Genomic DNA, 57,168 nt, shown 5'->3' on the forward strand with positions numbered 1-57,168 from the left:
GGCTCCTTGTAAAGGAGTCTTTTATTTATTGTAGGAGTTTCATATTGGAAGCGAAAAAAATTTTAATAAATAGATGAAGACCTTTAGCTTCTTGGTATATATTTATTGTTTTTCGTCTGATTATCGTTGTACAATACTATTAATATTTATAAAAATAAAATTTCAGGGAGACTATATATTAATGGAAAAAAAAGCGGATATTGTTCGTGAAGGATTCGGGTACTTGGAAGGATTACGCTGGCATAACAATGAAATCTGGTTTTCTGATTTTGCGGCTAAAAAAGTTTATCGTATGAGTTCTGATGGCCATGCATTGCAAATATCTGCATCATTAGACGTGAAACCATCTGGACTAGGATTCCCTCTTAACAGTGATCCGTTAGTAGTAGGAATGGACGATAGTTCATTACGTCGTATAAAAGCAGATGGTACTACCGAGATTGTAGCTAGTTTTCTAGATAAAGCTTATGAAGCAAATGATATGTGGGTAAATCCGGAAGGAAGGGCATACATAACTCAGTTTGGATACGACCTATTTGCAGGTGGTCCTCCCGTTGCTTCTCATTTGATAATTGTACATCCAGATGGAACCGTAGAAGCAGATAAAGAAGATTTAATCTTTCCAAATGGTGTCCAACTCACAGCAGATGGAAAGACATTGATCGTGTCTGAGCTGTTTGGATTTCGAATAAATGCTTTTGATGTCGATGGAGATGGAAGATTATCGAATCGTAGAACCATTGTACAATTTGAAGATGAATTGGATGTATTAGATGGTCTTGTTTTAGATGCAGAGGGTGCTATATGGGTTACTATGCCTTACCGCAGTGAAGTTCGTCGGATTACGCTGGATGGAAATACAACTGATATTGTAAAGACTGCAACGGATGGGCATATAGTTGTTTCTTGTACACTAGGAGGAGAGGATGGCCGCAATTTATACATCGCTACTGCGGATGCTACTATAGAAAATTTGTATGGTGGAACTGCACGTATAGAAATGGCAAGAGTGTCTGTCCCTGGTTTGATAAATAATAATGAGTAGTATTTTTGCCCGCAGCCTGAAATACTGCATTAATCCCACGAATACAAGCAAGAAAAACAGCCACAATCATTTCATGGAGAGAAAGGAGCATTTATTATGGAAATTCACGACAAGGTCGTTCTTATTACTGGATCATCCGCTGGTATCGGACTAGCCACAGCACGCCGCTTTGCTGTAGCTGGTGCCAAATTAGCATTGGTAGCTCGATCTGCGGATGTACTCCATCATCTCGCTGAGGAATTGAAAAGTCAGGGCAGTGACGCTGTAGCTCTGCCTGCTGACTTGAGCGATTCGAAGCAAGTTCGACAGGTAATTGAGGAGACAGAACGTCACTTTGGTCGTCTGGATGTGGTTATCAATAATGTAGGACAATCTGCATTTGGCAGAATCGCCGACCTTAATCTTGATGACTTCCATAAGATCTTTAATCTCAATGTGATTGGTCCATTAACAGCCATGCAAGCTGTGATTCCTATCATGCGGAAGCAAGGAGGTGGCTTGATCATCAATGTAAGTTCGGTGGTCACCAAGATGAATATTCCTGGAATCGGAGCCTATGCGGCTACTAAATCCGCTTTGAACATGCTTTCCGATACAGCACGAAGCGAATTGGCCTCAGAGAAAATCCGGGTGATTTCGGTCTATCCACGTGTAACCGCAACAGGTTTTGGCAAGAATGCTCTAGGTGTCCGTCCTGTCCGCTCTGTTCGCCCGCAGCGGCCACAGAGCTCTTCCAATCCGCCTGATACTCCTGAATTTGTTGCAGAGAGAATCTTGGCGGCAGCTATAAATGAACCAGAAGAACAATATATGGAATAAATGATCAATGATCTTCGACCAATGGATTTGGTTTTTTGTTTTAGCATAATTTGGTGTATAAGGTTTAATGCAGTTTATACTTTGTGGGCAGCCTCTGTCTTTACAGATCCTAATGGAAGTTAGGGAATAGGTCTATTGCTTGAGGTTTTGATAATTTTCTTCAAACCAACCAAAATTACTGCATAGAATCTCATAAGTAGTCAAAACGATGATTCCGAGGTTTGTTATAGATTCAGACTGTAGAGTTTAATTCGTAAATCAAAAAAGAAACTACTGAGTTTAGGTGGTTTCTTTTTTTGTTGTACTGTTTATACCCAAATTGAATGTATTAAGAAGGAGCTTAGTATCCGTGTTCCCTACAAATACTTGGTCAATCTAACTAAATTTCATAAAAATTTTCTGCATTAGACCAGGTTTGGTGATTCTGCTGTTTTGAAAAGCGGCTATTTTCCATTCACTGTTTTCTTTTACCACTACATTGGTATTGATTGAATCACGTTTAGAAGGAGCTTTTTTTTGAAATCTTAGTTTCACTACCCCAAGTCCATGGAAAACTGCTACATCCGGTGTTAAAAATCGAAATTGTTTTATTTCTCCCAGTAAAATAGAGTCTCTCAATACACCATTCCACAGTTCTTGATGAACATCTGTGATTGCCTTACGCCCTCTTAGATGTTCTCCTTGGAAAGTTACATAGTCAGCATCTTCCGTAAAACAAGCACCATATGCTTCTCCATCTGCCGTATCCCAAGCAGTTGTTAATTTGTTAAATAAATTTCTGATTGCCTCTTGTTCTTTTTTTAATTCCACGTGAATCGCTCTCCCTTTTCTATTTTTTTATGTTTCTACGAGTGAATATAAGTTATTAAATGTCTCTCAAATGATGAACATACTTCTCTAACTATTTGCCTCCCGATACGCGTATCTCTTCTCCATTTACAAATCGATTTTCCTCTGATCCTAAATAAGCTATTAAACTAGCAACATCTTCTGGAGCACCAAGTCTTTTTGTTGGGAAGGATTATGCATAGGTTTGGATGATTTCTTTTGGAAATGCTTGGTCAACCCATTCCGTCTGCGTGAGTTCAGGCATTACAATATTGGAATAGATTCCGAATTCCGCTAATTCCATCGCTAATGATTTACTAAAACCATGAAGAGCAGATTTGCTCGCTATATTTGCTGTATTAAAAGCTTTGCCATCTTGAACTAGGCTAGATGATACATGTACTAAACGACCCCAATTGTTTTTTTCATTAACGGAACCACTGCTTTAGTAAGTAGATACGTTCCTTTGATGGTTTGATCGATAACAGAATACCATTTATCTTCTTTGGAGTTTTCGATAGCTGATTCCTCCCCCCCAAAAAACGGCATTATTGACAAGTACATCGATTTTATTTGTTTGCTTTTTTATATGTTCAACAGCTTGAGAGATACTAGTTGGATCTTTCAGATGAAGGTAAAGAGTTTTGCAAGAACCTCCATTGTTTGTGATTTCCTTTGCTGTTTCTTTTGCTAAAGAGGAGTTATGAGCATAAGTGATAAATACATTTGCACCTTCTGCTGCAAAAATTTTAGCTGTTGCTTTTCCAATTCCTCTTGAACCGCCTGTTACCAACACTGATTTATTTTTTAAACCATAATCCATGATGTTCTATCCTCTTTTTTATAATTAGACCGGTCTATATAATTAATGTAAAATGGAAACCAATTTATAACGATTGGTCTATATAAAAGATAAATCATTAAATATCATTTGTCAATACATTCAGGAAGTTGGGGGGATTTATTTGAGAAGATTGACAATAACTGTATAAGACGAATAAAATATATAGACCGATCATTATAAAAGGAGGTGTATGCAGTGAAAAATAAGTCTGACTCACCACGAATTCGACTAATGGAAGCTACTTTCCATTTGATTGAGCAGCAAGGTTATCATGGGACAGGACTAAATCAAATTGTAAAAGAAAGTGGTGCTCCAAAAGGTTCTTTGTATTACTACTTTCCAGGAGGAAAAGAAGAATTAGTAGCAGAGGCAGTGAAGGCATATGGTGATTCCCTAGTAAAACGTATCCGGGGCGTGTTAGCAGATGCAACAGATCCGGCTGAAATTGTTTATACGATATTTGCTAACTTTGCAAAAAAATTAGATGAAATGGGATGTACGAGATCAGGTTCGTTTGCTGCTATTGTGTTGGAAACGGCAAATAATAGTGAAAAACTTCGCAATGCTTGTGACCAATTATATGAATCTTGCAGGAATGCTTACCAAGGCATGCTGCTTTCCAATCATTTTTCGGAAGAGCAAGCAAGCCGCATTGCTACATTGATCACTAGTTCAATGGAGGGAGCAATTGTTTTGTGCCGTGCAAAGCAAAGCTCACAGCCTTTAATGGAGATTGCTGAGGAGTTAAAATTGTATTTAAAAGCTGTTCAGTGAATAAAAAGGGTACCTTTCTGGACAGCCTTTATCTCTTTTTTTAACGATGAACGTCCTCTGGTAACTTTCATTAAACTAATTCCAATATTGTTGCTTTTATTGTAAATTACATATAATATTCTGTTAAGAACGCACTTTTTAGTTAGTTACAGACTTAAAAGTAAGGTTTTATAGGGGAGTGCGATTACAGTTGATGATTCATCAAAATGAATGTCCGATTGAGGCAGTAATCCATGTATTAGGTGGTAAATGGAAGCCTCTTATTTTATGGAATTTGCTGGATTCTCCCAAGCGATTTAACGATCTAGAGAAACAGATACCAAATGTTTCACAAAAAATGCTCATCCAACATCTGCGTCATTTAGAGAATGAAGGGATCGTGGAGAGAAAAGTTTTTCCTACTGTTCCTCCAAAAGTGGAATATTCGCTGAGTGAATATGGAAAAACAATGCTGCCAATGATTGAAATGATGTGTGATTGGGGAAATAAACATAACGAGAGAAAACAAGAAGAACCAGCTTCCTAATAAGTTGGTTCTTTTTTATTAAAAATATTAGAAATAATGGTTTGATTGTATGGATAGTAGTAAAATATGAAATGTTAGTTCTTTTCCTAAAAAGGAGTTATACAATATGTTAAAAAATCATGGCAAAAATCACAGAGAAGTAGATTTGACACATGGAAAACTTCATGTATTTGCCAATGATGAAGTTTTCGCATCGTTAGAAGATAAGGTGTATCATATGGCGGATAATAATTTACAAATCCCGCGAAATGTTCATATGAGTTACACGCCGGATGCCCACGTGGGAATCGGGACATGTATCGGAACAACAGCTGTGTGGAATATGCGAGATGGATTTGTTTCTCCATCCATCGTGGGCTCGGATATCGGCTGTGGAATGCGTGTTCATTTGACCCCTTTGAAAAAAGAAGATATTCAAGATAAAAAACTACGAAGAGAGTTAATAAAATCAATAGAAAAGTTTGTACCAGCAAATGAACGTGCAGCTTCACACTATAAAAATATTCGGGTAGAGAAGATTGTCTCTGAAGGTTTACATGGTTTACCGCCAGAGTATATCCCAGATCGTTATACCCCTAAGCAACGCAAGTCGTTGACCCATGTAGAACATGCGAAATTTGAGTTTAATACCGATTTTTTAGATTATATTCCTGATAAAATGTGGAGTCGTGCTTGGCAGCAAGTGGGAACACTCGGAGGCGGAAATCACTTTATCGAAATTCAAGCGATCAGCATTCGGGAAGAAAATCGGGAAATTGCAGAAAAATGGGGACTGCAAGATGGACAAGTAGTCATCATGATCCACTCCGGTTCACGTGCTTGGGGCGGAATGATGGGGCCTAAATATAGCAAAGATTTTAAAGAAGCGATGAGCAAATGGGGTGTTGGAACACCAGATCCGAATCTTGTCTTTGCTCCGATTGATTCCGATCAAGGGCAGCAATATATTAACTTGATGCAGTCTGCTCTTAATTTTGCTGTTGTAAATCGTCATATGTTAGCATATGGTGTGCGTGAAGGGTTCAAAGAAGTTTTTGGAGCTGATATTGAAGCGCCAGTACTTTATGATTTAATGCACAATTATGCATTAAAAGAATTCCATCGCAATCAACCGATGTTGGTACACCGCAAAGGAACGACAAGAGCACTCCCAGCAGGTCACTTTTTAAATGCAGAAGCCTATAAAGAAACGGGTCATCCTGCATTAATACCAGGATCGATGGGGACTTCTTCCTATATTATGGTAGGTTCTGCTGGCGGAGAGAAAAACTTTTACTCGATCTGTCATGGTGCAGGACGTGTTCGTTCACGCCGTGCTACCAAAGAGTTAATTACCATTGATGAATTTGCTGAATCAATGAAAGTGGGCACAGATGAAGAAGTTTTGGTCAATCAACGTACTTTGCAAAGCATACTAGATGAATGCCCTCAGGCATACAAAGATGTGGATCAAATTATCGATTCGATCGAAGGGGCTGGACTCGCATCTGTAGTAGCAGAATGCAAACCGTTGGCAGTAATAAAAGGAGTGTGATTTGGGTGATCTGCGTGAGATAGTATTATATTCACGCAGATCATTTTATTTACTTCTTCTTCGTGATGATTGTTACACCGCCAACTACTTCACTACTTCCTAGTGGTACAAAAACATCTTCAAAGATTCCATCAGTAGAGTGGATTAGAATGCCATTTACATATTTGCCGGGATTTGTTTCTCTTGCAATCAAACGAATGGAAATTTTTCCGTTGACTAGTGTGTCGAACAAATGTCTCTTATCCAATTCTTCGTAAATTTCTTTCAATGTGCCATCAAAAGTGATGGTCATAGTTTGTTTATCTACGACAATTACTTTAGATTTAGTCATGGGAATCCTTTCTCTTTATAACTAGTTTCCCAAAATAAGTATAACTGAAATTGATCGAAAGATCTAAATTTAAATAGCCCTAAATAGTTGTGGACTATCGAGGGCTTATATGGAAAAATATTTTCATATGTGTGTGTTGTGCTGCACAGAGACAAATCGTCTCTGTGCAGATTTTTTTAATAAAGATCAACTAGCGTTTCATATCTACAGGTCGAACACGATCAGGAAAAATCTGATGAACAATCGTCACACCGAACTTTGTGATTCGTTTCTCGGACGGTATTCGATCATTAGGGGCAAATGGAATCGTATCGATAAGATTAGAAAGCGTATTCTCGAAAACATTGATGCCGTTACCATCCAGTGTCAAAATGAGATGGGGGCACCCAGGTGTTTTGATCGCGTAGCCGTCATAGGAAAAGATGCTTTGTATCTCTGTTCTTCCCCCTATGAAAGTTATCTTTTCGATCTCACCCTTTTTGTTCTTAATCTCGATTACTTTATCAGCCACGGGAACTCCTTTTTATTGACGTCTCCCAAAAATATTATAACTTAAAAAATAAGAAATAGTACTTAAAAAGTAAAATAATATTTTTATGAGAAATCAGTCTATTGTAATCGCTTTAACTCTCTGAAACGGCAAAGTAGTAGCTGTTTTCAAAAAAGCTAGTTATACAATTAAATTTCAATGGAAAATTTACAATGAATTTAACAATGTGAGTTTAATTATTTAAATAGCATTCTTATATTTTATGAGGTGATTTGCAAAGCTATTTTACCGTGAACATGCTTTGTTTCGCTGTGTTCATGTGCTTTGGCAACATCAGACAATGAAAAAATGTGTTCAATATGAACTTTTATGCGATTTTCATCCAGTAAAGAAGCTAATCTTTTCAGTATAGTAGGGTCAGAATCTATCATGTTCAAATTTTTTACAGTGAGATCTCTGCTTTGAATGAGAGGGGAATCATATTTTCCCCAAGTAGTAGGGGCCAAAGTACCGTTTGTTTTTAGAACAGATAAGCAACGCCAGCCTTCTTTTCCACCAACTGTGTCAATAACTAGATCTACTAAGGAGCACATAGGAAAAGAGGTAAGTACGATACCAATGAAAACATCAGCAAGAATGATGAGCTGGTTGATTTTTGGAACATCTTCCGATTGGAGTAAGGGAAGAGAATCATACAACATGGAAGAGATGACTTCCTATGTTGTAAGGATGGTAATGGGCGGAATGAGGTAGACAGGGGCCCGCAGTGAACAGCCTGTTTCCAAATGTTCACTGCGGGAAGATGAACCTATTCGATCACTTTACATTCTTCAGTGCATTACGCATCCACAGAAACTCAGGAGTATTAGCCTTCTTGATCATTTCCTCAATGATATCAGACAGCGTATTGCTCCTATTTGCCCAACGTGCTGCTAGAGGAACCGCAAATCCAAAGCCTTCGGGCAGATCTGGATCCCTTTCTGCCTCAATCTTCGATGCCTTCTCTCGAATCGAATGAAGAGCATCCTTCTTTTTCTTGGCAGAGAGCTCGTTGATAAGATCTGGATTGTTTACAAAATATGTGATGCGCTCACTAATAGCATCGATGGCACGAAGAGTTTCCAGGTGACTAGACATGAATCCTCCAAAAGTGGGAAATGGCTCTGTCTTAGTATTGTCCAAAAGAGACGATGAATCTATAAATGAGTAAAGCGGCCGAAGGGATGTAAAAAAGAAAAACTAGGATAAATTACCCTAGTTTGACACATTTACAAGTCTTGGTAAATCATATTTTTTAGCAATGCGTGATATTTGCTCCGCATATTTTTCCCCCATGTCAGGTCTGACCATTTGAATATAACTGACATAGCCGTTGATATATTCCCAAAAATGTGGGTGATTCTGTTTATTTTCTGTTTCTAATCCGTTTTTCTCTACATTGTGTAAGAGAGCCCGGAAACTTCGCATATCTTTTCGAGTGAGATTGACTTTTTCATTTACAACAATTCCAGTTACACGTTGGCGGCGGGAGGTGCGAAGTACACGCGTTTTTTCTTCGTTGATGGTAAAACCTTCGTATGCAACAACACTGCGCACATGATTCATGATGGAACCAATATATTTTTCTGTGTTTTTTCTTCCAGAGAATGTTAAGTCATCCGCATAGCGTGTGTACGTAAATCCTCTATCTAATGCTGTGTGAATTAATTTGTCGTCTAATCTTCTGCATAAAAGATTGGTAATGGCTGGGCTGGTACAGGCGCCTTGCGGTAATTGGCGTTCTTTCATCGCTATAAAATATATGTTATTGTCAAATCGTACTTCTTTACGCGGGGCTTCTGTACAGAGCAATGCAAACAAAGTACTGATGGCTTTGCTGTATCCAAATGATTCAAACAGTCCTCTTACCCGCACAAAAGAAATGGAAGGAAAGAAGTCCTTCAAATCAAATTTGATGACAACATCTTTTTGAACGTGCTGCTTGGCATTATCTACTGTACTCTTTCCGATCACAAAACCATGCGCTGCTTCGTGGATCGGGAGCAGATCGAGTATATGTTGTTTAATCCAAGATTGTGCTTTGCGCAATGTCGATTTCGGTGAAGAGATTTCTCGTTTTCCGCCGCTCTTTTTTGGTATCGTGAATCGGGAGTAATGATTAATGGTCGCTGTATTACGATGATAAGTTAACCATTTTAATTGTGAGAGGGTTATACCGATTTCTTCTGCTAGTTGCATTGCTGATCGAATCAGCGGTAAGCGAAAACCCATTAATTTTGCTTCATCTGTATCTGTAGAAACTAGTCCTGAAGATATCCCTTCTCCTGCATGAATAACATGCGATTCTTTGTGTTTCTCCCACTTCGCTTTTTTTGCTGCTTGTATTTTTTCTCGTTCTGCTTTCCGTTCAGCACGTCTTTGCTTGCTTTCTTCTATCCGTTTCTTTCTCGCTTCTTTTAGCAAAAAGTCGATATTTTTTAGTTCTTTGGAACGCTTTTGCAACTGTTGTAATTGTTTTTTTACTTCATGGTATTCATCATCTTCTTTTGCTTGCTGTTGTTTTTCCTCTTCACTTAGATTTGGGGCTTCCCAAAAGCCTAGTCGAATCATTTCGGCGCGAATGGTTTCTACTTTTCCTTCTGCTCGAATTTTACTAATCCATTCTTCCCGGGTTAACATTTTGTTTTCTTCTTCCATAATAAGGGTATGTCCTCCTTTCCTATGATTTTTGATGGGCGTGCAGTAGAGCTAGCATGTGTTCACATGGACCTTGCATCAAACGATTTTGTTTATAAAAATAGCAGGAGCATTGCCCAGAAGTGATACGGCCGTCTGCATCTAGCGAAAGACTTGTCTTTTGCTTTTCCGTTGTTCCTTCTAGATTCCAGCCGTTCGAAACTGCTTGCCGTTTGGTAAGTTTGATTTTGTTATCTGTTACTAACCGCTGTGCTAGTTCTTCTCTTGGATTAGTGTATTTTAATTGATCCATTGGAAGTGGATCACGAGTTAGTTCACGTAAGCGATATTTTCCGATTTCTAAGTCAAACATCACTCTTCCTGCACTGCATAGCTGGCGAAGAGCAGCTTGTACCGTGTTTGTAGACAAGTGAGTCCAACTTGCTAATTCCGAATCTGTCGCAGTTTTCCTCCCTTTCAACTGGGCAAAAACAAGTGCTGATTGATTGGGAGTCGCTTTTGTTCCCGTTCCGACCATTAGATCAAAATTTCCCGCACTTGCCCAGTCATTGCGAGTCCAACCAGACAGCCCAAGTGTAAAACTGAGTTTTCCCATATCAACAACATAAAAACTCGGCATTCCTGTTCCCAGCAAGTGTACTGTTATTCGATCTGCAAGTGGCAGCAGTCTTTCTAATAAAAATAGGCGCCTGCGTCCCCATGTACGTATCTCTTGGGCACTGTCGCCTAGATAGATAGATCCTGGAAAAGTTATTGTTTCGTTCCAAGGTTCTATTACCAACTCGACAGGTTCTCCTGGTTTTAGCTTGTATTTTAAAGAACGAGGACTATTTTTCTCCTTGTGTTTACGTAAAAAATTACAGATGTTATAAAGATCTATTGGTTTTAATTCAAAAGAAGAAGTAGGCATGCTCATGGCAGATTGTACTTGTAAAAATCCGCGAATCCAGCTGGTGGGTACGTCAATTTTTTTCTCTTTGTATACTTCTCTTCCTTGTGTGGCTACTTCAAAACCAGTGGGATCTACTTGAAATTCTGTTGGTCGATAAGTGCGAATACGTTTTAATTCTGCAAGTAAATTATCCGAAAAATCAATGTTGGTAGTGCCGTATTGAAAATCTTTTATGTCAGCAAAGAGTGCTTCATGCACCGCTAACCTTCCGTAGGAAGATTCATCAAGAGAAAATGCTTCAAAAAATACTTGGTCAGGCGCGACGGTGATTACAGGATCTAAAACAAACCAAGCATCTTTATCGTTTTTGTATAACCAATCAAAGTATTTTCGTTGGGATTTATAGTAATCGCCCATCCGCTCGCTTCGAAGCTTATTTAGTTCTTTTAACCGGCTTTGTAATTGGTAAATTTGAATAGATAGATCTTCTTTTTCTCCTAAAATATTAGCGATATCTAATAAATATTGCTGTTTCACCCATTCCTGGTAAGCAGAGTTATCTTTTGATTTATAGTTTAAATCAGAGACAACTACATCTCGTAAAGCGATCATTGCATCACGGTAACGGATTGGATCAGCAATTTTTCCCCGAAAAAAGGTCGGCTCTCTTCCTAAATCAGGAGCGAAGTTGACCAGAGTGTTACCCCCTGTATGGCTGACTCCGCTCGAAGAAGCATAAGTTTGTTGAAATAGCACCAAAAGACCTCCTTATTGAATCGTGATAGGTGTTTCTAAATTCGGATAGCGTGTTTGTATGTCTGTTAAAATCGACAAAATACGTTCGAAATCATGTTTTCCGCCCGTATGAGCGATATCTTGAAATACAGGTATAATCACTTCTGCTATTTGTTGGTCTTGTTTTGCTAAACGATGCAATAACTGAAATGTCATTTGTTTTGCTTTTCTTGCTTGATGCACTTTAAACAGGATCGTTCGGAAAAATAGTTCTAAAGTTTGAACCTTTGCAACATTCCATGTGATTTTTTCTGCCAGCGAAAGCGCATATTCTTGGACGAATATGTCTGTGCTCTCACTTGCGCGTAACAGCAATGTGCTAATATCGATGTCTTCAAAATGAATGTCTACCAGTTCCATGCCAAATGCTTGTACATCTTGGCGGGCACTATCAATAAGTCCATAAATAAGGGTAGGTGTGAATTGATCAGCTGATAAGCTTCTCATATAACTAAAAGCCCAGCTTCTTGTGTCATCCCATTCTGTCTCCACCAGTTGTACTAATTGCTCATCTGAGAGATCGTATATTCTTTGGATTAATAAATTTCTAGCTTCTAAGCGGCATAGTGCTATTTGGTTGTGAGACAATTGCACCAATTGCTCAAGGGTAAATTGTTCTGCTGTTGGTTTTTTCGCAGCGAAAATCCTTGCCCCTAATGTTTGGAAATTTGTATCATGATGCTCCAGTAATCCTAAAATTTGATCTAATGATGTGTCTGCTAATGCAGACAAAAACATTGTCCCGAGCAAATCATTTTGAATGTAGTTACGGCTTTGTTCGGCAATAGCGGGCAACATCATCTGTGCCCATAGTTCGTCCAAAAACTTCGGTAAAATCGGTATAAGCCAATGCATACGATCTGCAAAAAATGGTGTAAGGAAAACTTGGTTATCTTCATAAGGTATTGCACACCATTTTGCTAAGAACTCCGGTGTACAAGCGAGTGACATATAGTCTTTATGGAAAACATTACGAGCAGATTCACGTATTGTTTCTGCTTCATGCTCTAAAAAGACTAATAAATCGTCTGCACAAAATGGATGAAGCGGCAACTGTACAATAGAAATAAGCAAAGCAATAAAACGATGGACAGTTGTATTCGTCTGTGCTAAAAGAGGGGTTAACATTGGTATAGTGATGATCTCTGCAAGCACTGGCTTAAGTTCTTTTTCAAATAATAAATACCATTCTTCTAAAAACACAGATGTTTGGGATTTGCCTATTTTATGAAAACATTGTTTGATCAGTTTTTGCTGAGTTTCTTTGGACCAATATGTAAAATTATCTCGCAAGAAATCATTTGCTAATTGACGGATACGAGGGTTTGTATGTGTAGAAAGCATAATCCAGCGATTTATATCCGGATTCGATTTATCCAAACGATTTAAAAGTTCTCGTACTGCAAAGTCTTGTCGATATGGTTCAGTCGATTGCAGTAGTTCATGAATGATTTCGTCAGACAGATTGGAGACAAAATCTTTATTGCCAAGACGCAAAGCTCGTCCTGCAAAGTGCACGACAGGTGATGCTTCTGCCTTTAATAGCAATTGCAGTAGTTTATCTGGATGCTGATCCCATAGATGTGGAAAGGCTTCTTCTCTGTCGTTTGGGCAATCATTGGAGTAAGCATCGGTTTTTTCTTGCCATGTTGAGCTTCCATATGTAAACCGCTGACTATGATGATAAAGAATATGATTGAAAACCCAGAACTCCTTGAAAGATCGAACAGATTTTTTTTGGTTGTTTGCAGTGGTTATCATAGTAGGTTTTGCATCGATGTTTTTAAATTGAAAAAGAAAATCATACGCCATATTGATATATTCTTGTGATCTCTTTTTACCTAATTTCCGCAAGGTACGCCAGCTTCGTTTGGTCAGATATCTCCTAGTACCTGGGGTAGACCCCGTTTTTCGGTCGGAACGGTTATCCGGATTTTGAACGTAAGTGTAATAATTGCGATCCACTTCAAAACGATATGTTAGCATGCTCCAGATCTCGACATCTTGCTTTTTTTCTGCAAGTTTATAGATTGCTTTTAAATACCGTGTATAAAGTTTATTGGTTAAATGATAAAAGTAATTTCTGTTGCGATAGCTGTAAAAGTTGTAGTAGGTAGCGTATACACCTGCACTTGATGCCAGTTGGTTAAATTTTTGGGATGAGTGGAATGTAAGTAATTGTTTTAATCCTTCTTTGGCTAAAGGTTTGTCTTGTAAGTAAAGAGTCCAAATCCATGAGCGGTCTCGTGCAGCGAGTTTTTGTGGACTGGTATATGTATATCGATCTCTTTTGTCATTCCATACATAAGAACTCTCTAGTAACATGACAAATTGTAATAACTGTTCAACAAAAGCTGGATCATTTCGATCCAACAGTGCTTGTAATTCTTTTGGTAAAGGGCTTAACGGCTGTTTGGATTCCCACCAAGAAATATGGTTTTCTAATTCATGCCATTCTTGTTTTAACGTAAGGGCACTTTTTTCTTTTATCTCATCTTTTAGCACAAGTTGACTCCTCTCGTTCTTGCATCGTGTTTGTGAAAAATAAATGGGAGCATAGTTTGAATTCGCATTATGGTCCTTTAAAATACAAAGGACTTGTCTTTGAAGTGAATAGTACAATAATATTTATAAATATTGAGAAAAACGTAAGGTTTATAAATTTTTTAGACGTATTTTCAATAAATATATATGATTTAAGAGAATTGCGTCAAGAAAGAACCGAAAATATATTCGCAATTAAAAGATAAAAAAACCTAGTTACAAGTTTAGTAACTAGGTTTTTGCAAAAGTTATCTACGAAAACACTATGATCTGGTAACGCCACTGAGCTAGACCCCGTATAGGGGGGTCGATTGTGATCGCGGCTATGCCTACTTAGGCGGTTCACAATCACCCCCCTATACGGTAGGGCTAGTATAGTAACGCGGGGCCAGATGATGTATGAGAGTCTTGCGCGCTGATATGGCGTAACGCCATACACTAAGAAGCTAGATAACTTTAAAGTTTATGTACACTTTTCAAACTACAATCACAATTTAACATAGAACATATATTTTTGCAAATGAAAATTTTATGTAAATAAATGTAAGAAGACAGGGGGATAGAATACAAGGGAAATGCAGTTGCGCCCCCCTATTCTTTGGTGGAAAGGAGGGCGAGGGCTGTCCCGTCAATCGTTTTGCACCCGAGGTGGTGTCGGGATGTATTGCTATGCGGTACAGTTGCTCTTACCGTAAAGGCTAGAGCTGGAACATCGCTTCCAGAAGCGGCTCCAGGTTCTCCCAACGGTCCTTTCGAGGAAACGTTTCCAGAAGCCTCTTGGCCCCGGCCGTCGTCTTTTCCATGAAGTAGAGCTCAGAGAACTCCTGATCCGATCCCTTCTGGCGAGCCATCAGCTGCTCTTTGCACAAAGGAGTCTGCGCAAAGAGCAGCTCGATGCTGCCGTTCTTCCGCCGCCCGAGAAAGGCAACGGAGTAGGAGGAGATGTCCGCAGGACTGTTTGCATCCAGGTTCATCTCTTCCTTCATCTCCCTCTTGCCGTTGGAGATGAGGGGGTTCGGCGCGTCCATGTCGTCGTCGTCCAACATGCCGCCGACACCAACGATTTTTCCAGCGTGGTGTGTGTTTGCTCCGCTCTTCGCGAAGACAAGGATGCCCTCCGCATTCGACGATCGAGACGACGTTGACCAAGGCTCCAGGCTGCCCAGTACTCCGGATCCACTTGAAGACATCGTAGCTCGAACGGTAGACATGGTAGTGACGGCCATCCTCCGACTCCTCGGCGACGATGTGTACCCCGCCGATTGTGAGAGTGGGGTTTTTGGCTGTCTCTTCCAGCCAGTTTTCCTTGATCTCCTCCCAGTCCTGGGAGGAGAGAGGCAGGTCGCCGATCGCCTCCACACTGAACTCGTCGAGGGTGGTACCGGCAGGCAGGGGCGTAACGCTCATGGGACTTCCTTCTGACAGAGAGTTCGGTTGTTGCTTTTGGTATATTACAAAGTGGAGTGGTTTGGTATAATTGGAAGAAGCGATGTATATCATTATGTTAAAGGTTATTTTTGCAGGAATATCAATGTTTTCTCTACAAACAAAAAATAAAATGAAAAAAGTAGTTGACAATAGGTTGCCCAACAGGTTAAGATAGAAAACGTTCCTGACAAAAACAAAGTGTTTTGGAGAGGTGTCCGAGCTGGCCGAAGGAGCACGATTGGAAATCGTGTAGGCGGGCAAAACCTGTCTCGAGGGTTCGAATCCCTCCCTCTCCGCCATTCTTACATAGATGGCTCGATAGCTCAGTCGGTAGAGCAGAGGACTGAAAATCCTCGTGTCGGCGGTTCGATTCCGTCTCGAGCCACCATTTAAAACACTTTTTATATATGCTGGCATAGCTCAGCTGGTAGAGCAACTGACTTGTAATCAGTAGGTCGCGGGTTCGACTCCTGCTGCCAGCACCATATCTTCTTCTAGCCACCAATTATTAGGCTTGGTGGCTTCTATTATAGGGGCGTAGTTTAATGGTAGAACAGAGGTCTCCAAAACCTCCAGTGTGGGTTCAATTCCTACCGCCCCTGCCATACATAAAAAAAGCTACTCATTTTGAGTAGCTTTTTTTATGTATGGAGTAAAATATGTTCTACTTGTTGTAAGATGTCTTCTGCTCTTGTGATCCATTTTTGGTCAATGGGATGATCTTCTACAGGGATAGGAGCGGTGAATTGATCAACCATCCCGCTGAATACTCCTGTATCTGCTGCAGGGTCGTTTGAATCGTCGGTGCGAAATTCATGTTTGATAACAAAGGGCTTGCCGAGTCGAATAACAGTGTCAGGATCACCAATATCACCAGTCACTTGGAAGACAGGTATACGCAAATAGTACCGGTTGCCGTGCTCTTCTTCCCAGTCTAATGCTTTATCAAAATATCCATGTTCATATGTAAATCCGCCGCCTAGATGGAAATCTTCCGGTTCTAGTTTATCTGAAATCACATAAAATTTCTCTATTTTTCCTTCGAGAGGGGAGTCAATTGGGATCATATGAGAAAAGCTCCTTTTTCATCTAGTGTTTGTAGATTGCGTTTTCTCATACATGATTAATGGTGGGGGATATTTTTCTGCCTCTAATCAAGTGATTAGAGGCAGTCCAAACCCGGAAGTTATGGTTTGGATAGACAAATCTTTAAGAAACTACGACACATTTGTTGCCCAATGCTTTTCAAATGTTGTTACTTCTTTCTTAGAGAAGAATTCTCCCTTTGCATCGAACAGAGGAAATGTCGTGCTCTGATCTTTCTCAGGATGCTTGATCCTGATTTGCGGATAAAAGAACTGATGGAGGTACTGTTCGCCGACCTTATGGATATCCGCGAAAGGATAGCGGATCATGTCAGTGCGGAACATAGAGAAGTAACCAACTGTAAAGCTGATCTTCCGGTTTTTGTGGGTGAGTGTCACCTGAGTTGTGCCCATTGTGTGGTAGTATTCGATTCTCTCCTCGATTTTGTTAGCAGAAATTTGAACCGAAATGTCTCCATGAGCAGTTGGAAGAGTGAATGTCTTTTTCATCTGTTTCTCCAAAGTCGTTGTCCGCTTACGATCATAGTTTATCAAATTATGTATGAATGAGATAGTGATCTATCGAAAAGAGGAGGATTGCAATTGGGGAATAATGTGTTGTGCCTCTAATTTTACATTAGAGGCACTTCCCAACGCGAAAGTCAGGGGTGAATAAGACTACTCTCTAGGTCGTCAGTAAACAATGAAAATGCTTGTACCATGTGAGGAGGCATAAACTGCCCTTCTTCATCAAACAGGGTACATGGGATTTCGAACTTCCCCTTCACATCTTCGATACACATTCCCGGGTGAAAATACTGCACCAAGCAAGCCTTCTTTACATGACTTGTATCCGCGTAAGGAGGTTGGATCATATCTGTCCGATGAAACGTGATGCGTCCAGCAGTAAAACGCACCTCTCGCTGTTTGTATCCAAGCGTTACATGAGTCTTGCCAGTTGTGCCGATCAACTCCTCACGCTCAAGGATATAATAAGCAGAAATGGTGATGGAAATCTCGCCATGTACGGTTTGCAGTTTGTTGTTTACTTCCATTATGACTCCCTGAGAGTAAGTCCGATGTTAAAGTAAATGTAACATATTCTTACTTTGCAAAATAGTATGTCATATGGGATTGCTAATATAATTTTGTATTGACTTTTATGAGGACTATGGTAAACTATTCAAGTGTCTGATGGAAATCCTTTTGTCGAGATTCCACCCACTTAATTAATTTGAAAATACATAAATGTATATGGCGGCATAGCCAAGTGGTAAGGCAGAGGTCTGCAAAACCTTTATCCCCGGTTCAAATCCGGGTGCCGCCTCCAAATGAGTATTGAAGCAACTTTATTCGATTTTTTAAACACAGAAAATAACGTGAATTTAACGTAGACCACAAAAAACACGTACCTTAACCATCTGCTTTAAATGGGAAAGGTCGTGTTTCTTTGTGTTTGAAAATAAAAGAAAAAAACTTACTGTTAGGCCTAGAACCAGCATCCGTTTCAAGAAACATAATTTGCCCAAATTTTGGAGGGGACATTGTTTTTAGCTTGATGTGCATGAACAGTGAACCGCCGCAAGAGGAAACGAGTCGTTTATGGATTTTTTAATGTCGTATTTGCCATTCGTCATAATATTCATAATACAGGCTTCTGCCCAAACGCCACAAGGAATAGAGTGACTAAATAACGTACAATGTATATATCGGATATACGAAAGTACCCTGATCTAACAAAATATTTGATTTTAGGGAATTTGACGTAACCTTGAGGAGTTGGGCAAAAACACTAATTGGAAATTTTTATGTAATTTGCTTTGATTTATAAAATATTATTGTATTTTTTATTCGTTTTTAATATTATGGTCACATTAATTGTTAAACGGACAAGGTGATACAATGAAAAAGTTTGGTATTATTTTAACATCATTCGCACTTGTTTTTCTAATAGTCTCTGGGTGTTCTCCTGCAAAATCAAGCAGTGATACTAATTCAAAAACAAAAGTAACAAAAAGCATCAAAAAAGAGACACCTCTTATGATTTTAAAAGAAAACCAAAAAGTGATGAATACAATAAAAGGCCTGAAATACACTAGCACAACGAAAGAAGTAACAGTTGATGGCAGCACCAATTATACGGAAATTGGAGAGGAGCATTTCAATCCTGGAATTTCCCATTTTACAAACACATTAAATAAGGAATATTATTATGATGAACAATATGTTTATACGAAACAAGATGGTCAGTGGTACAAAAAACAAAATTCAAATGGAAGTGTTTTCGTTACTAATGTCTTCCCGGATTTAGTCAATAATCTTGTTAAATACCTTGGAACGAAAGAGCAAGCTCCTGGGATAACGCTTCAAAAAATCGGCAATGATTATGTCATTACAACCGATTTATTGATCGTAAAACAACCTGCTATGACTGAAAAAGAATTTACTGAATTCAAGAAAAGAAACCTGTCCAGTAAACAAGTGATAACCATTGATTCCAATACATTTGAACCAAAAAAATTCGAAGATCATACGCAAAGTAGAAGCGATGTAAAACGAGATGTCGAAATGAAGCTAACTCCATATAATACACCTATTTCTATTCCAGCAAATGTTTTAAAAAATGCAAAATCAGGTCAATAAAATAAGTAGAACCGAGGGGCATGTAAACTCCTCGGTTTTTTTAGCGTTTCACCAACAATCATATGAAAATCATATGTTCCCCACTTTAATCCTTCAATCCTATTTTCATACTTTTGCTTCCGTTTGAAAAAATATGACTGTCGGAACCAATATCAAAAGGTGTTGTCCTTGGGTAATCTAACTCTGCTACCTTTGCAAAATACTGACTAGATGATGGTTTTATAGTTGATATTTTATCGTAAAAGTTGGAAATAATTTTCCCTTTACTTCTACTTCATAGAAATAGATTATTGCATTGACACTCCACACGGCTAAAGCCGTGGGATTCTTGGGACGATAGCCTCATGACTATTTCATTACCAAGCTAACCCCGTGTGCCCCGCGGTTTACGAATGTTAATTTCATCTTCGCCGTGAACAACTTGGTTTTCGTTATTTCGTCTATACATATATCACCATACGAATACTTGTTTGTAAAGTTGCTTTTTCAAAAGTTGGACTGGTGAAGGAAAACTCCTTTCCCTCGTCCAACGCTTGCTTTCATCCCACGATTAAAACCGTGGGTTTTCTCGCTCGCAATGCTATAATAACTGGGGTGATTTTCTCCTTTTCTTACAGTAAATTGGTCAAGACGTTTAGGACGTGGAAGGATGAAAAATGATTAAAAAAATATTATTGTCTTTTGTTATTTGTTTATTGGTAGCTGGGTGTGGAAATGCAAAACAAGAAGATAAAGAAACCGAAAAGACAACTCAACAAAAAACAACACAGGCGATAACCGACTTAAACACGATGTTAAAACAAGGGCCGGGTTCCTATGCAGCAGATACATATGATCAGAAAGTGTTTGAAGAAAAAGTATTGTCTGCATTTACGAATGCAATGGATGGAAATGAAGTCTATAATCAACTGGTGCGTTATTTAGCAGAGGGTTATACAGCAGATATTGATAAGATGAATGCGGTCGACCCTACTTATATGTTGCAGCACAATGCTCCATCGACAGGAAATAGTAATACAAATGCAGATACGAGGAAAAAATTACATGTACAAATATTGCTGGATGCAAGTGGGAGTATGGCCGGCAAAATCGATGGAAAAAGCAAAATGAATCTAGCAAAAGAATCGGTAGTTCGTTTCGCTGCAGATCTGGGAGCCGATGTAGATTTATCGCTGCGCGTATATGGACACAAGGGGAGCAATAGTAAGCAAGATAAAACAATATCTTGTAATACATCGGAAGTAGTTTATTCGGCACCTGCTTATGATGCGAACAAGTTTAAGAGTGCGATCGGCAAGGTTCAGCCTACTGGCTGGACTCCATTAGCGAAAGCGATGATAGATGCAAAAAAAGATTTGCAAAAAAATGTTTCTGCTGAAGATGAAAATGTTCTCTATATTGTCAGTGATGGTTTGGAATCGTGTGGAGGAGATCCTCAAAAAGCCGCAGAAGAGCTCCATCAATCCAATGTGAAAGCAGTTGTAAATATTATTGGTTTGGATTTGAAGACTTCAGAGAAAAATGCACTTGAACAAATTGCGCAAGCAGGCGGCGGGAAGTATTTAGAAGTGCAGACAGCAGATGATCTAGAACGACAATTGCAAGAAGCAAATGCAGAGCTATGGTTGAAGTGGAAAAACTGGGGTGCCATCAGCCAAGTAGATATACGCAACCAGTGGTCGGAAAAATATATGGAACTAGTGACGACGAGCGAAGCTTCGCTCAAAAAAATTATTCGTGAGCATGATCGTCAAGCAAAGGCATTGCTATATTTGATGAACCAAAAGAAAATTTCGGATAAAGCATATAGTGCTGCCACAGATTTAGTAAACAAACGTTATGAAATGATATCTGCCAAAATAAATGATACAAGAGATAAGAAAGAAACACAGTTTACGAATCTAAGAAAAATAATGGAACAAAGAATAGCAGAAGATACAAAGAAAATGCAAGAAAATCTTCAAAATTGAATCGTTCCAAAGCCAAACCTTGTATATAAGGTTTGGCTTTTTGACTGTTTTTAGAAAAAATCTATTGACATTTATTAAAATTGTGCTAAAATCATTTAAGTGTCTTTCTTTTGCTATCCGTTATTATGCGGGTGTGGCGGAATTGGCAGACGCGCAAGATTCAGGTTCTTGTGGTCATTATGACTGTGGAGGTTCAAGTCCTCTCATCCGCACCAAATAAAGTATTGACTTTTTCAAAAAAAAGAGTTATGATGTATTTCGTTGTTGAAAATCAAATATGGGCCCTTAGCTCAACTGGATAGAGTGTCTGACTACGGATCAGAAGGTTAGGGGTTCGACTCCTCTAGGGCCCGCCATTTTTAACAATGAATTACTTTTATGAGCCCTTAGCTCAACTGGATAGAGTGTCTGACTACGGATCAGAAGGTTAGGGGTTCAACTCCTCTAGGGCTCGCCATCATACATAACAAAAAAGATGAAAGCATAATTATGCTTTCATCTTTTTTGTTTTTCATAAGTAAATAAGATGGCAGCTTGAAAAGATTTTTTGTAGCGTTTTCGCTCAGTCCAAGTGGACGAACTATACTTTGTTTGTTTTGTAGATAGGGGAGGATTTATGTATTTCTTCTTTGTCGGGTTTTCCCATTGTTCTACTTGTTTCCCATTGTTAGGCTTGTCTTGTTTTCGATCAGCCTCCCTATGCTTGGTATTATAGTAAGTATACTTGTTTTTAAGTGGATGGCTTGAAATAAGTGGAAATTGAGCTTTTGCTGTCATTTCATAGGAGGCAAACGGCCATTCTTCTGGAAATAGATAAAATTTCGAGAGGTATTGGTATAGATAAAAAAATGAAGTGAAAAGGATAAGGAAGCATACAAAAGTTGCAGTAAACCAGTGTATTCGAAAATGCTCCATTTTTGAATAAAAAGTTGATAACACAAAGGAGTTATTGGTCGAACTGTATTTCATGCCATCACTCCTATTCGATTGATAACAATATATTACCATAAATTTCAAAATTCAGCAAAATGACACAAAAAAAAGAGGCAGCGCCTCTTTAATAGGTGTTTTCTATAATTCCGCCTCCAAGACATGTTTGGTTATCATAAAAAACAACGGATTGCCCGGGGGTCACAGCTTTTTCTTTTTCAGCATATTTTACAATTGCAGTACCATCGCTTTGTGGGATAACGGTAACAGGTACATCTTTTTGCCGATAACGAAATTTTGCTGTGCAATCAAATGGTTTGGCAGGCATTGTTGGCAGCAGCCAATTTAGGTTACTAGCATGAAGACCTCGAGAATATAAAGCCTCATGTTTTGCTCCTTGGACAACATATAAAATATTATGTTTCATATCCTTTTTGGCTACAAACCACGGTTCTCCTGATCCATTTTCAAATCCACCGATCCGCAGACCTTGTCGCTGGCCGAGGGTATAGTACATCAAACCATCGTGTGTCCCGATTTTTTTTCCTTCTAGCGTATGGATTTCTCCAGGTTTTGCAGGGAGATATTGACTCAAAAATTGACGGAAATTTTTTTCTCCAATAAAACATATACCTGTACTGTCTTTTTTCTTTGCTGTGGATAGTCCCGCTTCTTCCGCTATTTTTCGCACTTCTTGTTTTTGCAGGTGTCCAATAGGGAACAATACACGGTCTAGTTGAGCATGATGTACAGCATACAGAAAATAAGTTTGATCTTTGCTAGGGTCTAAACCTCTTAACAAAGTGGAGCCGTTATTACCATGCTCGACTCGGGCGTAATGACCAGTAGCAATATAATCAGCCCCTAATTGCATAGCTTTTTCCTGAAAATCACCGAACTTAATTTCCCGATTACACATTACATCGGGATTGGGAGTTCTACCAGCTTTATATTCATCGAGAAAGTATTGAAAAACTTTATCTGCATATTCTTTCTCGAAATTAACTGCATAATATGGAATGCCGATCTGCGTTGCAACACGCCGTACATCTTCGAAGTCTTCTGTAGCAGTACAGTGTCCGAACTCGTCGGTGTCATCCCAGTTTTTCATGAACAAACCTACTACATCATAACCTTCTTTTTTGAGCAGGTAAGCAGTGACAGAGGAGTCTACTCCTCCAGACATTCCGACTACTACGCGAATTTTACTTTTGTCCATCTGTTATCACACTTCTATTTTGTTTTTTTCTTATTATACGGCAAGACTTACATTCTCGCAAAATGTGACTATCAATGGTAATCATCGTGCCGATGGTTGTCAAACATAGTTCGATCCAGTAAGCTTAATACAGCACCGTTGGGCGGTAGGAGGTAATATGCGACAAATTGTTAATTTATTCCTTTTGTTTTCGCTTGTGTTAATGACTACTGGATGTTCTGTAGTGATTGAAAAGATTCAGCAGGTTACAGGGAATCAAGTAGAAAATGTGAGTGAAAAGAAAACGGATATTCGAGATAATGCAAATGAAGAAAAACAATTATACGAGCAAGGATTTACTCCACCATCTCCTTCACCTGTTTTGCGGAATATTCTTGAGGACAAAGGGCAAGGCAGGTATGCTACTGATCCGTATCAAGCAAAAAGCGTAAATGAGGCACTGCAAGTCATGCCAGAGGGATTGGCTGAGGATGCGATATATGCTTATTTACTTGGACTGGTTGGTCAAAATTACAAATATGATTTAGAGAGTTTATCTAACATGCTTGGTCCAAACTATCAAGCAAAAATGCGAGTAATGGAACATGATCAGACAAATACATCACATAGTCCTGCGGATCAAAAAACATTAAAACCGAGTAATGTTGTGCTGTTAGTAGATGCCAGTTCTACGATGGCTGATGAATTCAAAGGTAAATCGCGATTTGAATGGGCAAAACAGTATACGACAAATTACATAAAGTTACTTCCAAAAGAGACGTATGTGTCTGTGAGATTATTTGGGCATAAAGGTGGGCCGCGTAAAAAGGATAAACAAGAATCTTGTAGTAAGACACAACCTATCTATCAAGCTGGACCATCACTTGTATCGAAGTTAGATGAAAACTTTTCAAAACAAAAACCAACTGGTTGGAGTCCTCTGGTTGAGGCATTACATGCATCTATGATCGATTTGTCCAAGAAACAAAGAGCAAATAATGAAAACATCATTTATGTGGTTGCAGATAGTTCGGATACGTGTGGAGCAGATTTAGAGCAACAAATTCAAGCGTTGCAGGCATCCAAGCTCGGTGTAATGGTAAATGTAATCGGCATTGATGTTCCAACGAAAGATGAAAATGAACTTACACATTTAGCAGAAGCAACGGGTGGAGAGTATCAAACGATGGAAGATGTTGTTGATTTGGAACAAATAGCCCGTGTGCATGCAAACGAAATAAAACAAATGAATGAACCATGGGAACTGAGATCTATTCAAAAGATGGTAAAAGGTTACCAAGTGACAAATGAAAGATTGGATCGTAAATACCAAGAAATCGTGAAAAACTTAAACAATGAACACCAACGATTATCAAATGCCAATCTACTCGTCAAAAATCAAAAGAAAATCAATGAGACAGAGTACAAAAAAATTAAAGGCTGGATTGACAGTCGCTATGAAGGGGTTCAAGGTTTCACAGAACAAAAATGGCATGCAAAAGAAGCGGAATTAGAACAATCCTTTTCTGATGCAGTAAAAGAGATGGATAAAAAATGGAATAAAAACAAAGTAAATCTTAAGCCGTACGAAAAGCAGAAAAAGAACTTATTGGAACAAGCGAAAAAAGTTATTGAAAGCCCAATAAATCCGCAAACAAGCATTTCAGAGGAGTAAAGTCTAAAATGAAATACGGATTAAAACAGGATACCCGTTTAGGTATTGAAAAGCCTGTTTTATTTGTTTCGTACGAGATGCTGAGTATGGAAGAACAAGCGGAATTTGAATTGCTATGTCAACAGGTAGCAGCGGCTATTCCAGAAGCGATAAAATCATTTGAACATACTTACATGCATTATTTCGATCAATTGGATGAAGTAGACGATGCAGAGTTTTATGATGTAATGGAAAAAATGAATGAGATCTCAAGCTGCATTTGCGATTTGAATTTGCTTTTCCTCTGGATAGAAGGAAATTTCTTATCGCAAAGTGTACATGCATAATATGCTTGTGACTACCCTCATGGGTAGTTTTTTGTTCTTTACTGTGGAGTGGAAATTTTTATGTTATATAGGGCATAATGTATTTTTAAGACACTTTTGCATTAGGGCAAAAATATACAAACATAAGATCATTTTCAAATGGAATCACAAAGAGCCTATTTTTATGTGACAACGTTAAAAATTGGCATTTCAAACATATGGTGTAGTATGACAGGAGGAATTCATAATGAACTGGATCCAAGAGGCAGAATCACGTAGAGATGTTTTTTTAAATAAATTAATAGATTTTTTAAAAATACCAAGTGTTCTTGACGAGTCGACAGCGTCCGAAGGTGCACCTTTTGGAAAGTCCATTCAAGAAGCATTGGAATTCATGATGGAGTTAGGGGAATCAGATGGTTTTAAGGTGAAAAATGTAGATGGATATGCAGGACATATCGAATATGGCAGTGGGGAAGAAATTGTTGGTATCCTATCCCATATTGATGTTGTTCCAGCAACAGAAGGATGGACTTCACCACCATTTTCCCCAGAAATACGAAATGGTAAACTTTATGCCAGAGGTGCTACCGATGATAAAGGCCCTGCGATGGCATCCTACTTTGCCTTTAAGATTATCAAAGATTTGGGTTTACCACTCACCAAAAGGATTCGTTTAATTTTAGGTACCGATGAGGAAACGTATTGGAGATGTATGGATCATTATCTCAAACTGGAAGAAATGCCAACGGTTGGTTTTACCCCTGATGCAGAATTTCCTATTATTACAGCAGAAAAAGGATTTTTAGATGCACAGTTTTCCATGCCTTTACAAGAAGTGGATAGTGAGGAAAATAGAGAATGGATCTTGCAATCCTTTCAATCCGGACAACGGGTAAATATGGTGCCGGAATACGCGACAGCAATATTAGGAGGTTCTGGTGATGTCTTTGAACTCAAAGAAGCATACCAAGATTTCTTGATGGCACGCCGTATTGATGGATTTGCAGAAGAAGCTGACGAACATCTAAAATTGGTGCTTCATGGGAGAGCGCATCATGGATCTGAACCACAAAAAGGCTTGAGTGCAGCATTAGAATTAGCGAGATTTTTATCAACATTAAACCTTGATCATCAAGGAAACCGTTATGTGCAAATGATCAATGGATACTTTGTCGATGGTATTTTTGGTGAAAAACTGGGTATGGTCACAGAAGACAATATTGTTGGGAAATTGACGGTTAATGTTGGGGTTTACCGTTATGAAATAGGAAAAGAACAATTTGTTCGGGTGAATATACGATATCCAATTCACGCAGATGGAAAGCAATTATCGGCACAACTCCAAGCGAAAATGAAAGAATATGGATTGGAGCTTCTGCATGTCGATATTAAACCAGGTCATGCTTTCGATAACAATCATCCATTGGTGCAAACATTAGCCCGTGTTTATGAAGAACAGACAGGATTGCCATCACAATCTCTAGCAGTAGCTGGGGCTACTTATGCCAGAGCGCTGCCTACTTGCGTGGCATATGGACCGATATTTCCAGGAAAGGTAGAAACGGCCCATCAAACAGATGAGTATATCGAAGTAGATGATTTGGTTCGCGCAATAGCAATCTATACTCAAGCAATCTATGAATTGGCAAAATAAATGTAAAAGCTTGGATTCTAACAAAAATCCAAGCTTTTTTTTGTAGATTTAAATGTTATATAATTCAGACAGCACTGTATAGAGACAACAGTGCCTTAGCTCTGGAGGAATAGTGAACGATTTTCAGCCAGCATGGGATCAATTTAATGCTCCTGCTGCAAAGCGGGAAGCTTCTTGGAAAAAGTATTTCCCAGAAGTGATCTCTCTGTTGGAAAGTGCTCGAAAAAATTCCGACCCAAACAGTTTTAAAAAAGATAAGGAAGACTGTATCACTGATCTAAATGAACTGAATGCTTTTGCCAAGAAATTTAAAGACGCAATTCGTGACCGTGATAAGGCGATTGCAATCCTGTCAGATACAAAGAAAGTGATTGAGATTGATAGGGTTATTGTTGGTAAAGCTCCCGTTTTGAAGGGAGTTCGAGATGCTCTATCATATACAAATTCGAGGCTGAGTACTGAGGTTTCTATTGATATTCTCCAGGTTGACAGGGTTATCCTTGATAGGATGATCACTGAACTGAAGCGACAGATTCGGCGGTAACCTCACAAGACGCTGGTGAAAATCACCAGCGCCTGCTTGATTTATCAAAATACTTTCATCAATCAGTATTTCGAATAGAAGAGTAGGCTGATTAATAAACGTATTGACAACTCCATACGGCTAAAGCCGTTGGATTCTTGGGACGATAGCCTCATGACTATTTCATTACCAAGCTAACCCCGTACGCCCCACGGTTTATGTTTGTTGATTTCTTCTTTGCCGCAAGCAAACTTGGTTTTCGTCTGTCACGACTATATATATTACAATGGGAATGTTTGTTTGTAAACTTGCTTTTTTCCAAAGGTTGAACTAGTGAAGGAAAATTCCTTACCCTCGTTCAACGCTCGCTTTCAAGGCGTTAAAGTAGGTCGATCATAATCGGCTATAAATCTCTCATAAATTGCGGCGACGGCATGCACACTCATACGAGTTTACATGCCGTCGCTATGGAGGATAACTATCGTCAGTATCCACTGAGGTTACCCATTCCTTCCTTTGTTGATGTCATCCATTTGCTTCTTGTAGAAGTCCGGGTCGTACATTTTACTCTCCGATCTGTTCAAGCAAATCCTTTCGGATTAGGCAGGGGCAATTACATATTAATTTTATCTAATTTTTTGATAATATGCAAGGGAAATTCGAAAACGCTTACAAAAAAATAGAAAAGAAAGCCTACTTCTTTAAGAAGTAGGTTTGTTGTTAAATAATGTGTTTAAAAACGATCCTGGATCTTTAAAATTTTTTGGGAGAGGTGTTTTTATTTTGACTGGAATATCGTTCTTTTTTAGGACAGAGTAAATCTTTAAAAATTGATCTCTCCGATATAAAGGAGAATTATAGTTATTTAAATCAACCGATGTACCATCATCAAAACGAATGATAAATTGAAGTCGTAAATCATTTTGAGTATAAACATTTTCGTGCTCATTTATCATGTAATCCAGCTCTAATTGGTTGATTTCATGCCATTCCTTGATTTTAGCATCTTCGATATCAAAAAAGTTATTATAAGCAATACCTTTTTGCGTTAATAAGAGGTAATTATCAAATCCAAGTACTGTTAATGGTCCCATGATCAAATAGAAAATAGAGAAGAAAATAAAGCGACTTCGCAGTTTTTTGGCGTCAAAACGTTGATTGATAAAGGAAAGCACAAATAATATCAATACAAAGAAAAAAACAAAAGATAGACCATAGGAAAGATTGGTACCAATCAAATAGACTTGGTCTTCTTTATGATAGTTCCATTGTTGCATCAATATGTAGAGAACCCATAGAATAGCCGAAAGCAGAGTAGTGATCAGCAAATGACGCGCTAAGTTCGATAAATTATTCCACATTGGTAGAGAGAAGAGACCTCCTAAATAATTGATTTTAAATAATGTGTAATTTTTTTTAGTTCTGTTAATACATAATCGATATCAGCCTTTGTTGTATCTCTGCCTAACGTAAAACGAAGGCTTTGATATGCTTGATCCAAGTTGTTGCCCATTGCCATTAATACATGAGAGGGGGCATGTTTTCCTGCACTGCAAGCAGATCCGCTAGAAACATAAATTTGCTTCCGATTTAATTCTAAAAGAATTGCTTGGCCTTCTAATCTTTTAAAGCTCACATTGATGTTGTTTGGAAGGCGGTCAGTCAAATGGCCATTTAAGCTGACTTCTCCTAATTGTTGCAGTTGCTGCCAGAAGAAATCTCTCAGATTGGTTTGACGGATACTTTCTTCATTCATTTCTTCTGTCGCCAAAGATGCCGCTTTCCCAAATCCAATGATGGCAGGTGTATTTAAGGTGCTAGGGCGCCAGTTTCTTTCTTGACCCCCGCCGCGGAGCATGGGTTCTAATCGTATTCCTTTTCGGACATACAATGCACCAATTCCCTTAGGGCCATATATTTTATGGCTTCCTATTGATAAAAAGTCCACTCCTAGGTCAGTGACATCACAAGGTAATTTGCCAAATAACTGAACTGCATCCGTATGAAATAAAATCCTTTTGTTTTTTAGTAAAGCAGCAATTTCCTTGATTGGTTGCAGGGTGCCTACTTCGTTATTTGCTGCCATTACACTAATTAAAATAGTATCCGGTGAAATTGCTTGTTCTATGTCAGCTAATCGAACCATCCCATACGTATCAACAGGCAGATAGGTTACTCGATAACCAAGCTTTTCTAGATAGCGGCAAGCTTCTAGTACAGACGGGTGTTCAATCTGTGTTGTAATAAGGTGTTTTCCTCGTTTGTTATGATAGAGAGCGGCTCCGATTATTGCTAAGTTGTTTGCTTCTGTACCACTGCTTGTGAATATAATTTCACGGGAAGAGGCGGCGTTTAGTGCCACGGCGATTTGTTCTCGGGCATGTTGTATATCAGTATGAGGTTGTCTGCCCATATCGTGGATACTTCCCGGGTTTCCAAATATCTCAGAGAAATAAGGAAGCATTGTATCTAATACTTCTGGTCTGACGGGGCTGGTGGCCCCATAGTCAAGATATAAAGCCATGTTCACCATCCATTCTTTATCGGACGAAAACGAGCTGTCTTCATGTTATCCATTATAGCGGAAAGATACAGAAACGAAATGATGAAATTTTTGTTGACATTATCGCAGATCCTGAGAAAATAAAAGTGATAGATGTGTGAACAAATGATATTATTTTTGTGAAGGGATGCACGAATATGACAGCGAGAGTAACAGATTTTCTGGTTATTGGCAGCGGAATAGCTGGCTTAACTACTGCGTTATCGCTTGCACAGCATGGTCATGTGATAATTATCACAAAATCAAATGAAGAGGCATGTAATTCCTATCACGCACAAGGCGGTATAGCAGCGGCAATTGGGAATGATGATTCTCCCCAGTTGCACTGGGAAGATACAATGCGTACAGGTGTACAACACGCGGATGGAGATTCTGTGGAAATGCTCGTTCAAATGGGGCCAGAAATCATTTCATTGCTTGCAGATTGGGGAACTCCATTTGATAAAGAAGGGGAAAAATATGCTCTTGCAAAAGAAGGATCTCACAGCAAATCCCGTATATTACATGTAACAGGAGATGCGACAGGAAAAGGAATTATTGATTCGTTGTTGTCGTATGCAAAGAGGCATCCATCGATTTCATTTGTATCTCATACGATGGTAGTGGACTTACTCGTACAAGATGAAACATGTGCAGGTGTTATTGCTGCTGATCGTACAGGAGATGCTCTGTCCTATTATGCTCGTTATGGTGTTGTTTTAGCTACTGGCGGTTGTGGTCAAGTGTTTCGTTATACCACAAATGATAGGGTATCCACTGGTGATGGTCTGGCGATGGCTTATCGTGCAGGTGTCCCATTAACCGATATGGAATTTGTTCAATTTCACCCTACTGCACTAGATGTGGAACAAAATCCGATGTTTCTTATTTCTGAAGCTGTTCGAGGAGAAGGGGCAGTGCTTGTAACAGAAGATGGTAAACCCTTTATGAAAAAGTATTCCAATTGGGGAGATTTAGCTCCTAGGGACGTGGTTTCCCGTGCTATTTTTCAGGAATCGATACAAGGACACCGCGTATTTTTAGATGCAACAAAAATCAAGGAACCATTTGATCAGCGATTTCCTACGATTTTTGCTGCATGCATGAGTTTTGGTATTGATCCAAGGGTTGAATATATTCCTGTAGCCCCTGCTGCTCATTTTGTGATGGGTGGGATAAAAACAGATCTTTCCGGTCAAACAACAATGAATAGATTGTTTGCTTGTGGGGAAGTTGCTTGCACTGGTGTACATGGGGCAAATCGTCTTGGGAGCAATTCACTACTGGAAGGAGCAGTCTTTGCACGTCAAATCGCCAAAAAACTTTCATCACTAGAACCAGTGGAATACCCTTTAGTGGATTTGACGGAAGTCTCGATAAGATTGTGCACAGATAAACAATTGGAAGATCATTGGAAAAAACAAATTCAAGATACCATGTGGAAATATGCAGGTATTTCTCGAACCAAGATGGGTCTGAGTAAAGGGCTGGAGGAATTAGACAACCTTGCTGAAAAACTGCCAAGGGAATATTTAGAATCCCAAAATATGTTACAGATTGCACAATTGATCATAAAATCTGCTTTATGGAGAGAAGAGAGTCGTGGTGCTCATTTTCGTTCTGACTACCCAGAAACTCAAGTAGAATGGGCTTTACGACAATATAAAATAGAGGAGAAACAACAGCATGAATCCCATTCAATTGCGTCAATCTATTCGTGATATGTTGAACGAGGATATTGGTTCTGGTGATATTACAACAGAATCATTGGTGGAACCCAATCATCAAAGTTCAGCGATTTTGTTAGCGAAACAACCTGGTGTTATTGCTGGTCTACCAATTATCGCGCAAGTATTTGAAGAACTAGACCCCCATTTTGATTTTCAACCATCTGTTAGCGAAGGGCAAAAAGTAGAGGCTTTTGAGACAATCGCCGTTATGACAGGTTCAACGAGAGCGATTCTTACTGCTGAACGTGTTGCGTTAAATTTATTGCAGCGTATGTCTGGTATTGCAACGTTGACAAGACAATTAGTCGATCAATTAGAAGGATTGGATTGTCGTGTGTTGGATACGAGAAAGACGACGCCTGGGCTCAGGCAACTGGAGAAATATGCTGTTCGTATGGGCGGCGGAACCAATCATCGATTTGGATTGAGCCACGGCGTTATGTTGAAAGACAATCATATCGCTTTTGCCGGCAGTGTCCAAAAAGCAGTGGAAAAAGTACGCCAACAAGTGGGACATATGGTTCAGATTGAAGTGGAAGCAGATACATTGGAACAAGTCGCAGAAATTTTGGAATTGCCCATTCATGCGCTATTGCTGGATAACATGGACATTGCTGCTTTGCGAAAAGCAGTCTCGCTTGTCAACGGAAAAGTGTGGACGGAAGCATCAGGCGGGATTACACCAGAAACGATACGGGCTGTCGCAGAAACTGGCGTTAATGCTGTATCTGTTGGTTATTTGACTCACTCGGCAACTGCTCTTGATATTAGTTTGGATTTTGTGGAAGAGGAGACAGAACATAATGATCCATTTGCAATCTGAAACCATGCTCCCAGAAGTTTATCGTCAGCTCTCTGATTCAGAATTAGATGAACGTATCAAACGGGCAAAAGCTGTTTTAGGCAAAGATTTGGTTATACTTGGTCACCATTATCAGCGGGATGATGTTATTCAATATGCTGATTTTCGTGGAGATTCGTTAAAATTGTCCCAAATAGGGGCAAGAGAGCGAGATGCCAAAGTAATCGTCTTTTGTGGTGTGCACTTTATGGCAGAGACTGCCGATACGTTAGCAGCAGAAGAACAGATGATCATCCTGCCTGATTTGCAAGCTGGATGTTCGATGGCTGATATGGCTGATATCGAAGATGTAGAAGAGGCTTGGGAACTGCTCGTTGAACAATTTGGAGATACAATTATTCCGGTGACATATGTGAATTCCACTGCGGCGATCAAAGCTTTTGTTGGAAGACATGGCGGGACGACCTGTACTTCTTCTAATGCAAAAGAAGTCCTTACATGGGCTTTTACTCAGAAAAAGCGAATCTTGTTCCTGCCGGATCAGCATCTTGGACGGAATACTGCATTTGGACAGTTAGACATCCCTCTGGAGCAAATGGTCATTTGGAATCCACATACTGCTGAACTGGAAGCAGTAGCAGGAGACCTGGATGAAGTTCGCATGATTTTATGGAAAGGACATTGCAGTGTCCATCAAAAATTTACAACAGAACATATCTCACAAGTGCGTCAGCGTGATCCGGAAATAAAAGTGCTCGTTCATCCCGAATGCTCTTTTGAAGTTGTCCAGCAGTCCGATTTTAATGGTTCTACTGATTACATTATCAAAATGATCGAAGCAGCTCCTGCTGGAAGCAAATGGGCAATTGGAACAGAAGTGAACTTGGTAGGCCGTTTAGCCAAAGAACATCCTGATAAGCACATTGAGTTGTTGAGTACAACCATGTGTCCTTGTTTGACAATGAACCGTATTGACCGTCCGCATTTGTTATGGGCATTAGAGAGCATTGTAGAAGGAAATCCGGTAAATCAAATTGAAGTGGAGCCAGATATTATTCATTGGTCAAAAATAGCATTGGACCGCATGTTTGCTGCAGGCAAATAAAAAAGGAGAGAGATCAAATTCTCTCCAAAAATTTTCGTCGCAGCTTGTCAAACGGAAATGAAAATGTTTATGATGCTTTCGAGAAAATAATATTAATGTATTAAGATATAGCAGGTGGGTCCATTCTAATTGGAATGGACCCACTTTTTCAACTTACTCCTGAGTGTAAAGAATGCACATCTTCAGAGCTTTTTCTTTATTTTTATCCTTGTTGGCGACATCCCAAATACGGGCCTTGAACTCATCCAGATCCTCTCGTTTACTGCTCATAATACTTTCAAGCAGATCCTTGTGAAAGGAAAGAGCGTTTTTGACAGAAGTACGATTGAGACGATCCTCTGAAAAGAGGTCTTCATCACCGATGTTCATAATAGCCCCACTCTGTGAGAAGGTGAATTATTCTTCCATTTTAATCATATAATAAATTATAGTATAAGCATAGGGCCTATTTACTATTTCGATTTCGTATAGATTTACTTTGTGAGAGACATAAAGTATCGCAGCGATATATATCCTATTTAAACAAAAAAACCAGACTGCTAAAGTCTGGTTATAATGAAAGAAGGTAACATTTTTAACCTAAGTAATCCGTTGGATCGACTTCTATCCAATCGATGTCACCAGTTGGTGCTTCTTGATCGTCTATTCGATCGACGTCAGTGATTTTCCATTCATCGCCTTCTTTATTCAATACATACGATTGATATTCATCTTTGTTGCCATCCCCTGCGTCTAGCTCACTCGGGTTGGCAAATCCGCCTTTAGGAACACGCAGTAAAATCGTTCTTCTTGTATCGGATTGGGGTTGGTTTGGTGCATCAGCGATATAGTATGGCTTTTGTATTCCGCTTGACATGCATTTTTGAATATAACTGATTACGTCATCTTTATTATCTGGATCAACGAGATTACTATTCATCGTGGGAGACAATAAAGTAATCAATTTATTATAGCGTTCTTCGGAAGATGGAGTATCTGCTTTCGCATAAAAATTGTTTGCAAAAGTAGCAGTTACTTTCTGGGCGTCATCCAAACCGCCAAAACAACCTGTAGTAAAAATGGAAAGAGAAAATAAAAAAGTGAGCAGAAGTGCGTATCGGTACTGTTTTTTCAATGCGTTCACCTCAAGTGTTTATTTGGTACTTTTTTAGTATATTAGAAAAGAAACATTCAAAAAAGGGAAACATGTTTAATTTAAATAATTAGCAGGCTTTGCCTCTTTCCAGTCTATCTGCTGCTTCTGTATGTCTTTTTCATCTATAGCTTTTGAACTCTCGATTTTCCAACTGTCTCCCGTTTTGATTAGCGTTGTCTTTTCATAATAAGGACCGATCGCTTCACCAGTAAACATATAGCGCATATTGTCTTTCTGAATACGTACGATTAAGGTTCGTTTGGTATCTGTTTGTGTACTGGATGGATCATCACCTATATAGAAGGTATTTGTTAGTCCACTCCTCATTGATGCTTTCATGATGCTTGCTAGATAGAGAGCACCAAGACCACTAATTTTGTTTTTGTAATCTTTTGTTGAAATGGATTCGATTTTTTTCATTCGTTCTTTTTCGTCCAATTTATCGCCTTTTCCATATATCGTACTTATATAAGTCGCACAAACAATTTGTGCTTCATCTAATCCATCTCCAAATAAGGAACAAGCAGACGCAACAGCAGTGAGGGAAAACAGCAGCAACAAAGCTAATCCTTTTTTTATCCTTCTCATCAAGGCTACACCCCAAATGTTATAATATTTCTATTTTTCCATTATATATGAAAAGGAAAAGGCATACAAAAAATTACTCTGTTGTGGGCAAAGTGATTTTTTGTCTATAGTTAAAAGTATATATTTCAAGCGAAGAACGATAGGTAGAGCAAATTTTAGTAATGTGATATTTTAAAATAGAAGGATAATATCAAAGAAAGGTAAGGTGCTGTGAGTATCGGAGTGGTGAACATTGCTGTTAATTGGCAATTTTCCGATGATGGGAGAAAAGGTAACAAAGGAAAAGCGAAATTGACCATCAAGGGTACATGGTCAGGTGGTTATTTTTCTACATCGGAAATTATCAGTGTCAGCCTCACTGGTGAGATTAAGGGAACTTTTACAGTCAAGGTTGATGTAAATGGTGAACGTAGTAACACTACAGGAAATGACACGATCAATCTTAACGGAGTTACTTGTTCCATATATTATAAAGTTAGTGAGCCAGAAGGGCTACAGCTTGAACTCTATGCTACTCGCCTTCGCCCGCCAGATTGATATTTGATCTAGATCAAACCGCTTGATTACGAGCATTTTTCGTACATCGCGTCTAAGCTCGATTTAAGCAATGTTGCCTAGATGAGTTGGTTCTTTTCTCATCTAGGCGGATATATTTTAAAAAAGTTGACCAATAATTTTAACCACAAATGAATTTTCCGATTCAACGGATACATGTATTTTTACATCAGAAAATATTTTCGATGAAATAAATTCATGTTTTATGAAAATCTCGACAAAATAAATGAAATACTATTAAAACGAAATGATTAGGCTATGTTTTCTGCTAATGTGATCATATTTTTACTAATAGCTTTCCTATATTCTCACCAGAAAATAGACCTTCAAATGCTTTTGGTGTATTTTCAAATCCCTCTACAATATATTCTTTATATTTAAGTTTGTTTTCTTTAATCCATTCACTCAACGCTTTGAGCGCTTCTGGAAAATGGGACTCATATTGGACAAATGAAAAACCTTGAATAAGTGCAGCATTTTTGACCAGGTACATGCCTATCCTTGGACCTGCTTCAGGCTGTTCTAGATTATATTGAGAGATTTGACCGCTAATGGGTATTCGTGCATCAGGATTAATTAGTGGCATAACAGCATCAGAAATATTTCCTCCCACGTTATCGAAATATACATCGATCCCATTTGGTGCTGCTTTTTGTAAGCTTGAAAACAGATTGGCTGCAGTTCGATAATTAATGGTTTCATCAAAGCCAAGCTCATTCCTCAAATAGTTATTTTTTTCGTCTGAACCAGCAATACCAACTACTCGAGCACCATATATTTTGGCGATTTGACCTGCAAGCATGCCAACTGATCCAGCAGCTCCGGATATGACAACTGTTTCTCCTCTTTTTGGCTTTCCGATTTCTGTCATTCCAAAGTAAGCAGTCAAACCAGCAATTCCCAGAACACCAAGTGCTGTGGAAATAGGAGCTTGGTCAGGATTTAGTTTGTTTAATTGATTTGCTTCTACATTCGCGAATGTCTGCCAACCCCAGGAGCCTGAAACATATTCACCTTTTTGAAATAAATCGCTATTGGTTTCTATTACTTCTCCAACAGCTCCGCCACCAAATACTTTCCCCAGTTGTGCGGGAGGTCCTACAAATTTTTTTTCATGCATCGTATTACGTAAATAAGGATCGATAGATAGGTAATGAGTTTTTACTGAAACTTCGTTATTGATTGGTGACGAAAGTAACTCTTCTATAAGTTCAAAATTTGTTTCATCCGGTTTTCCTGTTGGCCTGCTCTTTAATATGATTTTTCTATTTGTTAACATTAGTGAATCCGCTCCTCCGTGTTTTCTTATGAAATTTATTGATATACGATATAGATAGGCGTTTCATAGAAAGTGATTGTCTCTACTCTTGAAGTATAAAATGCTGATAAATTTAATGTAAGAAGGCAAATGAATTGGATATAATCCATTTGTTTTGACTAGCTTATTTTTTGTAAGGAGGTGAGGTTTTGAGAATATCAGAAGAAGAACAAGTAAATCCTCCAATCTGTGAAGTATTGCAAATTCTTCGTGCAAAGTGGACTCTCTTAGTGTTCGAGGAACTATATAGGGGGCCAAAAAGGTTTAAACAGCTTCAACGGATTGTGCCATTTATCAAGACCCAGTCTCTAACGGATGTACTGAGACACTTAGAACAATTTGGAATTGTAGAACGTGAAGTGTTTCCTACTGTACCTGTTACAGTAGAGTATTCTTTAACGGAAAAAGGGATTGATTTTCAAACCGTTTTACAAGGAATGGACAAGTGGGCATCAAAGTGGAATCAAAAATAAACAAATGTACAGGAAAGCAATTTGAAGAGCATCGATAGGATTGTACTCTAAATTGTTTTATAAAATGTTCTAGAATAACCAAAACGACTCTGTGTAAAAATAGAGTCGTTTTGTACGATTTGCAACATTCTTATGAATAATAAGCTGTAGCTCTATTCATTAAGCGGATTTTATGAGTTAGATATATAAATAATTCAACTTAAAATAACGAAAAGCGATATTCAAATTCATAGCAGTCTGCTCTATCGATCATAAAACATATTTGAACTAACCTGCCATCAGATTCAAAAGCCTTTCTTACTATCCTGATAATAGGGATACTAGAATGCTGTGGTAGGAGCAATTCTTTCGATTCAGATGTGGAGGCTAAAGAAGCAACTAAATTTTCCTGACAATCAACTGGATTACAACCTAGTTGTTTCAAACAATCATAAATCATTGCATTTGGTTGTTTTAACATGGTACGCAATTCTTTCAATGGGACTACATTAGGAATATATGACTGTGTGACAGCAACCAAGATATCATTTCGATATTGGGCAGTTTTATAATAAAGTATTGGAGCCTTCATTTGATTAGCTATATCATCAGGTAAATCTTCATCTTCATATAATATTTTTATGTCTATTAATACTTCTTTGCCTGGATCTCCATGTTCTTCGATGAAATCCCCTTTTCTACTCGATCGATATGGAATGGGCCGTACTCTTCTGCGATTAGAATTAGATCCAGATGAAAAAATTAATCCATCTCGGATCAATGTATTGACTGCATTTTGAATCGTAGCGGAATGAGCTTCAAACTCTTTCATTAACTCTAGATTAGTTGGAAATTCTCCACCTGGAGGATATTCAGAATGCATTATCCGATCTCTTAGTACTTCATATATGTCTAACCATTTTTTACGTGTCAAGATTAATAAACTCCTCTACCGTTAATTCGATTTGCTTTGCTAAATGGTGTAGTAACAATTCTCCTTTTTTTGCAGTAGCCCGTGTTGGAAAGCCAATTGCTCCAGTTTTTGTATAAGATTTCATTCCCAAAACAGTTAGCAATTCTCTCGATTTCGATTTAACATCTATGAATTTTTCTGTTCTTACTACAGTTTTTTCTTCGAATAAATGCAACAAAATAGAAGTTTCTCCTTCTCCAGCATGCATGTCTTCTGATGTTGTAGATGAGATTCCAGCTTCTCTATAAGCATTTTCCCAATGCTTTCTATTAGGTGTGATTAATAGCCTAGATCTATCAACATTCATTTCTTGGGCTATATTGCCTAATAGATAATTTCCTCCATGACCATTTATAATAATACATTTTTCAATTCCCATTCTTTCTAGTGAGTGAACCACATCTTTTACAATGGAAATAATGGTAGTAGATTTTAACGAAATAGACCCTGGAAAGCTAGAATGTTCAAAGGAAGCCGAATAGGGCAGTACTGGTACTACAAAAGAATTTTTCAGAGATTTGCCCAGTTTATTTGCAATAGCTTCAGCAATAATACTATCTGTTGCTATAGGTAGGTGGTGTCCATGTTGTTCTAATGATCCAATTGGTATTAGACCAATCTTTAATCCATTTAAATCAGTCCAAGTTGAGAATTTGTCCATGTTTTTTGCTCCTTATCGACTTACAATCTAGATATATACTGCTGACTATATCATAATTCAGAAAAAAACGAAAAAAGGCATTGAAAAAATATCCATTTAAATATAGACTGAATAGTGTAAATCTAGATTGTAATTTGAAAAATGTAATCCTCAAAGAAATGGATGATGCAACAATGTGATGGAATTGGATTGGATTATCAAAAAAAACTATACCCCGAATTCCTTAGTGCAAATTGTAGACAAATATTAATTTAATTGCGGTATGATGCACAATCAAAAATCGTTGATTATTAAAGAGTTGCATTCATCTGGTAAAACTTACATCATAAAGTTTTTGTTTCCTAATGGCATCGATGATAACGAAAGATGGTATCATGCGCTGATTCGTATGGAAATTAGACGTTCTCTACAAGACAAGGAGTAATAGGAGATGGTATCAAGACAAGACTGAGGAAAAGTTTATGCTGACTTCTAACCCAAAAGGAAAATTCGTACATGGGCACTGTCCAGAATATTGACAAAGAATATCAAGATTTGGGAGGGATTTTTATGAAAACTAATCAAGTAAATCCATTACTACCTTCGTTACCGAGATGTAAGGAAGGAGAAACGAATTTTTTTCAGATTATCGTTGCCGGAGGTTTGGAAAAAGTAAAGCGATTTTGGGAGTTTTTAAAGTCTTTTTCAGGGTATCGATTGTCTCATGATTATCGCATGGTGTTTGAGCAGTCGGATCAAAAGAAGGATTTACATGTTGTTATGCAGTTGGAAGAGAATCCATATCTTCTGTCCCATCTTCAAAGAAAAGAAAGTATTGTTCAGATACGAACAATAGATGGGAAGAATATTGAATTCTCATTGTTGAATACTCAAATTGTGGAAATGCTTAATGGGATGGTTTATATACAAGGGAAGTCATACGATATCTTTGCTAATCCCATTCATGATAGGAAAGACGAAGTAGAAGTAATTTCTTGCACTGTAGTTGAGTTAGAGAAAGATCAATTGAGATGGAATTGAGTGAAGCAATACAAACAGGCGATGAAATAGCCGAATATTTTGTTTATTATGTGGTGAGGGAGATGACTATGTGTAACTTGTGGAAAGGTTACGAGAAGCCAATACACGATCCACTCTTTTAGAAGCGGTTTATATTCTACTGCATTATGGAGATCGGTATCTAAAACAAAAAATGGAGAGCATGAACCAAAAAAAATGGAAGATCTCTTTCGGTTTTTCCTAACTATGAATATTGAGAAAGTTAGTCAGTTTCGGTCTACCCTCATCACTAGTATTTCTACTTTTGAATTGGAAAAAATTCATCAGCAAGAGAGGTATTTAATAGAGCTGCTCTGCTAGCAAATTTATTTTTAGGAGGCTTAAAAAATGAAAACAATCTTTCTAAGTTTTACTCCAGCTCCGTTTTACGATCCTATAAAAGAAGGATTAAAACGTTATGAGTATCGAAGCCGATTTCGTAATGAAGAGTGTTATGCCTATTTGTATTTAAGTGCACCAGTGCAGCAAGTTGTCGCAAAAATAAAATTTGGGAAAAGAATTGAATTGGAAACTTGGAAAAAACAGTTTGCAGAACATGAAGAAGCAATGAAAAGGTTAGATGATTTTGTTGAAAGAGGTAATCGGTACGCGATACCTATCTTGGAATTTCAAGAAATAAATCAAGTGCCCCTATCCAGCTTAAAAGAAGTGGTACTTGATTTTAGACCACCTCGATCATATCTGATATTGAATAATCTTCCGAAGTTGTTAGATTACCTAGATGATGTAAAGCCAGTAGGAGACAAACTAATCCATGATTTATCTGTTGTAGAGCCTTGGGAAGTTTGCATTTATTAATTAAGGAAAACAGGAGGAAACAGGATGAATTTCGCTAAAAAAATGGATACTGTGTTTTATCCCTTTGTAGGAATGAATCATATTACAAAGGATTTGGCTCGTCTGATTGAGTATAAAATGGAAGGGAAAGAAAGTATCAATCTGTACCTCTGTGCTCAATTGAACAGTTTTCCTCATGTGGGAACATTGATTAATTTTATGTCTGCATTCGCTATTGGGGAACATTTTAAATCTTACTACAATAAGCCTGTTCACATTGTTGTAGACCTTCTAACCAATAATCCAGGTGAAAGCCTTGTAGTGGATGGTATTAACTACTTTCGTAGTTTGAATGATACCGTTATTGATGGAGTAAAAGCTACTGAAAAATACAAAATCTATTTTGAAAATATGTAGCAGAGTATCTAGATTTGATTTTATCAAATTAGTAGGTTTCTTTTGGAATGCAATGTAAATATATCAGGAGTAAGAAAACTAGATAAGTTAAAATTCACCTAACAGAAATCAGGAGGGGCAAAATGGTACAAAAGATTGTTTGCACAGGTTTTCTTATGAAAGAAAACAAGGTTTTAGTTATTCAACGCAGTCAAAAAGAAAAGTTTTTAGCCGGATATTTTGAATTACCTGGTGGGAAAGTTGACTTTGGCGAAGATCCTGCTGAAGCCTTAGCAAGGGAGTTCAAGGAAGAGGTAAATTTGAATGTACAGGTAGAAAACCCCTACCATACTTTTTCATATATTTCAGAAAACGGAGGTCGACATACTGTTGAAATTTTGTACAAGGTAAAGTTCAAAGATGAAAAGAATCGACAAGTGATAAAGTTAAGTGATAACCATACTGATGCAAAATGGATAGGTGAAGATCAATTGGATCAATTGAATATAAGCACTGAAATAAAAGCTTGCATTCAAAAAGGTTTTAAATTACATAAGCAATAACAAAACGACTCCGTTTTAACAGAGTCGTTTTCCCTTACTTCGCTACAGATTGATGGATATATCCAATTGTTCCATTGGATAGACGGATTTTGTGGAATTCTCCGGACATCCCTAGCTTTGTCAGCGTAGTTCCTTGTGATGCTTTTGCGATCACTGGAGCACTCATGGACGCTGAAGCGCGGATGTTAGCTGTACTTGCGGTAACAGTAACTACCCATTTTTTTGCGACCAAGTGACTGATATACGCAACTTTACCGCTTGCGGTCTTCACTTGGTACCATTCTCCATTGTCTGCGAGCAATACGTAGTGAGAACCTTTTTTGGCTTTTTCCACCACAGTGGAAGAAGTGTCAGGTGATTTACGGACATTTGCATTATCTACCGTAACCTCGGCATAGCCTGATTCCGGTTTAAAGGTAAGACCTGTATTGAGGTCACCGTTGTAAATAAAGCCTTTGCGGCCATTGGACAGTTTTACTTGTGTGTAACTGCCGGAAGTGCCGGTACGAGTAAGTGTAGTGTTTTTTGCTACTGTAGTAATTTTGAAAGAACCAGTGGAAGGTCCTGTCCATGCAGTAGTACTTTTTGTTGTTTTTACATATCCTGTAGCTGGTTTCAAACCAACACTCATATCTCCGCGCCAAACGCCATTGCTTGATCCTGTGTGAATCCAAACAGGAACCCCTTCATAAATACGGTTGTACAGATCAATTACTTGCTCATTTAACATACGAATACAGCCATGAGAGGCATGTGTTCCGATAGAGCTGGGTTGATTGGTACCATGAATTCCATAAGATCTTCCATTATCTCCGTTGACGCTAAAACCATTCCAGCGAGGACCCAATGGGTTATTTGGACCAGGTGGGACGTTTTTCCAGCTTGGACTATTGATTTTTACGACAATCGGGAAAGTTCCCTCTGGAGTTAATTCTTTGGTTTTTCCTGTAGCAACGCGGTATGTTTTTACTACTTTTCCGTTCTCATATAAATAAAGATAGTTGGTAGTTTTGTTGACTTCGATTTTTTTTGTTATTACGGAGTCAGCAAAAGATGCTTTTGGTAACCCAACAAAAGACAAAATGCATGCAAAAGCTACCAAAACAGCAATGAAACGAAACTTTCTCAAATTATTTCCCTCCAAATTCAGCCACGCTCTTCCCAAATAGAAGAGGTATTTCTATCATACCGAATTGTCTATTAATTTGAAGTAGGAAATTGTTAAAAATGTACTAACTTTTTTGTGCTTTTCATATTTTTGTCGCTTTGCGAAAAGATGAAGGATGAGTGTGCTTTACTCTATAGGAAGACTCATTTAAGATAAAGGAATTAGGGCTTTTATAAGGAGAGGGAATTGGATGTACCAAATGATTTTATTTGATGTAGATGGGGTTTTATTGAGTGAGGAACGGTGCTTTGATGCATCTGCTTTAGCTGTGTGGGAAATGTTATACGGGCCTCATTTTTTAGAGCTGACAGAAGGGGAATTTACGACAACTCCTCGTGAGGAACGGATAAGATATATTCGCAAAGAAGTATTCCAAGACGATACAATACTAGATTGGATGAAAGACCGCGGGATAAATGCCAACTGGGATATGGTCTATCTTGTTTTCAGCACGCAGTTGATGCTGCTGTTGGAAAAGGCAAATCCAGCTTTTGTGCGGGACTGGATCGTGAGACCAATTACCGAAGAATCTTTACTGGCATTAAAAAAACATACATATGGTATCAAACCTGACTTTACTTATTTCGCTACTTTATTTGATGAATCGAACGGAAAACTCAATCGAGATGAACTGTTAGTTTATTTTAATCAATATGTCCAAAAGCGATTTGGCATCGATGTGGATTATTTCTCCCGAGTGAGCAGTTTATGGGAACTCGGGCGCTCCGTTTACCAAGAATGGTATTTTGGGGAAGAATTGTTCGAAAAAGAAGAAGGATTTGCTAGAACAAAAGGAAAACAAGGATTTTTATATCAAGAAATTCCACTAGCACCAATTGAGGAACTTCAACAGTTGTTTTCGGATCTTTCTAAACAAGGGATCACACTTGGGATTGGAACAGGCCGGCCTTATTTGGAAATGGAAGTACCCTTGCGGGAAATGGGATTGTTGACAAATTTTGATTCGAAACGCATCGTGACCGCATCGGATGTCGTATCAGCAGAGGAAGAGTATCCACATGAAGCACCGCTTGGAAAGCCGCATCCATTTACGTATTTGTTAGGATATTTAGGGGAACATGCAACAGCGCAGAAGGCACTGGAATTATCCCTTCCCATTGGAAATGGGGAAAAAGTATTAGTAGTGGGGGATTCTGTTGCTGATTTTCTTGCTGCCCAGTCCATCGGTTGTCACTTTGCAGCAATGCTTACAGGTCTGACAGGACAAGCTGCACGGGGAAAATTTGAAGAATTGGGTGCGAATTACATTTTAGATGATGTAAGGCAGCTGAGAACGATCATAACAGCTTGACTAAAAGAAGATTTTTTTCGCATAATAGAGGAGAAAGAATACTAGCAACTTACTTTTTTGGAGGGATATATAAAATGCCAAAATATGAACTGCCAGCACTTCCCTATGCTTTTGACGCTTTGGAACCTCATATTGATGCATTAACCATGGAAATCCACCATGATCGTCACCACGCTACATACGTTAATAACCTAAATGCAGCATTGGAAGGTCAAGATGTTGCAGATCAATCCATAGAGGAACTAGTTGCTAATTTAGATAAACTTCCAGAAAGCATTCGTACCGCTGTTCGCAATAATGGCGGCGGACATGCAAATCACAGCTTTTTCTGGCAAATTTTAAGCCCAAATGGCGGCGGAGCTCCAACTGGAGAAATCGCAAAAGCGATTGACGACACATTTGGCAGCTACGATGAACTTAAAAAACAATTTGCAGATGCAGCAGTGAAGCGTTTTGGCAGCGGCTGGGCATGGCTTGTTGTCAAAGATGGCAAACTAGCTGTAACTTCCACAGCAAATCAAGACAGCCCGCTTACGGATGGTGCTGCTCCTGTACTTGGTTTGGATGTTTGGGAGCATGCTTATTACCTCAACTATCAAAACAAACGCCCGGATTACATCAATGCATTCTGGAATGTAGTGAACTGGGATGAAGTGAACAAACGTTATCAAGCAGCAAAATAAGCATTCTATTGTAAAAAATACAGCCAGTTACATGGCTGTATTTTTTTGTTGTCAAATCCAATTGCTGGATGGGAAACTTTGCCGGTAGTGTACACTTGGCAGCTCCCTTTATAATGGATCAAGTGTTCCGAATCCCATTTGTCCCAAAAACAAGCAAGAGGAGGAAACAACAACAAATGCTTATTAGTAAATATATATTGGTCTTATCTTCGTTGATTAGTTTTGTATTTGTCAGTGAAAAGGCACCACAGATGGCATCTTCCACGATTTATGCCCAAGCACACAAGAACATACAAGTAAGAGATACACAAAGCCGTCTCCAAAAGTTAGGTTTATATAAAAAACCTGCAACAGGGATATATGATGCTTATACCAGAAATTGTATCGCACAGTTTCAAGCAAATTATCAATTACCAATCGATGGGACTTTGGAACCGGAGACAACAGGCAAACTTGTTCAAGTAACAACCGTTAAGACAGTGAAGCCAACACAAGTAGCGAAAATTACGAAAAAAACACCTCCAGTAAAAAAGAAAATAAAGACAAAGAAGATACACCATCCGAATCCAAAAAGTGATAATTCGGTAAATGCAACAGCAGCAGAAGTACGCCTATTGGCAAAAGCAGTTCATAGTGAAGCTCGCGGGGAGAAGTTTAAAGGAAAAGTAGCCGTGGCAGCAGTTATTTTAAACCGTACGGAGGCAAAAGGTTTTCCACACAGCATAAGAGGTGTCATTTATCAGCCAAGAGCATTTACTGCAGTGAGTGATGGTCAGTTTAATCTAAAACCAAGTAAAGACGCGTACCGCGCTGCGAAAGAAGCACTTCGCGGATATGATCCAACGCATGGCGCTTTGTACTATTTCAACCCAGAAACCGCTACTTCTGGTTGGATGTTTGAAGAAGCAAAAAAGCATAGAACAGTGAAAATTGGAAACCATTTGTTTTTCAGAGGGTAGATGAATCGATCTACTCTTTTTTTATTATAAAATCATCCCAACCACAGTTTGCAGTTGGGATGATTTTTCATGATATAACGGTTAATTTTTCAATCTGCCCGCACTCTTCCGCGATCCAAATACTTCCGTCCGAAGATACCGTGATTCCATGCGGTTCTGCATGTGCAGTTGGGATATCAAATTCTGTTATGAAACCATCGTGTGTGATTCGTCCGATTTTGTTGCTGCCCCATTCGGTAAACCACAAATCACTATTGATTCCCGCTGCGATGGCATGGGCACGAGCGTCGATTGTTGGAATCGAATAGGCTGTTATTTCTCCATCGATTGATATTTTGCCGATATGATTTCCTTGAATGGCTGCAAACCAAATGTTTCCATCAGCTCCAGCAGTCATGCCGACTGGCCCTTCTAATCCAGCAGGTAGAGGAAATTCAGTAATACTGCCTTCAGATGTAATCCGCCCAATCTGATTTGCTCCGTTTTCAGTAAACCAGACTGCTCCATCTACTCCGCAAGTAAGAAACGATGGATAGGCATTTGCTGTTGGAATATCGTATTCACTTATTTTTCCATGTCTATCAACCTTGCCGATTTTGTTGGCAAGCAGTTCCGTAAACCAAATATCTCCGTCTTTTCCTTCTGTTAGACCATAAGGGCCTGCATTTTCGGTAGGCAGGGAATATTCGATCAGCGACCCGGTTTGGTCGATTTTTCCCAATTGATTTGCTTGATTTTCACTAAACCAAACTTCACCAGTGGAAGCAGCAGTAATAATCATCAAACCTGCATTTTCGGTAGGAATGGGAATAGTTTCTATCTCCCCAGCTTTGTTGATCTTTCCAATGGCATTTCCTTTGTTTGCCGTAAACCAGATGTTGTTTTCTTTATCGATAGTTATTCCATAAGGAGAGGCGAGGGGAGTTGGGACAGTCCAAGTTTGAAAGTTTATTTGCATAAGAAAAACGCTCCTTTTTTAAGTGTAAAATAAAAACTCTATCCATTTTCTGGATAGAGGAATAGGCATAAGCAAAGAGAGAGTATGCGCGAACATACACCATCCCTTGTCAAACATATATATAAAAGCCTAGACCAATCCTATCCAGATAAAAAATTCGTATGGAAATGTTTTTTTGGAATGCGGATTAGTAGATCATCGGCTTTTGGTTCACCCTTTCAATTTCAATCGTAAATAGAATAGCATGTGGAAAATAGAATGCGCAAGTGATTTTAGAAAAATAAAAAAGGCTTTTTCAATAGCCTTGTTGATACGACGAGTAATATTTGTTGTGGTCTGTCTCCCGCTGCATTGCAGGGGAGACAGACCACCGTCCGAGTTACTGCTACTTCAGATTCCGGATGGCCCAGATGACGATGGCTGCGAGCGCCACGCCGATGATGATCTGCACCAGATGGCTGAAGAACCACCCGATGAACGAGAAGATGGCGGCGATCAGGCCGAAGATGAACCCGAAGACACTGCCCACGATGGACAGCATGACGATCGGGACGATGATCAGCGCCGCGATGGCAGTGATCTTCGAAGCACCGGCCGACAGGGACGTCCTCTCCTGGATCTTGTTGCTCAGGTAGTTCGTGACCTTGCTACCGACCTTCTTCAGACCAGCGATGTCCATGGGAAACCTTTCGTAATCATCCAACCTAGGCTGGATGGGACGGTATTTCTTTTATTATAGCAAACTGTATTTTCTTTTGATATATCAATTTATATTTCCAAAAAGAAAAAACAAGGAGTTCTCCTTGTTTGGCTTTTCATCTATATGAAGGTAAGTGATTTGTCGGTGGCCAGTTTATACATGCTGCAGCACATACAAACTGACCTTTCCGTCCAACTTTTTCGCTTCCGGACCACGATCCCCCCCAAAATCGTGGCCCCTCAGCAGGGGGTATGGAACTATGAATGTTGTTGTGTTTTTTTCCTTTCTTTCGATCGGATGTTAGCTAGGACTTTTGTTGTGTTGTTGAACTGGTTGAGCTAGCGCGCTACTTGGTGGTCTTCTTGAGACCACCGGCCGCGGGAGCACCCGGCTTGGTCATCACCACGGTCTTGGCGGTGGCGGAACCACCAGCCGAGGCGGCGGGACGACGAGTGCGACGGCGACGACGCGAGGTACCGGAACCCGAACCACCGGTGGAACCGGAGGTCGGAGCCGAGGTTGCCGGAGTACCCGCAGTCGACGAGGCCGGAGTCGGGGCGGTAGCAGCCTGCTTGGCGGACACATTGCTGTTCGCCAGCTTCTTGTACTGGAATCCGAGGAACACCACCGCGGCGATGAGGACTGCGATGAAGAAGTCCCGCACCTCGAAGTGGATGATCTCGAACACCTTGCTCCCCAGCATGAGGAGTCCCGCGCCGCCGGTGAGGACACCGACGCCCTGGAGGAACCAGCCGCGGACGAACTCCGCCAGCTTGGTGCCGACGAAGTAGGCCGCGATGATCGCGATCCACCACCGCTGCCAGCCGTCCAGTAGGACGTGCGGCGCGACGATGTCGTCCATCACGAGTCCGGACAGGTAGGCGATGCCGAGCTGGCCGGCGACGGACAGCCGGTCCTTGTTCGCGGCGACGATGCTGGCCGTGACGACGATGCCGATGACGGACAGCCACCCGAAGGCGTTCAGCCACTGGAAGGAACCGGCGACCGTGAGCAGAGTCATCAGACCCTTGCTCAGGTCGACCTTGGTGTTGACCGACGAGGAGAGTCCCCGGAAGCGGTTCTTGATGTCGAACATGGCAGTTTTGCCTTTCCAACTAGTTGGACGGAAGTTGATTTAAGTCTATTATACAAAGTTTCCCGACAATTGCCCAGTATGATTTTGTATTATTTTCGCAAACTAAATGGTGAGGAGGTGTATGTCCATGTCCCGTAGAAGAAAACGCACTCCACTCGTTCCTGGAGCGAGGGCTGCATTAGATGACTTACAAAAAAAATTAATCAGTGAAGATTTGGGGCATTCTTTTGCCAATAAAGAAGAAGCAAAATTGGAGTTGGCAAAAGAGCTTGGTGTACCATTAAAAGCTGGGAGCAACCGGGATTTACGTTCGGAAGATGCTGGGAAAATAGGCGGAGCGATGGGCGGCAGGATGGTAAAAGAACTAGTTGCATTATCACTTCAGTCTTTACAGCAGAAAAACAAATGAAAAAAGCAATCTTTAATTTTTTCTAAAACTCTCTTTTTTTCTTGGTGAAATCAGTATAATGGGATATATGGTATAAGGGAGGGATCAACCGAATATGGAACGTGTCTTATTATTATCCCTCGGCTTTGGGATGGGACACAATGCAGCGGCTAAAGCATTGGAAACGCAATTTCGAAGTCAACATGGGGTGAAGACAGATACGATTGACCTCTTGCAATTGATTCCCAAGACCTTCCATCCCCTGTTGCAATCTGGTTACCAAGGTATGCTTGTCAAGTTTCCGTCGCTGTACCATCTTTTATACGACTGGACTTATCAATTTCGTTTAGTACGTTATGTATCCAAAGAACTGGTAGGAAAAATCGGTCTCACGATCCGCAAGAAAATAATCACTCGTCTTCAACAGTTTCAACCGACAAAAATTGTAACAACGCACCCTTTTTCTCTTTTATTGCTTCCTGCTGAATGGGATCGCGTACCTACGATTGGGGTAGTGACTGACTATGAATTGCATCCAATGTGGTTAGTCGAGTTACCAGATGTGTTATGTGTACCCAAAAAAATGTTAAAACGAAATATTATTGATCGCTTGCGGTGGAGATCTGGTGTGAAAGTACTAGAGACTGGACTGCCAGTGGAACCCAAGTATTATGAAAATACATGTCAAACAGATGCCCGAACCCGCTTGTCTCTTCCGCTGTATGACCCAGTTGTTCTTGTCATGGGAGGCGGACTTGGTTTGGGTCCTTTGGAACAAGTGGTAGATAAATTAGATGCTTTATCGCAAATGCAATTTGTCATCTTAACAGGTTCCAATGAATCATTGTACGATCGGTTGACACGAAAAAGATATGGACAGCATATTCGTTTAGAGAAATATCGGACAGATATGGAGCTGTTCATGGCAGCTGCTGATTTACTCGTCACCAAACCTGGTGGTGTGACAATCACAGAAGCATTGGCTAAAAAGCTTCCTATGCTTTTGTTTGAAGCATTTCCCGGACAAGAGGAAGCAAACCAACAATATCTGGTGCATCATCGCGTTGCTTTCAAAACAAGGCCTGATACGGTTTGCTTGCAAATTGAAAAATTTTTTCAGTCACGTTTATTTCAACAAAATGCAGCAGAGCGATTTTTTCCGATTTCCTCTCCCGATGCTGCACATCAAATTGTACAAGCAGCATTGGATGTTGGCAAAACAAGAGTATTAGTTTAGAAATGATAAACCCAAGGGATATGCTTATCTCTTGGGTTTTGTATTATCGGAAAACAGATTGGAAAAAAATGATATTGAAAAATAATTGTTTTTCATTCATTGTAGAATTAATTTACTTTTAAGAGGGTCGAATGGTTTGTTTTTTCTAGAATTTACGTCCTTTTTAAAATATTTATATATCTATCATACGAGAAAGGAAAGAGGAATAATAATGGGTTTCATCGAAAAGGTTAGTTCTTTTGCTGGAAAAACATTTACACTTTGGGTGATTCTTTTTGCTGTTCTCGCTTTTATGCTGCCTGCTCCTTTTCAATGGATTGGAGGATATGTGGTTCCATTGTTAGGAATTGTCATGTTTGGGATGGGGCTCACGCTGTCAGCAGATGATTTTAAAGAAGTATTCCGCCGTCCAAAAGACGTAGCAATTGGGGTGATTTGTCATTATCTCATCATGCCTGGACTGGCATTTTTATTGGCATGGGGTTTGAATTTACCAGCAGAGGTAGCTGTTGGTGTTATTTTAGTAGGCTGTTGTCCAAGTGGAACAGCATCCAATGTGATGGTATTTTTAGCAAAAGGCGATGTTGCCCTTGCGGTATCGATTGCATCTGTCTCGACGATCTTAGCTCCGCTTGTTACACCATTGCTTATTTTACTGCTGGCGAGTAAATGGGTAGATATTCATATCTGGTCTTTAATTCTTTCTATTATTCAAGTAGTGATTATTCCGCTAGTTCTTGGTTTTATTATTAAAAAGTTTTTTGGAAAACAAGCAGCAGCAAGCGTGAAAGCTCTGCCTCTTGTCTCGACGATCGCTATTGTGATGATTGTAGCAGGGGTAGTAGCTGGAAGCCAAGAAAAGATTGCTACAACTGGCTTGCTTATTTTTGCTGTCGTTATTTTGCACAATGTTTTGGGATTTTTACTCGGTTTTTTCCTTGCGCGTATCTTTGGTATGGATTTAGCCAAACAAAAAGCAGTAGCATTGGAAGTGGGAATGCAAAATTCTGGTCTGGGTGTTGCGATTGCAACTGCCAATTTTTCTCCTTTAGCCGCAGTTCCTAGTGCTATTTTTAGTGTGTGGCATAATATTTCTGGTTCGGTGCTCGCTTCTTTATTTAGTCGGCTTAGGGAGAAAAAAGAACAAGCACGAGAAAATAAATAAGCAGGTAGCCCTATTTCTTCCACAATAAGAATCCCCACTCTTATGAGTGGGGATTTGATTAGTTTGGATTTATTTGTACTTTGATATCGGATAAGCTGGCTACAGTGGTACCTCCGTTGTAACCATTGTTCCAAAAATATAGGCTGTATCTTCCGCCGCTGACCGCATTTGGATAATAAAAATAATTATACGTGTAGGATCCTTTTCCACAATAAACTGTTTTTTCTACCCCTGAATAATATTTCGGCTCAATGTATCGTTGCAATTCCATCGTTTGGCTATCACCAGAAGAATTTTTACAGAATTATGCTGGTTGAAAGCCCACGGTTTCAATCGTGGGATGAAAAGCAGCGTTGTTCGAAACCCCAAAAAAAGGGGTTGCAAGAACAACAAATCTTTTGTATATTAGAACACATGATCGATGATCATCCTACTGGTAGTAGGTTTGTTCTTTGAAAATGTAGTGGTATAGGGTTTCGGTGGCAAATGGATACGTCTCCCACCGAGTAAAACCATTAGAGGCAGGAAAAGAACTAGAGCGCTGGTAACAGGCGTTCCGCCCATGTGGGTACACTTCTAACTGCATGGGATGGGCTGATGAGACAGCCCCAAACTTAGGAGTTGCACAAAACAGAAATGGACGCACGTAGCAGAACTACCTAAGAATCCCACGACTTTAGTCGTGGAGAGTCTCAAACCAAACTTTTACCCCTAGTCCACCACTATAGTAAGTAAAAGTAGAGGTATACGCATACATTCTGTAAGACTTTTCTAGAATCTGATAATAGGATGCATATGCATTATTGGTTGAGAAAAAGAAAACAATTAAGGACAATATCGCCATCGCAAAAAATAACATTTTCTTGTTGAAACGATCCATGATGAATGCCATTTTTTATTATCTATGTTTTTACTTTCTTATTGTTAATAATATTTTCTTTTTGTGAATAAAATCTATATTTAATAAATAGAATAATTTACAAATAAATCATAATCAAAAAGCCCGCCATCTGTTGAGATGGTGGGCTTTTTGATTATGATTTAAACTCGATCAAAGCGTATTGGCAATTCTTTGATGGAATAGGTAACTGTACTCTGATTCAATTCGATATCTTCTGAGGATAGGCGAATGTTTTTAATTCGTTGTAACAGTTTTTTGATCGTAACGCTAGCTTCCACACGTGCAAGCGGCGCTCCTAGGCAAAAATGAATTCCATGGCCAAACGCGACATGGTCCATATTTTTTCGATCGAGATCAATTTGCTCGGCATTTGGAAAAACGCTTTCATCGCGGTTGGCGGATGCCTGCCAAGCGGCAACTAGGTCTCCCTTTTTGATAGTTTGTCCACCTAGTACCACATCTTCTTTTGCTTTACGAGTCTGGTATTGAGCAGGGGATCTTAGGCGCAATACTTCTTCGAGCAGCAAGGAGATATCTTCCGGATTTTCCGCTATACGTTCTTGAATATCGGGATTTTCTGCCAGCGTCAAGATCGTGCTGCTGAGCCAGTTGGTGGTTGTTTCGTTACCAGCCAATAACAGTACTACGCAAAATCCTAATAGTTCATCTTCGGTTAGCTTTTGACCATCAAGCTCTACTTGCAGCAATTGTGAGATGATATCGTTTTCTGGTTTTTCAGAGCGTTCTTTAATAATCACTCTGAAATATTCTCCCATTGCCTGCTGTGCTTCGATAAACTCTCTACCTTCCGCTTCATTGGTAGGTTGTTTAACGATTTTAAAGCTCCAATCTTTAAACAGATCATGATCTTTCGTTGGAACTCCTAACATGCGGGCAATTACTTGCATAGGAACTGGTACTGCGATATCACGGACAAATTGCATTTCACCGGAATCGGTAATTACTTCGTCCAACAGTTGATCTACATAACTCTCAATCCAAGGCTGTAAATCCATCATTGCTTTGGGAGTGAAAGCTTGTGAAACGAGTAAGCGCAGTTTTCTATGGAAGGGCGGGTCATTGGAAGACATTGCTTTATCTAAGTAATTGTCTTGTATTTTTGGCATATATTCGGAAGAGAAAATTTGATGATTGCTAAATACATATCTCACATCTTCATTTCGAAACACATGCCAAGCACCTGTTGCCCCAAACCATAGTGGATAATCTTTGTCATAATAAACAGGATTGTTTTGACGACTTTCTCTAAACCAAGTAAATATTTCTTCGCCTACTTGTTTCAATAGAAATCCCCCTCTAGATGTTATAGAAAAATAGGTAATATATATATATTACTAAATAATCTAATTTAATGAAATGAGATAATATAATAAATTTTTCAGAATAATTTTAGATTCTATTCTATATTATCTTTCTGCTGTATGTAGTATACTTAGCGTGACAACTCTGTCTATTTGTGTTTGGAGTGAAAATGGGTGACAAGCAGCGTTATGCTCATGATCTGAATGGTGTTACCCGGATTCGAATTTCGAGCTGGGCAGGTTCCTATAAGATCTATGGTCCTGAAAGGCCGGGAATCGCGGATGCTGTGTTCTCTGTCCCTCTGCGAAACCCGGATGAGATCTGGATTTTCGGGAAGCAGGGAGATGCGCTGACGTTTGGTTCTAATATCAGCCAGGAGGGCGCCAAGAAGAAGCCCCATGGCACGATGGATATCTATCTCCCTGACCATGTCAAGGTTAAGAAGCATTCGCAGGATGGTCCAGTGATCACCATCGAGCTTCAACGATAAGGCAGGGTTAGGGCGTGGATCAAAGGAAACCTTTGATCTGCGCCCGCCTCATTTCTCCCCTCTCCTTAAGGCCATGTGACATCTACCAACACAGCAAATGGAATCTTCTCTGTCTGACTGCCATTGCTCAGTTGAATATATCTTTCCATCGGCTCGATTTTATCCACAAATCCACAAAAACAAACGATTTCGTATGCAGTGACATAGTGAACCAATACAGGTTGTTCATACTCGATTGCCTCTTGCAGAATATAAGCCATTGCTTCCCATTGCTGCTCATCTAGAGCAGGAGGGGTGAGTTTAGCAGCTTCTTTCCGCTGCTCAAGCAATGCTTTACGATGTTCTGGTAAAAACATCCGGCTTCCTTCCCATAACAAATTTTTGCGGTCCAACTTGCTCATCGATAATGCCCTCCGATTTTTCTTGCTCGCTCAGAAGCTTGCCCAGCAGATGTGAGCGAAGATGCATGCAAAATGGCAGTACTGCCATAGCGGTCTTTGATTTGATCGATCGCTTCTCCCAATGCACGTTGTTTGTTTCGATCGGAAAACAAGTCGAGCTGCATAGGAGATTCAGGAGATAACCCGCCTAAACTCATTCCCAAAGAACGGATGGGAGCTCCATCCCAATGCTGATGAAACAGTTGCTTCGCCGCGTGAAAAACAGGCATTGTTTCATTTTGGGCATAGGCTAGTTTTTGCTGTCTGGAAAACCCAGTAGGAAAATCAAAATTTGCACCTCTGCATCCCACTTGAACGGTAATTCCAGCCAACTGGTGTCTTCTTACTCTGCGGCAGACTTCTTCGCATAACTCCAATAAGATCACTTCGATTTCTGCTTTTGTCCGGTAATCGCGCGGCAGTGTCATATGATGACCAATTGCTTTTTGTTTGCTAAAAGACGACAAGGTAACAGGGGATAGATCGATGCCGTTGGCAGTCATCCACAATACATGTCCGCTCACTCCCCAATGTTTTTGCAGTTTTTCTAATGGATAATTGGCTAGTTCACCGATTGTTGTAATCCCTATTCGCTGAAGATTGCGCGTCATTCTTCTGCCTACACCAAAACATTTGCTCACAGGCAGGGGCCATAGCGTTTCTTTTAGATTGAATTTATTCAAACGGAAAATTCCATTTTTGTTTTTCTTCGCAAAGTTATCACAAGCCATTTTGCTGAGTACTTTATTGGGACCGATCCCTACTCGTGCGTAAACTCGTGTTTCCTCCATGATCGCTTGTTGAATCTTTTTGCTTATTTCTTCTGCATTTCCAAACAAGCGCTCACTCCCTGTCACATCGAGAAATTGTTCATCGATTGAATAAGGCTCAACCAAATCGGTAAAGCGCTCCAAAATCGTTGTTATTTGCAGTGATACTTGGAGATAAAGCTGCATACGCGGCCGGACGACAACGACTTCTGGGCACGCTTTTTGTGCTTCCCACAGTGTTTCCGCGTTTTGAATTCCATATGATTTTGCAATCGGACAAGCTGCAAGGATAACACCGCTTCTGCGATTTGGATCACCAGAGACGACTACAGGAAGATTTTTCAATGCCGGATTGCGAGCTTTTTCTACACTTGCATAAAAAGATTGCATATCTACTAGTAAGATCATTTACGAACACTTCTTCCGGGAACGTTTGTGTTGTTATTATTATATGCAAATGTTCGTTCCCTTAGTAGGCTGCAAATGTTTCCAAAAAAACGATCATGAAATAAATTTGACCAATCATTACAAAATGAATATACTCTTATTTAGATTTTCTATACAATACATAGAACAATTGTGGTAAAAAAAGGAAGAGATAAAAATGCTATAGCGAATAAAGGAGATTTTCTATCATGGGTGGAAGACCACGTGAGTTTAAAGATACTTTTGTTGTCGATGCTGCAATGGATGTATTTTGGAAAAAAGGTTTTGAAGCTAGTTCCGCACAGGAACTGTGTGAGCAGACAGGATTGGGCAGAGGAAGCTTATACAATGCTTTCGGAAGCAAACATGCGTTATATGAAGCGGCCTTGAAGCGGTATCAAGAAATTGGAATCAAGGAACAAGTAGAAATTCTTGAAGGATCAGGCAAGATTAAAGACCGGCTTCGTGCCTTGATGGAATGGGCGATCGAAGCAGATTTTAAAGAATCGGAACGCCGTGGTTGTTTGACAGTCAACTCTGCGGTGGAGCTTGGGGGAAAAGATCCTGCGGTTTCTGCCTTGGTCGAACGTCACATTTCTAATTTAGAACAGGCGTTGTGTCATGTGATCGCGCTTGGACAACGTTCAGGAGAGATTAAATCGGACCGGTCCGTTTTAGAGCTCGCTAGACTTTTTTTAAGTAGTTATTATGGATTGCGAGTACTAGGAAAAGTAGTTCAAGATCGCTATATGTTATTGGATATTGTGGAAGGTACATTAGCAGCATTTTAAAGAAAGAGGCTATACAAAAGCCTCTTGCGGTCTATTTTGTAATGATCAATCAAAAATGAGGGATGAAAATGCCAATTGCAGTATATATGTTAGGGTTATTAATATTTGCTATGACTACTTCTGAGTTTATGGTAGGAGGAATGATGCCAGCACTAGCGACGGAATTTGGCGT

59 protein-coding genes, 8 tRNA genes and 1 pseudogene (1 of these 68 only partly in view) are annotated in these 57,168 nt (G+C 39.4%); 37 read left to right on the forward strand and 31 right to left on the reverse strand.

Translation table 11 applies throughout. The features are described from left to right. Positions 1-181: 181 nt before the first annotated feature. On the forward strand, positions 182-1,045 hold the full coding sequence (locus AC5WOC_RS13055; RefSeq protein ID WP_496055849.1) for an SMP-30/gluconolactonase/LRE family protein: 864 nt from the start codon (positions 182-184) through the stop codon (positions 1,043-1,045). A gap of 96 nt (positions 1,046-1,141) precedes the next feature. Then, positions 1,142-1,864 (forward strand): SDR family NAD(P)-dependent oxidoreductase, encoded by a 723-nt coding sequence (locus AC5WOC_RS13060; RefSeq protein ID WP_496055850.1) that lies wholly within the window; start codon positions 1,142-1,144, stop codon positions 1,862-1,864. A 375-nt stretch (positions 1,865-2,239) separates the two neighbouring features. On the opposite strand, the gene AC5WOC_RS13065 is transcribed toward AC5WOC_RS13060, so the two are convergent. Beyond that, positions 2,240-2,674: an SgcJ/EcaC family oxidoreductase gene (locus tag AC5WOC_RS13065; RefSeq protein ID WP_496055851.1), complete on the reverse strand. Its 435-nt coding sequence runs from the start codon at positions 2,672-2,674 to the stop codon at positions 2,240-2,242. A 91-nt stretch (positions 2,675-2,765) separates the two neighbouring features. Continuing rightward, positions 2,766-3,515, reverse strand: a pseudogene (locus AC5WOC_RS13070) (SDR family NAD(P)-dependent oxidoreductase). A 216-nt stretch (positions 3,516-3,731) separates the two neighbouring features. Here AC5WOC_RS13070 and AC5WOC_RS13075 point away from each other — a divergent pair. The 3 genes from AC5WOC_RS13075 (at position 3,732) to AC5WOC_RS13085 (ending at position 6,370) form a co-directional block, all read left to right on the forward strand. Continuing rightward, positions 3,732-4,310 carry a TetR/AcrR family transcriptional regulator gene (locus AC5WOC_RS13075; RefSeq protein ID WP_496055852.1) on the forward strand — a complete coding sequence of 193 codons (579 nt, stop codon included), beginning with the start codon at positions 3,732-3,734 and terminating at the stop codon, positions 4,308-4,310. 193 nt (positions 4,311-4,503) lie between these two features. Next, positions 4,504-4,836 carry a winged helix-turn-helix transcriptional regulator gene (locus AC5WOC_RS13080; protein WP_496056225.1) on the forward strand — a complete coding sequence of 111 codons (333 nt, stop codon included), beginning with the start codon at positions 4,504-4,506 and terminating at the stop codon, positions 4,834-4,836. Positions 4,837-4,942: 106 nt separating this feature from the next. After that, positions 4,943-6,370 carry an RtcB family protein gene (locus tag AC5WOC_RS13085; protein ID WP_496055853.1) on the forward strand — a complete coding sequence of 476 codons (1,428 nt, stop codon included), beginning with the start codon at positions 4,943-4,945 and terminating at the stop codon, positions 6,368-6,370. A gap of 49 nt (positions 6,371-6,419) precedes the next feature. Here the strand turns inward: AC5WOC_RS13085 and AC5WOC_RS13090 are convergent, their stop codons facing one another. From AC5WOC_RS13090 to AC5WOC_RS13125, 8 genes are all read right to left on the reverse strand, one after another. Next, on the reverse strand, positions 6,420-6,701 hold the full coding sequence (locus AC5WOC_RS13090; protein WP_496055854.1) for a hypothetical protein: 282 nt from the start codon (positions 6,699-6,701) through the stop codon (positions 6,420-6,422). A 190-nt stretch (positions 6,702-6,891) separates the two neighbouring features. After that, entirely contained in the window at positions 6,892-7,212 is a 321-nt protein-coding gene (locus tag AC5WOC_RS13095) for a hypothetical protein (RefSeq protein ID WP_496055855.1), read from the reverse strand. A gap of 239 nt (positions 7,213-7,451) precedes the next feature. Continuing rightward, positions 7,452-7,892 (reverse strand): zinc-binding dehydrogenase, encoded by a 441-nt coding sequence (locus AC5WOC_RS13100; RefSeq protein ID WP_496055856.1) that lies wholly within the window; start codon positions 7,890-7,892, stop codon positions 7,452-7,454. Between the two features lie 115 nt (positions 7,893-8,007). After that, positions 8,008-8,328 (reverse strand): hypothetical protein, encoded by a 321-nt coding sequence (locus AC5WOC_RS13105; protein WP_496055857.1) that lies wholly within the window; start codon positions 8,326-8,328, stop codon positions 8,008-8,010. A 117-nt stretch (positions 8,329-8,445) separates the two neighbouring features. Continuing rightward, entirely contained in the window at positions 8,446-9,888 is a 1,443-nt protein-coding gene (locus AC5WOC_RS13110; RefSeq protein ID WP_496055858.1) for a reverse transcriptase domain-containing protein, read from the reverse strand. Between the two features lie 22 nt (positions 9,889-9,910). Next, positions 9,911-11,536, reverse strand: coding sequence for an SWIM zinc finger family protein (locus AC5WOC_RS13115; RefSeq protein WP_496055859.1), 1,626 nt, complete (start codon positions 11,534-11,536; stop codon positions 9,911-9,913). A gap of 12 nt (positions 11,537-11,548) precedes the next feature. Next, positions 11,549-14,080: a hypothetical protein gene (locus tag AC5WOC_RS13120; RefSeq protein ID WP_496055860.1), complete on the reverse strand. Its 2,532-nt coding sequence runs from the start codon at positions 14,078-14,080 to the stop codon at positions 11,549-11,551. A 737-nt stretch (positions 14,081-14,817) separates the two neighbouring features. After that, positions 14,818-15,345 carry a hypothetical protein gene (locus AC5WOC_RS13125; RefSeq protein ID WP_496055861.1) on the reverse strand — a complete coding sequence of 176 codons (528 nt, stop codon included), beginning with the start codon at positions 15,343-15,345 and terminating at the stop codon, positions 14,818-14,820. Positions 15,346-15,752: 407 nt separating this feature from the next. On the opposite strand from AC5WOC_RS13125, the gene AC5WOC_RS13130 reads away from it, so the two are divergent. The 4 genes from AC5WOC_RS13130 (at position 15,753) to AC5WOC_RS13145 (ending at position 16,152) form a co-directional block, all read left to right on the forward strand. Beyond that, positions 15,753-15,846, forward strand: a tRNA-Ser gene (locus AC5WOC_RS13130). 13 nt (positions 15,847-15,859) lie between these two features. Continuing rightward, positions 15,860-15,935, forward strand: a tRNA-Phe gene (locus tag AC5WOC_RS13135). 21 nt (positions 15,936-15,956) lie between these two features. Continuing rightward, a tRNA-Thr gene (locus AC5WOC_RS13140) sits at positions 15,957-16,032 on the forward strand. 46 nt (positions 16,033-16,078) lie between these two features. Next, a tRNA-Trp gene (locus AC5WOC_RS13145) sits at positions 16,079-16,152 on the forward strand. 36 nt (positions 16,153-16,188) lie between these two features. Here AC5WOC_RS13145 and AC5WOC_RS13150 read toward each other — a convergent pair. The 3 genes from AC5WOC_RS13150 to AC5WOC_RS13160 form a co-directional block, all read right to left on the reverse strand. Beyond that, positions 16,189-16,614 carry a YugN family protein gene (locus tag AC5WOC_RS13150; RefSeq protein WP_496055862.1) on the reverse strand — a complete coding sequence of 142 codons (426 nt, stop codon included), beginning with the start codon at positions 16,612-16,614 and terminating at the stop codon, positions 16,189-16,191. A 150-nt stretch (positions 16,615-16,764) separates the two neighbouring features. Then, entirely contained in the window at positions 16,765-17,142 is a 378-nt protein-coding gene (locus AC5WOC_RS13155; RefSeq protein ID WP_496055863.1) for a hypothetical protein, read from the reverse strand. Positions 17,143-17,294: 152 nt separating this feature from the next. Continuing rightward, the gene (locus tag AC5WOC_RS13160) at positions 17,295-17,687 is read right to left on the reverse strand and encodes a hypothetical protein (protein ID WP_496055864.1); all 393 of its coding nucleotides are present in this window, start codon (positions 17,685-17,687) and stop codon (positions 17,295-17,297) included. A 201-nt stretch (positions 17,688-17,888) separates the two neighbouring features. Here AC5WOC_RS13160 and AC5WOC_RS13165 point away from each other — a divergent pair. The 6 genes from AC5WOC_RS13165 to AC5WOC_RS13190 all read left to right on the forward strand — a co-directional run bounded on the left by AC5WOC_RS13165 (position 17,889) and on the right by AC5WOC_RS13190 (position 21,702). Continuing rightward, positions 17,889-17,962, forward strand: a tRNA-Cys gene (locus AC5WOC_RS13165). 710 nt (positions 17,963-18,672) lie between these two features. Beyond that, entirely contained in the window at positions 18,673-19,275 is a 603-nt protein-coding gene (locus AC5WOC_RS13170) for a hypothetical protein (RefSeq protein ID WP_496055865.1), read from the forward strand. A gap of 656 nt (positions 19,276-19,931) precedes the next feature. Then, positions 19,932-21,245, forward strand: a complete 1,314-nt coding sequence (locus tag AC5WOC_RS13175; protein WP_496055866.1) for a vWA domain-containing protein — start codon at positions 19,932-19,934, stop codon at positions 21,243-21,245. Positions 21,246-21,372: 127 nt separating this feature from the next. Continuing rightward, a tRNA-Leu gene (locus tag AC5WOC_RS13180) sits at positions 21,373-21,460 on the forward strand. Between the two features lie 64 nt (positions 21,461-21,524). Next, positions 21,525-21,601 (forward strand) — tRNA-Arg (locus AC5WOC_RS13185). A 24-nt stretch (positions 21,602-21,625) separates the two neighbouring features. After that, a tRNA-Arg gene (locus tag AC5WOC_RS13190) sits at positions 21,626-21,702 on the forward strand. A gap of 38 nt (positions 21,703-21,740) precedes the next feature. Here AC5WOC_RS13190 and AC5WOC_RS13195 read toward each other — a convergent pair. Beyond that, positions 21,741-22,214, reverse strand: a complete 474-nt coding sequence (locus AC5WOC_RS13195) for a hypothetical protein (RefSeq protein WP_496055867.1) — start codon at positions 22,212-22,214, stop codon at positions 21,741-21,743. Positions 22,215-22,302: 88 nt separating this feature from the next. After that, positions 22,303-23,394, reverse strand: a complete 1,092-nt coding sequence (gene mnmA, locus AC5WOC_RS13200; RefSeq protein WP_496055868.1) for a tRNA 2-thiouridine(34) synthase MnmA — start codon at positions 23,392-23,394, stop codon at positions 22,303-22,305. 157 nt (positions 23,395-23,551) lie between these two features. Here mnmA and AC5WOC_RS13205 point away from each other — a divergent pair, with 157 nt between their 5' ends. The 4 genes from AC5WOC_RS13205 to AC5WOC_RS13220 all read left to right on the forward strand — a co-directional run bounded on the left by AC5WOC_RS13205 (position 23,552) and on the right by AC5WOC_RS13220 (position 27,554). After that, complete coding sequence (locus tag AC5WOC_RS13205) at positions 23,552-25,048, forward strand: VWA domain-containing protein (protein ID WP_496055869.1); 1,497 nt, start codon at positions 23,552-23,554, stop codon at positions 25,046-25,048. 8 nt (positions 25,049-25,056) lie between these two features. Continuing rightward, positions 25,057-25,374: a PH domain-containing protein gene (locus AC5WOC_RS13210; RefSeq protein WP_496055870.1), complete on the forward strand. Its 318-nt coding sequence runs from the start codon at positions 25,057-25,059 to the stop codon at positions 25,372-25,374. A gap of 226 nt (positions 25,375-25,600) precedes the next feature. Further along, positions 25,601-27,010, forward strand: a complete 1,410-nt coding sequence (gene pepV, locus AC5WOC_RS13215) for a dipeptidase PepV (protein WP_496055871.1) — start codon at positions 25,601-25,603, stop codon at positions 27,008-27,010. A gap of 112 nt (positions 27,011-27,122) precedes the next feature. Then, entirely contained in the window at positions 27,123-27,554 is a 432-nt protein-coding gene (locus tag AC5WOC_RS13220; protein ID WP_496055872.1) for a hypothetical protein, read from the forward strand. Positions 27,555-28,234: 680 nt separating this feature from the next. Here AC5WOC_RS13220 and AC5WOC_RS13225 read toward each other — a convergent pair. Together AC5WOC_RS13225 and AC5WOC_RS13230 are read right to left on the reverse strand one after the other, a co-directional pair. Next, on the reverse strand, positions 28,235-28,813 hold the full coding sequence (locus AC5WOC_RS13225; RefSeq protein WP_496055873.1) for a hypothetical protein: 579 nt from the start codon (positions 28,811-28,813) through the stop codon (positions 28,235-28,237). A 101-nt stretch (positions 28,814-28,914) separates the two neighbouring features. Then, complete coding sequence (locus AC5WOC_RS13230; protein ID WP_496055874.1) at positions 28,915-30,057, reverse strand: cysteine desulfurase family protein; 1,143 nt, start codon at positions 30,055-30,057, stop codon at positions 28,915-28,917. A gap of 176 nt (positions 30,058-30,233) precedes the next feature. On the opposite strand from AC5WOC_RS13230, the gene nadB reads away from it, so the two are divergent. From nadB to nadA, 3 genes are read left to right on the forward strand one after another with little or no spacing between them, the layout of a single operon-like run. Continuing rightward, positions 30,234-31,796: an L-aspartate oxidase gene (gene nadB / locus AC5WOC_RS13235; RefSeq protein ID WP_496055875.1), complete on the forward strand. Its 1,563-nt coding sequence runs from the start codon at positions 30,234-30,236 to the stop codon at positions 31,794-31,796. Next, positions 31,762-32,628: a carboxylating nicotinate-nucleotide diphosphorylase gene (gene nadC / locus AC5WOC_RS13240; RefSeq protein WP_496055876.1), complete on the forward strand. Its 867-nt coding sequence runs from the start codon at positions 31,762-31,764 to the stop codon at positions 32,626-32,628. Before nadB ends, nadC begins: the two co-directional genes overlap by 35 nt. After that, positions 32,609-33,712 (forward strand): quinolinate synthase NadA, encoded by a 1,104-nt coding sequence (nadA, locus tag AC5WOC_RS13245; protein ID WP_496055877.1) that lies wholly within the window; start codon positions 32,609-32,611, stop codon positions 33,710-33,712. Before nadC ends, nadA begins: the two co-directional genes overlap by 20 nt. Positions 33,713-33,865: 153 nt before the next feature. Here nadA and AC5WOC_RS13250 read toward each other — a convergent pair whose 3' ends face one another. The 3 genes from AC5WOC_RS13250 to AC5WOC_RS13260 all read right to left on the reverse strand — a co-directional run bounded on the left by AC5WOC_RS13250 (position 33,866) and on the right by AC5WOC_RS13260 (position 35,435). Beyond that, positions 33,866-34,081 carry a hypothetical protein gene (locus AC5WOC_RS13250; RefSeq protein WP_496055878.1) on the reverse strand — a complete coding sequence of 72 codons (216 nt, stop codon included), beginning with the start codon at positions 34,079-34,081 and terminating at the stop codon, positions 33,866-33,868. A gap of 205 nt (positions 34,082-34,286) precedes the next feature. Next, complete coding sequence (locus AC5WOC_RS13255) at positions 34,287-34,826, reverse strand: hypothetical protein (protein ID WP_496055879.1); 540 nt, start codon at positions 34,824-34,826, stop codon at positions 34,287-34,289. 75 nt (positions 34,827-34,901) lie between these two features. After that, positions 34,902-35,435, reverse strand: coding sequence for a hypothetical protein (locus tag AC5WOC_RS13260; protein ID WP_496055880.1), 534 nt, complete (start codon positions 35,433-35,435; stop codon positions 34,902-34,904). A gap of 210 nt (positions 35,436-35,645) precedes the next feature. Between AC5WOC_RS13260 and AC5WOC_RS13265 the strand changes: the two genes are divergently transcribed. Beyond that, complete coding sequence (locus tag AC5WOC_RS13265; protein ID WP_496055881.1) at positions 35,646-35,972, forward strand: hypothetical protein; 327 nt, start codon at positions 35,646-35,648, stop codon at positions 35,970-35,972. Positions 35,973-36,267: 295 nt separating this feature from the next. Here AC5WOC_RS13265 and AC5WOC_RS13270 read toward each other — a convergent pair whose 3' ends face one another. Beyond that, positions 36,268-37,269 (reverse strand): NADP-dependent oxidoreductase, encoded by a 1,002-nt coding sequence (locus tag AC5WOC_RS13270; RefSeq protein ID WP_496055882.1) that lies wholly within the window; start codon positions 37,267-37,269, stop codon positions 36,268-36,270. 194 nt (positions 37,270-37,463) lie between these two features. Here AC5WOC_RS13270 and AC5WOC_RS13275 point away from each other — a divergent pair, with 194 nt between their 5' ends. Beyond that, positions 37,464-37,781 (forward strand): winged helix-turn-helix transcriptional regulator, encoded by a 318-nt coding sequence (locus AC5WOC_RS13275; protein WP_496056226.1) that lies wholly within the window; start codon positions 37,464-37,466, stop codon positions 37,779-37,781. Between the two features lie 199 nt (positions 37,782-37,980). Here AC5WOC_RS13275 and AC5WOC_RS13280 read toward each other — a convergent pair whose 3' ends face one another. Both AC5WOC_RS13280 and AC5WOC_RS13285 read right to left on the reverse strand, forming a co-directional pair. Further along, entirely contained in the window at positions 37,981-38,694 is a 714-nt protein-coding gene (locus AC5WOC_RS13280; RefSeq protein WP_496055883.1) for a GntR family transcriptional regulator, read from the reverse strand. Then, entirely contained in the window at positions 38,684-39,394 is a 711-nt protein-coding gene (locus AC5WOC_RS13285) for a creatininase family protein (protein WP_496055884.1), read from the reverse strand. Before AC5WOC_RS13285 ends, AC5WOC_RS13280 begins: the two co-directional genes overlap by 11 nt. A 549-nt stretch (positions 39,395-39,943) precedes the next feature. On the opposite strand from AC5WOC_RS13285, the gene AC5WOC_RS13290 reads away from it, so the two are divergent. The 4 genes from AC5WOC_RS13290 (at position 39,944) to AC5WOC_RS13305 (ending at position 42,189) form a co-directional block, all read left to right on the forward strand. After that, a complete protein-coding gene (locus AC5WOC_RS13290) occupies positions 39,944-40,414 on the forward strand; it encodes a hypothetical protein (RefSeq protein WP_496055885.1) in 471 nt (156 codons plus the stop codon). Between the two features lie 366 nt (positions 40,415-40,780). Then, on the forward strand, positions 40,781-41,251 hold the full coding sequence (locus AC5WOC_RS13295) for a hypothetical protein (RefSeq protein WP_496055886.1): 471 nt from the start codon (positions 40,781-40,783) through the stop codon (positions 41,249-41,251). A gap of 24 nt (positions 41,252-41,275) precedes the next feature. Continuing rightward, complete coding sequence (locus AC5WOC_RS13300) at positions 41,276-41,647, forward strand: hypothetical protein (protein ID WP_496055887.1); 372 nt, start codon at positions 41,276-41,278, stop codon at positions 41,645-41,647. A 122-nt stretch (positions 41,648-41,769) separates the two neighbouring features. Further along, on the forward strand, positions 41,770-42,189 hold the full coding sequence (locus tag AC5WOC_RS13305; RefSeq protein ID WP_496055888.1) for an NUDIX domain-containing protein: 420 nt from the start codon (positions 41,770-41,772) through the stop codon (positions 42,187-42,189). 34 nt (positions 42,190-42,223) lie between these two features. Here the strand turns inward: AC5WOC_RS13305 and AC5WOC_RS13310 are convergent, their stop codons facing one another. Then, positions 42,224-43,318, reverse strand: a complete 1,095-nt coding sequence (locus tag AC5WOC_RS13310) for a L,D-transpeptidase family protein (RefSeq protein ID WP_496055889.1) — start codon at positions 43,316-43,318, stop codon at positions 42,224-42,226. Positions 43,319-43,547: 229 nt separating this feature from the next. Here AC5WOC_RS13310 and AC5WOC_RS13315 point away from each other — a divergent pair, with 229 nt between their 5' ends. The 3 genes from AC5WOC_RS13315 to AC5WOC_RS13325 all read left to right on the forward strand — a co-directional run bounded on the left by AC5WOC_RS13315 (position 43,548) and on the right by AC5WOC_RS13325 (position 46,311). After that, positions 43,548-44,669, forward strand: coding sequence for an HAD family hydrolase (locus AC5WOC_RS13315; RefSeq protein WP_496055890.1), 1,122 nt, complete (start codon positions 43,548-43,550; stop codon positions 44,667-44,669). 74 nt (positions 44,670-44,743) lie between these two features. Next, entirely contained in the window at positions 44,744-45,352 is a 609-nt protein-coding gene (locus tag AC5WOC_RS13320; protein WP_496055891.1) for a superoxide dismutase, read from the forward strand. A 176-nt stretch (positions 45,353-45,528) separates the two neighbouring features. Then, positions 45,529-46,311 carry a cell wall hydrolase gene (locus tag AC5WOC_RS13325; RefSeq protein ID WP_496055892.1) on the forward strand — a complete coding sequence of 261 codons (783 nt, stop codon included), beginning with the start codon at positions 45,529-45,531 and terminating at the stop codon, positions 46,309-46,311. A 67-nt stretch (positions 46,312-46,378) separates the two neighbouring features. Here AC5WOC_RS13325 and AC5WOC_RS13330 read toward each other — a convergent pair whose 3' ends face one another. From AC5WOC_RS13330 to AC5WOC_RS13340, 3 genes are all read right to left on the reverse strand, one after another. Beyond that, positions 46,379-47,269 (reverse strand): Vgb family protein, encoded by an 891-nt coding sequence (locus AC5WOC_RS13330; RefSeq protein WP_496055893.1) that lies wholly within the window; start codon positions 47,267-47,269, stop codon positions 46,379-46,381. 385 nt (positions 47,270-47,654) lie between these two features. After that, entirely contained in the window at positions 47,655-47,948 is a 294-nt protein-coding gene (locus tag AC5WOC_RS13335; RefSeq protein ID WP_496055894.1) for a hypothetical protein, read from the reverse strand. A gap of 367 nt (positions 47,949-48,315) precedes the next feature. After that, positions 48,316-49,065, reverse strand: coding sequence for a hypothetical protein (locus tag AC5WOC_RS13340; RefSeq protein ID WP_496055895.1), 750 nt, complete (start codon positions 49,063-49,065; stop codon positions 48,316-48,318). 127 nt (positions 49,066-49,192) lie between these two features. Here AC5WOC_RS13340 and AC5WOC_RS13345 point away from each other — a divergent pair, with 127 nt between their 5' ends. The 3 genes from AC5WOC_RS13345 to AC5WOC_RS13355 all read left to right on the forward strand — a co-directional run bounded on the left by AC5WOC_RS13345 (position 49,193) and on the right by AC5WOC_RS13355 (position 51,855). After that, on the forward strand, positions 49,193-49,474 hold the full coding sequence (locus AC5WOC_RS13345; RefSeq protein WP_496055896.1) for an alpha/beta-type small acid-soluble spore protein: 282 nt from the start codon (positions 49,193-49,195) through the stop codon (positions 49,472-49,474). Between the two features lie 94 nt (positions 49,475-49,568). Next, a complete protein-coding gene (locus AC5WOC_RS13350; RefSeq protein WP_496055897.1) occupies positions 49,569-50,690 on the forward strand; it encodes an MGDG synthase family glycosyltransferase in 1,122 nt (373 codons plus the stop codon). 211 nt (positions 50,691-50,901) lie between these two features. Continuing rightward, positions 50,902-51,855: a bile acid:sodium symporter family protein gene (locus AC5WOC_RS13355; RefSeq protein ID WP_496055898.1), complete on the forward strand. Its 954-nt coding sequence runs from the start codon at positions 50,902-50,904 to the stop codon at positions 51,853-51,855. 58 nt (positions 51,856-51,913) lie between these two features. Here AC5WOC_RS13355 and AC5WOC_RS13360 read toward each other — a convergent pair whose 3' ends face one another. Together AC5WOC_RS13360 and AC5WOC_RS13365 are read right to left on the reverse strand one after the other, a co-directional pair. Further along, on the reverse strand, positions 51,914-52,126 hold the full coding sequence (locus tag AC5WOC_RS13360; RefSeq protein ID WP_496055899.1) for a hypothetical protein: 213 nt from the start codon (positions 52,124-52,126) through the stop codon (positions 51,914-51,916). A gap of 770 nt (positions 52,127-52,896) precedes the next feature. Then, a complete protein-coding gene (locus tag AC5WOC_RS13365) occupies positions 52,897-54,060 on the reverse strand; it encodes a cytochrome P450 (protein ID WP_496055900.1) in 1,164 nt (387 codons plus the stop codon). A gap of 188 nt (positions 54,061-54,248) precedes the next feature. Between AC5WOC_RS13365 and AC5WOC_RS13370 the strand changes: the two genes are divergently transcribed. Next, positions 54,249-54,569, forward strand: coding sequence for a hypothetical protein (locus AC5WOC_RS13370; RefSeq protein ID WP_496055901.1), 321 nt, complete (start codon positions 54,249-54,251; stop codon positions 54,567-54,569). A gap of 65 nt (positions 54,570-54,634) precedes the next feature. On the opposite strand, the gene AC5WOC_RS13375 is transcribed toward AC5WOC_RS13370, so the two are convergent. Both AC5WOC_RS13375 and AC5WOC_RS13380 read right to left on the reverse strand, forming a co-directional pair. Continuing rightward, complete coding sequence (locus tag AC5WOC_RS13375) at positions 54,635-54,970, reverse strand: YolD-like family protein (protein WP_496055902.1); 336 nt, start codon at positions 54,968-54,970, stop codon at positions 54,635-54,637. Next, complete coding sequence (locus AC5WOC_RS13380) at positions 54,967-56,187, reverse strand: DNA polymerase IV (protein WP_496055903.1); 1,221 nt, start codon at positions 56,185-56,187, stop codon at positions 54,967-54,969. Before AC5WOC_RS13380 ends, AC5WOC_RS13375 begins: the two co-directional genes overlap by 4 nt. Positions 56,188-56,414: 227 nt before the next feature. On the opposite strand from AC5WOC_RS13380, the gene AC5WOC_RS13385 reads away from it, so the two are divergent. Both AC5WOC_RS13385 and AC5WOC_RS13390 read left to right on the forward strand, forming a co-directional pair. Further along, on the forward strand, positions 56,415-56,996 hold the full coding sequence (locus AC5WOC_RS13385) for a TetR/AcrR family transcriptional regulator (protein WP_496055904.1): 582 nt from the start codon (positions 56,415-56,417) through the stop codon (positions 56,994-56,996). Positions 56,997-57,064: 68 nt separating this feature from the next. Further along, on the forward strand, positions 57,065-57,168 hold the 5' end (the start) of the coding sequence (locus AC5WOC_RS13390) for an MFS transporter (RefSeq protein ID WP_496055905.1). Its footprint extends 1,093 nt past the window's final position; 104 of the gene's 1,197 nt are visible here — the first part of the coding sequence; it begins with the start codon at positions 57,065-57,067; its stop codon lies beyond the right edge, outside the window.

Source organism: Shimazuella sp. NTD247 (assembly GCF_059510415.1).

Coding starts and splice junctions, on each gene's coding strand:
- AC5WOC_RS13055 (WP_496055849.1), top strand. CDS start 182: ATGGAAAAAAAAGCGGATATTGTTCGTGAAGGATTCGGGTACTTGGAA.
- AC5WOC_RS13060 (WP_496055850.1), top strand. CDS start 1,142: ATGGAAATTCACGACAAGGTCGTTCTTATTACTGGATCATCCGCTGGT.
- AC5WOC_RS13080 (WP_496056225.1), top strand. CDS start 4,504: ATGATTCATCAAAATGAATGTCCGATTGAGGCAGTAATCCATGTATTA.
- AC5WOC_RS13085 (WP_496055853.1), top strand. CDS start 4,943: ATGTTAAAAAATCATGGCAAAAATCACAGAGAAGTAGATTTGACACAT.
- AC5WOC_RS13090 (WP_496055854.1), bottom strand. CDS start 6,701: ATGACTAAATCTAAAGTAATTGTCGTAGATAAACAAACTATGACCATC.
- AC5WOC_RS13100 (WP_496055856.1), bottom strand. CDS start 7,892: ATGTTGTATGATTCTCTTCCCTTACTCCAATCGGAAGATGTTCCAAAA.
- AC5WOC_RS13105 (WP_496055857.1), bottom strand. CDS start 8,328: ATGTCTAGTCACCTGGAAACTCTTCGTGCCATCGATGCTATTAGTGAG.
- AC5WOC_RS13110 (WP_496055858.1), bottom strand. CDS start 9,888: ATGGAAGAAGAAAACAAAATGTTAACCCGGGAAGAATGGATTAGTAAA.
- AC5WOC_RS13125 (WP_496055861.1), bottom strand. CDS start 15,345: ATGGCCGTCACTACCATGTCTACCGTTCGAGCTACGATGTCTTCAAGT.
- AC5WOC_RS13150 (WP_496055862.1), bottom strand. CDS start 16,614: ATGATCCCAATTGACTCCCCTCTCGAAGGAAAAATAGAGAAATTTTAT.
- AC5WOC_RS13155 (WP_496055863.1), bottom strand. CDS start 17,142: ATGAAAAAGACATTCACTCTTCCAACTGCTCATGGAGACATTTCGGTT.
- AC5WOC_RS13160 (WP_496055864.1), bottom strand. CDS start 17,687: ATGGAAGTAAACAACAAACTGCAAACCGTACATGGCGAGATTTCCATC.
- AC5WOC_RS13170 (WP_496055865.1), top strand. CDS start 18,673: ATGATTTTAAAAGAAAACCAAAAAGTGATGAATACAATAAAAGGCCTG.
- AC5WOC_RS13175 (WP_496055866.1), top strand. CDS start 19,932: ATGATTAAAAAAATATTATTGTCTTTTGTTATTTGTTTATTGGTAGCT.
- AC5WOC_RS13195 (WP_496055867.1), bottom strand. CDS start 22,214: ATGAAATACAGTTCGACCAATAACTCCTTTGTGTTATCAACTTTTTAT.
- mnmA (WP_496055868.1), bottom strand. CDS start 23,394: ATGGACAAAAGTAAAATTCGCGTAGTAGTCGGAATGTCTGGAGGAGTA.
- AC5WOC_RS13205 (WP_496055869.1), top strand. CDS start 23,552: ATGCGACAAATTGTTAATTTATTCCTTTTGTTTTCGCTTGTGTTAATG.
- AC5WOC_RS13210 (WP_496055870.1), top strand. CDS start 25,057: ATGAAATACGGATTAAAACAGGATACCCGTTTAGGTATTGAAAAGCCT.
- pepV (WP_496055871.1), top strand. CDS start 25,601: ATGAACTGGATCCAAGAGGCAGAATCACGTAGAGATGTTTTTTTAAAT.
- AC5WOC_RS13230 (WP_496055874.1), bottom strand. CDS start 30,057: ATGGCTTTATATCTTGACTATGGGGCCACCAGCCCCGTCAGACCAGAA.
- nadB (WP_496055875.1), top strand. CDS start 30,234: ATGACAGCGAGAGTAACAGATTTTCTGGTTATTGGCAGCGGAATAGCT.
- nadC (WP_496055876.1), top strand. CDS start 31,762: ATGAATCCCATTCAATTGCGTCAATCTATTCGTGATATGTTGAACGAG.
- nadA (WP_496055877.1), top strand. CDS start 32,609: ATGATCCATTTGCAATCTGAAACCATGCTCCCAGAAGTTTATCGTCAG.
- AC5WOC_RS13250 (WP_496055878.1), bottom strand. CDS start 34,081: ATGAACATCGGTGATGAAGACCTCTTTTCAGAGGATCGTCTCAATCGT.
- AC5WOC_RS13260 (WP_496055880.1), bottom strand. CDS start 35,435: ATGAGAAGGATAAAAAAAGGATTAGCTTTGTTGCTGCTGTTTTCCCTC.
- AC5WOC_RS13270 (WP_496055882.1), bottom strand. CDS start 37,269: ATGTTAACAAATAGAAAAATCATATTAAAGAGCAGGCCAACAGGAAAA.
- AC5WOC_RS13285 (WP_496055884.1), bottom strand. CDS start 39,394: ATGGACAAATTCTCAACTTGGACTGATTTAAATGGATTAAAGATTGGT.
- AC5WOC_RS13290 (WP_496055885.1), top strand. CDS start 39,944: ATGAAAACTAATCAAGTAAATCCATTACTACCTTCGTTACCGAGATGT.
- AC5WOC_RS13295 (WP_496055886.1), top strand. CDS start 40,781: ATGAAAACAATCTTTCTAAGTTTTACTCCAGCTCCGTTTTACGATCCT.
- AC5WOC_RS13300 (WP_496055887.1), top strand. CDS start 41,276: ATGAATTTCGCTAAAAAAATGGATACTGTGTTTTATCCCTTTGTAGGA.
- AC5WOC_RS13305 (WP_496055888.1), top strand. CDS start 41,770: ATGGTACAAAAGATTGTTTGCACAGGTTTTCTTATGAAAGAAAACAAG.
- AC5WOC_RS13315 (WP_496055890.1), top strand. CDS start 43,548: ATGTACCAAATGATTTTATTTGATGTAGATGGGGTTTTATTGAGTGAG.
- AC5WOC_RS13320 (WP_496055891.1), top strand. CDS start 44,744: ATGCCAAAATATGAACTGCCAGCACTTCCCTATGCTTTTGACGCTTTG.
- AC5WOC_RS13325 (WP_496055892.1), top strand. CDS start 45,529: ATGCTTATTAGTAAATATATATTGGTCTTATCTTCGTTGATTAGTTTT.
- AC5WOC_RS13330 (WP_496055893.1), bottom strand. CDS start 47,269: ATGCAAATAAACTTTCAAACTTGGACTGTCCCAACTCCCCTCGCCTCT.
- AC5WOC_RS13335 (WP_496055894.1), bottom strand. CDS start 47,948: ATGGACATCGCTGGTCTGAAGAAGGTCGGTAGCAAGGTCACGAACTAC.
- AC5WOC_RS13340 (WP_496055895.1), bottom strand. CDS start 49,065: ATGTTCGACATCAAGAACCGCTTCCGGGGACTCTCCTCGTCGGTCAAC.
- AC5WOC_RS13345 (WP_496055896.1), top strand. CDS start 49,193: ATGTCCCGTAGAAGAAAACGCACTCCACTCGTTCCTGGAGCGAGGGCT.
- AC5WOC_RS13350 (WP_496055897.1), top strand. CDS start 49,569: ATGGAACGTGTCTTATTATTATCCCTCGGCTTTGGGATGGGACACAAT.
- AC5WOC_RS13355 (WP_496055898.1), top strand. CDS start 50,902: ATGGGTTTCATCGAAAAGGTTAGTTCTTTTGCTGGAAAAACATTTACA.
- AC5WOC_RS13360 (WP_496055899.1), bottom strand. CDS start 52,126: ATGGAATTGCAACGATACATTGAGCCGAAATATTATTCAGGGGTAGAA.
- AC5WOC_RS13370 (WP_496055901.1), top strand. CDS start 54,249: ATGGGTGACAAGCAGCGTTATGCTCATGATCTGAATGGTGTTACCCGG.
- AC5WOC_RS13375 (WP_496055902.1), bottom strand. CDS start 54,970: ATGAGCAAGTTGGACCGCAAAAATTTGTTATGGGAAGGAAGCCGGATG.
- AC5WOC_RS13380 (WP_496055903.1), bottom strand. CDS start 56,187: ATGATCTTACTAGTAGATATGCAATCTTTTTATGCAAGTGTAGAAAAA.
- AC5WOC_RS13385 (WP_496055904.1), top strand. CDS start 56,415: ATGGGTGGAAGACCACGTGAGTTTAAAGATACTTTTGTTGTCGATGCT.